This is a genomic window from Flavonifractor sp. An4 (assembly GCF_002161755.1).
GTDB lineage: Bacteria > Bacillota > Clostridia > Oscillospirales > Oscillospiraceae > Flavonifractor > Flavonifractor avicola.
Window position 1 is genome coordinate 1 of sequence record NZ_NFIL01000007.1, and the last position, 56740, is coordinate 56740.

At 59.6% G+C, this 56740-nt stretch carries 54 protein-coding genes, 1 other RNA gene and 1 other annotated feature (1 of these 56 cut by a window edge); of the genes, 34 read left to right on the forward strand and 21 right to left on the reverse strand.

The genetic code is table 11. The features are described from left to right. Positions 1-134: 134 nt before the first annotated feature. The 21 genes from recO (at position 135) to ftsZ (ending at position 22857) form a co-directional block, all read left to right on the forward strand. Positions 135-890 (forward strand): DNA repair protein RecO, encoded by a 756-nt coding sequence (gene recO / locus B5F94_RS04770; RefSeq protein WP_087328277.1) that lies wholly within the window; start codon positions 135-137, stop codon positions 888-890. 1 nt (position 891) lies between these two features. Further along, positions 892-1755 carry a PhzF family phenazine biosynthesis protein gene (locus B5F94_RS04775; RefSeq protein WP_087328279.1) on the forward strand — a complete coding sequence of 288 codons (864 nt, stop codon included), beginning with the start codon at positions 892-894 and terminating at the stop codon, positions 1753-1755. A 57-nt stretch (positions 1756-1812) separates the two neighbouring features. Beyond that, entirely contained in the window at positions 1813-4185 is a 2373-nt protein-coding gene (locus B5F94_RS04780; RefSeq protein WP_087328281.1) for an endonuclease MutS2, read from the forward strand. Between the two features lie 305 nt (positions 4186-4490). Then, entirely contained in the window at positions 4491-4754 is a 264-nt protein-coding gene (locus B5F94_RS04785) for an HPr family phosphocarrier protein (protein ID WP_007495691.1), read from the forward strand. 97 nt (positions 4755-4851) lie between these two features. After that, positions 4852-6690, forward strand: a complete 1839-nt coding sequence (gene uvrC, locus B5F94_RS04790) for an excinuclease ABC subunit UvrC (RefSeq protein WP_087328284.1) — start codon at positions 4852-4854, stop codon at positions 6688-6690. Continuing rightward, on the forward strand, positions 6687-7244 hold the full coding sequence (rsmD, locus tag B5F94_RS04795; protein ID WP_087188109.1) for a 16S rRNA (guanine(966)-N(2))-methyltransferase RsmD: 558 nt from the start codon (positions 6687-6689) through the stop codon (positions 7242-7244). Before uvrC ends, rsmD begins: the two co-directional genes overlap by 4 nt. Positions 7245-7251: 7 nt before the next feature. After that, positions 7252-7749 carry a pantetheine-phosphate adenylyltransferase gene (coaD, locus tag B5F94_RS04800; protein WP_087272105.1) on the forward strand — a complete coding sequence of 166 codons (498 nt, stop codon included), beginning with the start codon at positions 7252-7254 and terminating at the stop codon, positions 7747-7749. Further along, a complete protein-coding gene (locus tag B5F94_RS04805; protein ID WP_087188111.1) occupies positions 7749-8258 on the forward strand; it encodes a hypothetical protein in 510 nt (169 codons plus the stop codon). Before coaD ends, B5F94_RS04805 begins: the two co-directional genes overlap by 1 nt. 318 nt (positions 8259-8576) lie before the next feature. Continuing rightward, positions 8577-9002, forward strand: a complete 426-nt coding sequence (mraZ, locus tag B5F94_RS04810; RefSeq protein WP_242955360.1) for a division/cell wall cluster transcriptional repressor MraZ — start codon at positions 8577-8579, stop codon at positions 9000-9002. A 1-nt stretch (position 9003) separates the two neighbouring features. Then, positions 9004-9954 carry a 16S rRNA (cytosine(1402)-N(4))-methyltransferase RsmH gene (rsmH, locus tag B5F94_RS04815; RefSeq protein ID WP_087328288.1) on the forward strand — a complete coding sequence of 317 codons (951 nt, stop codon included), beginning with the start codon at positions 9004-9006 and terminating at the stop codon, positions 9952-9954. Between the two features lie 36 nt (positions 9955-9990). Beyond that, positions 9991-10542 carry a hypothetical protein gene (locus B5F94_RS04820; protein WP_087272097.1) on the forward strand — a complete coding sequence of 184 codons (552 nt, stop codon included), beginning with the start codon at positions 9991-9993 and terminating at the stop codon, positions 10540-10542. Between the two features lie 186 nt (positions 10543-10728). Then, positions 10729-13164 carry a penicillin-binding transpeptidase domain-containing protein gene (locus tag B5F94_RS04825; RefSeq protein ID WP_087328478.1) on the forward strand — a complete coding sequence of 812 codons (2436 nt, stop codon included), beginning with the start codon at positions 10729-10731 and terminating at the stop codon, positions 13162-13164. A 36-nt stretch (positions 13165-13200) separates the two neighbouring features. Next, the gene (locus B5F94_RS04830; protein ID WP_087328481.1) at positions 13201-14664 is read left to right on the forward strand and encodes a UDP-N-acetylmuramoyl-L-alanyl-D-glutamate--2,6-diaminopimelate ligase; all 1464 of its coding nucleotides are present in this window, start codon (positions 13201-13203) and stop codon (positions 14662-14664) included. Positions 14665-14761: 97 nt separating this feature from the next. Next, positions 14762-15742 (forward strand): phospho-N-acetylmuramoyl-pentapeptide-transferase, encoded by a 981-nt coding sequence (mraY, locus tag B5F94_RS04835; RefSeq protein WP_087188115.1) that lies wholly within the window; start codon positions 14762-14764, stop codon positions 15740-15742. Positions 15743-15776: 34 nt separating this feature from the next. Further along, a complete protein-coding gene (locus tag B5F94_RS04840; protein ID WP_242965587.1) occupies positions 15777-16988 on the forward strand; it encodes an FtsW/RodA/SpoVE family cell cycle protein in 1212 nt (403 codons plus the stop codon). Between the two features lie 25 nt (positions 16989-17013). After that, entirely contained in the window at positions 17014-18147 is a 1134-nt protein-coding gene (gene murG / locus B5F94_RS04845; RefSeq protein ID WP_087328290.1) for an undecaprenyldiphospho-muramoylpentapeptide beta-N-acetylglucosaminyltransferase, read from the forward strand. A gap of 63 nt (positions 18148-18210) precedes the next feature. Beyond that, positions 18211-19458: a UDP-N-acetylglucosamine 1-carboxyvinyltransferase gene (gene murA / locus B5F94_RS04850; RefSeq protein WP_087328293.1), complete on the forward strand. Its 1248-nt coding sequence runs from the start codon at positions 18211-18213 to the stop codon at positions 19456-19458. Between the two features lie 89 nt (positions 19459-19547). Continuing rightward, positions 19548-20522, forward strand: coding sequence for a cell division protein FtsQ/DivIB (locus B5F94_RS04855; RefSeq protein ID WP_087328296.1), 975 nt, complete (start codon positions 19548-19550; stop codon positions 20520-20522). A 16-nt stretch (positions 20523-20538) separates the two neighbouring features. Next, positions 20539-21291 (forward strand): DUF881 domain-containing protein, encoded by a 753-nt coding sequence (locus B5F94_RS04860; protein ID WP_087188119.1) that lies wholly within the window; start codon positions 20539-20541, stop codon positions 21289-21291. After that, positions 21292-21681: a small basic family protein gene (locus B5F94_RS04865; RefSeq protein ID WP_087272085.1), complete on the forward strand. Its 390-nt coding sequence runs from the start codon at positions 21292-21294 to the stop codon at positions 21679-21681. Between the two features lie 60 nt (positions 21682-21741). Further along, positions 21742-22857, forward strand: coding sequence for a cell division protein FtsZ (gene ftsZ, locus B5F94_RS04870; protein WP_087328301.1), 1116 nt, complete (start codon positions 21742-21744; stop codon positions 22855-22857). Positions 22858-22932: 75 nt separating this feature from the next. Here ftsZ and B5F94_RS04875 read toward each other — a convergent pair whose 3' ends face one another. Both B5F94_RS04875 and fumC read right to left on the reverse strand, forming a co-directional pair. Beyond that, the gene (locus B5F94_RS04875; RefSeq protein ID WP_087328304.1) at positions 22933-24102 is read right to left on the reverse strand and encodes an NAD(P)-dependent malic enzyme; all 1170 of its coding nucleotides are present in this window, start codon (positions 24100-24102) and stop codon (positions 22933-22935) included. A 16-nt stretch (positions 24103-24118) separates the two neighbouring features. Continuing rightward, positions 24119-25483 (reverse strand): class II fumarate hydratase, encoded by a 1365-nt coding sequence (gene fumC, locus B5F94_RS04880; RefSeq protein ID WP_087328307.1) that lies wholly within the window; start codon positions 25481-25483, stop codon positions 24119-24121. 329 nt (positions 25484-25812) lie between these two features. On the opposite strand from fumC, the gene glnA reads away from it, so the two are divergent. The 4 genes from glnA (at position 25813) to B5F94_RS04900 (ending at position 29819) form a co-directional block, all read left to right on the forward strand. Further along, positions 25813-27144: a type I glutamate--ammonia ligase gene (gene glnA, locus B5F94_RS04885; RefSeq protein ID WP_087328310.1), complete on the forward strand. Its 1332-nt coding sequence runs from the start codon at positions 25813-25815 to the stop codon at positions 27142-27144. Between the two features lie 32 nt (positions 27145-27176). Next, a complete protein-coding gene (locus tag B5F94_RS04890) occupies positions 27177-27695 on the forward strand; it encodes an ANTAR domain-containing response regulator (protein WP_087272071.1) in 519 nt (172 codons plus the stop codon). 93 nt (positions 27696-27788) lie between these two features. Continuing rightward, the gene (gene dapF / locus B5F94_RS04895; protein ID WP_087328313.1) at positions 27789-28583 is read left to right on the forward strand and encodes a diaminopimelate epimerase; all 795 of its coding nucleotides are present in this window, start codon (positions 27789-27791) and stop codon (positions 28581-28583) included. A gap of 18 nt (positions 28584-28601) precedes the next feature. Next, positions 28602-29819, forward strand: a complete 1218-nt coding sequence (locus B5F94_RS04900) for an LL-diaminopimelate aminotransferase (protein WP_087328316.1) — start codon at positions 28602-28604, stop codon at positions 29817-29819. Positions 29820-29870: 51 nt separating this feature from the next. Here the strand turns inward: B5F94_RS04900 and B5F94_RS04905 are convergent, their stop codons facing one another. Both B5F94_RS04905 and B5F94_RS04910 read right to left on the reverse strand, forming a co-directional pair. Next, positions 29871-30440 carry an ECF transporter S component gene (locus B5F94_RS04905; RefSeq protein ID WP_087188128.1) on the reverse strand — a complete coding sequence of 190 codons (570 nt, stop codon included), beginning with the start codon at positions 30438-30440 and terminating at the stop codon, positions 29871-29873. Between the two features lie 147 nt (positions 30441-30587). Further along, positions 30588-31988 (reverse strand): uracil-xanthine permease family protein, encoded by a 1401-nt coding sequence (locus B5F94_RS04910; protein WP_087328318.1) that lies wholly within the window; start codon positions 31986-31988, stop codon positions 30588-30590. A 316-nt stretch (positions 31989-32304) separates the two neighbouring features. Here B5F94_RS04910 and B5F94_RS04915 point away from each other — a divergent pair, with 316 nt between their 5' ends. Next, positions 32305-33564 carry a diaminopimelate decarboxylase gene (locus B5F94_RS04915; protein WP_087328322.1) on the forward strand — a complete coding sequence of 420 codons (1260 nt, stop codon included), beginning with the start codon at positions 32305-32307 and terminating at the stop codon, positions 33562-33564. Between the two features lie 89 nt (positions 33565-33653). On the opposite strand, the gene rplL is transcribed toward B5F94_RS04915, so the two are convergent. From rplL to rpmG, 7 genes are all read right to left on the reverse strand, one after another. Next, positions 33654-34028, reverse strand: coding sequence for a 50S ribosomal protein L7/L12 (gene rplL, locus B5F94_RS04920; RefSeq protein ID WP_087188131.1), 375 nt, complete (start codon positions 34026-34028; stop codon positions 33654-33656). Between the two features lie 51 nt (positions 34029-34079). Continuing rightward, positions 34080-34622, reverse strand: a complete 543-nt coding sequence (gene rplJ, locus B5F94_RS04925; RefSeq protein ID WP_087272719.1) for a 50S ribosomal protein L10 — start codon at positions 34620-34622, stop codon at positions 34080-34082. A gap of 45 nt (positions 34623-34667) precedes the next feature. Then, positions 34668-34803: a sequence feature (ribosomal protein L10 leader region), on the reverse strand. A 115-nt stretch (positions 34804-34918) separates the two neighbouring features. Further along, the gene (gene rplA, locus B5F94_RS04930) at positions 34919-35611 is read right to left on the reverse strand and encodes a 50S ribosomal protein L1 (RefSeq protein ID WP_087188133.1); all 693 of its coding nucleotides are present in this window, start codon (positions 35609-35611) and stop codon (positions 34919-34921) included. A gap of 21 nt (positions 35612-35632) precedes the next feature. Further along, complete coding sequence (rplK, locus tag B5F94_RS04935) at positions 35633-36058, reverse strand: 50S ribosomal protein L11 (protein WP_087188134.1); 426 nt, start codon at positions 36056-36058, stop codon at positions 35633-35635. Positions 36059-36151: 93 nt separating this feature from the next. After that, complete coding sequence (gene nusG / locus B5F94_RS04940; protein ID WP_087328325.1) at positions 36152-36673, reverse strand: transcription termination/antitermination protein NusG; 522 nt, start codon at positions 36671-36673, stop codon at positions 36152-36154. Positions 36674-36683: 10 nt separating this feature from the next. After that, a complete protein-coding gene (gene secE / locus B5F94_RS04945; protein WP_087188136.1) occupies positions 36684-36968 on the reverse strand; it encodes a preprotein translocase subunit SecE in 285 nt (94 codons plus the stop codon). A gap of 43 nt (positions 36969-37011) precedes the next feature. Continuing rightward, positions 37012-37176, reverse strand: a complete 165-nt coding sequence (gene rpmG, locus B5F94_RS04950) for a 50S ribosomal protein L33 (protein WP_087188137.1) — start codon at positions 37174-37176, stop codon at positions 37012-37014. A 321-nt stretch (positions 37177-37497) separates the two neighbouring features. On the opposite strand from rpmG, the gene ruvX reads away from it, so the two are divergent. Further along, positions 37498-37917 (forward strand): Holliday junction resolvase RuvX, encoded by a 420-nt coding sequence (gene ruvX, locus B5F94_RS04955; RefSeq protein ID WP_087188158.1) that lies wholly within the window; start codon positions 37498-37500, stop codon positions 37915-37917. 7 nt (positions 37918-37924) lie between these two features. Here ruvX and B5F94_RS16680 read toward each other — a convergent pair whose 3' ends face one another. The 6 genes from B5F94_RS16680 to B5F94_RS04980 form a co-directional block, all read right to left on the reverse strand. After that, entirely contained in the window at positions 37925-38281 is a 357-nt protein-coding gene (locus B5F94_RS16680; protein ID WP_204247468.1) for a sulfite exporter TauE/SafE family protein, read from the reverse strand. Beyond that, complete coding sequence (locus tag B5F94_RS16685; protein WP_204247469.1) at positions 38281-38649, reverse strand: TSUP family transporter; 369 nt, start codon at positions 38647-38649, stop codon at positions 38281-38283. Before B5F94_RS16685 ends, B5F94_RS16680 begins: the two co-directional genes overlap by 1 nt. A gap of 45 nt (positions 38650-38694) precedes the next feature. Further along, positions 38695-39414, reverse strand: a complete 720-nt coding sequence (locus B5F94_RS04965; RefSeq protein WP_087328329.1) for a tRNA threonylcarbamoyladenosine dehydratase — start codon at positions 39412-39414, stop codon at positions 38695-38697. 52 nt (positions 39415-39466) lie between these two features. Beyond that, entirely contained in the window at positions 39467-41065 is a 1599-nt protein-coding gene (locus tag B5F94_RS04970; protein ID WP_087328332.1) for a peptidylprolyl isomerase, read from the reverse strand. 176 nt (positions 41066-41241) lie between these two features. Beyond that, positions 41242-41444, reverse strand: a non-coding RNA gene (ssrS, locus tag B5F94_RS04975) — 6S RNA. Between the two features lie 10 nt (positions 41445-41454). After that, complete coding sequence (locus B5F94_RS04980; RefSeq protein ID WP_242965588.1) at positions 41455-41769, reverse strand: DUF1292 domain-containing protein; 315 nt, start codon at positions 41767-41769, stop codon at positions 41455-41457. Positions 41770-41998: 229 nt separating this feature from the next. Here B5F94_RS04980 and B5F94_RS04985 point away from each other — a divergent pair, with 229 nt between their 5' ends. The 3 genes from B5F94_RS04985 to B5F94_RS04995 all read left to right on the forward strand — a co-directional run bounded on the left by B5F94_RS04985 (position 41999) and on the right by B5F94_RS04995 (position 46735). Then, the gene (locus tag B5F94_RS04985) at positions 41999-44659 is read left to right on the forward strand and encodes a transglycosylase domain-containing protein (protein WP_242965590.1); all 2661 of its coding nucleotides are present in this window, start codon (positions 41999-42001) and stop codon (positions 44657-44659) included. A gap of 249 nt (positions 44660-44908) precedes the next feature. Further along, entirely contained in the window at positions 44909-46207 is a 1299-nt protein-coding gene (locus tag B5F94_RS04990; RefSeq protein WP_087328338.1) for an S-layer homology domain-containing protein, read from the forward strand. 45 nt (positions 46208-46252) lie between these two features. Next, positions 46253-46735, forward strand: coding sequence for a DUF4358 domain-containing protein (locus B5F94_RS04995; RefSeq protein WP_087328341.1), 483 nt, complete (start codon positions 46253-46255; stop codon positions 46733-46735). A gap of 60 nt (positions 46736-46795) precedes the next feature. On the opposite strand, the gene B5F94_RS05000 is transcribed toward B5F94_RS04995, so the two are convergent. Both B5F94_RS05000 and B5F94_RS05005 read right to left on the reverse strand, forming a co-directional pair. After that, on the reverse strand, positions 46796-48043 hold the full coding sequence (locus B5F94_RS05000; protein WP_242958814.1) for a cation:proton antiporter: 1248 nt from the start codon (positions 48041-48043) through the stop codon (positions 46796-46798). Between the two features lie 229 nt (positions 48044-48272). Then, positions 48273-48833 carry a TetR/AcrR family transcriptional regulator gene (locus B5F94_RS05005; RefSeq protein WP_242965591.1) on the reverse strand — a complete coding sequence of 187 codons (561 nt, stop codon included), beginning with the start codon at positions 48831-48833 and terminating at the stop codon, positions 48273-48275. A 144-nt stretch (positions 48834-48977) separates the two neighbouring features. On the opposite strand from B5F94_RS05005, the gene B5F94_RS05010 reads away from it, so the two are divergent. Beyond that, the gene (locus B5F94_RS05010; protein ID WP_087328348.1) at positions 48978-49226 is read left to right on the forward strand and encodes a TIGR03905 family TSCPD domain-containing protein; all 249 of its coding nucleotides are present in this window, start codon (positions 48978-48980) and stop codon (positions 49224-49226) included. Positions 49227-49290: 64 nt separating this feature from the next. On the opposite strand, the gene B5F94_RS05015 is transcribed toward B5F94_RS05010, so the two are convergent. Together B5F94_RS05015 and B5F94_RS05020 are read right to left on the reverse strand one after the other, a co-directional pair. Beyond that, positions 49291-51525 (reverse strand): bifunctional metallophosphatase/5'-nucleotidase, encoded by a 2235-nt coding sequence (locus tag B5F94_RS05015; RefSeq protein ID WP_204220753.1) that lies wholly within the window; start codon positions 51523-51525, stop codon positions 49291-49293. Between the two features lie 257 nt (positions 51526-51782). Further along, positions 51783-52298: a DUF6512 family protein gene (locus B5F94_RS05020; protein ID WP_087328352.1), complete on the reverse strand. Its 516-nt coding sequence runs from the start codon at positions 52296-52298 to the stop codon at positions 51783-51785. A 261-nt stretch (positions 52299-52559) separates the two neighbouring features. Here B5F94_RS05020 and spoIVB point away from each other — a divergent pair, with 261 nt between their 5' ends. The 3 genes from spoIVB to B5F94_RS16690 form a co-directional block, all read left to right on the forward strand. Further along, a complete protein-coding gene (gene spoIVB, locus B5F94_RS05025) occupies positions 52560-53606 on the forward strand; it encodes a SpoIVB peptidase (RefSeq protein WP_087328356.1) in 1047 nt (348 codons plus the stop codon). Positions 53607-53789: 183 nt separating this feature from the next. Next, the gene (locus tag B5F94_RS05030) at positions 53790-55331 is read left to right on the forward strand and encodes a WG repeat-containing protein (RefSeq protein WP_087328360.1); all 1542 of its coding nucleotides are present in this window, start codon (positions 53790-53792) and stop codon (positions 55329-55331) included. Continuing rightward, a protein-coding gene (locus B5F94_RS16690; RefSeq protein WP_143383244.1) for a tetratricopeptide repeat protein crosses the window boundary here: on the forward strand, positions 55328-56740 show its 5' portion. Its footprint extends 453 nt past the window's final position; the window shows 1413 of its 1866 coding nt (coding positions 1-1413); the start codon lies at positions 55328-55330; the stop codon falls past the right edge of the window. The genes B5F94_RS05030 and B5F94_RS16690 overlap by 4 nt, the downstream gene beginning before the upstream one ends.

Here is a 56740-nt window from a genome sequence, read left to right on the forward strand (position 1 = left end):
ATGGGTACAGGGATATGGTGCATGACTGGGAAAAGTGATGGGGTTGAGAGGGTGGTATGGTATGTTGGTGCGGTCAGGATATGTGAGATTGTGGGTACGGTTTGTAAGTTACAGGTACAACCGGGACGAGTAAAATGCACATTGCCACACAGGGCCTGGTGTTACGGGAGGTCAACTACAAGGAGTCCGATAAGATCCTCACCGTCCTCACCGCCGAGGGGGGCAAGCGCACCGTAAAGGCCCGGGGCTGCCGGAAGAAAAACAGTCCCCTGGCGGCCTCCGTCCAGCTGTTGGTCTATTCCGACATGACCCTCTTCGCGTACCAGGACCGGATTACCCTCAACGAGGCCGAGTCCATCCGGCAGTTTTGGCACGTCAAATCCGACGTGGAGCTGCTGGCTTTGGGCTCCTACTTTGCCGAGGTGATGGAGGCGGTGGCGGTGGAGGGACGGCCCGATCCCGCCGCCATGTCCCTCATTCTAAACAGCCTTCACGCCCTGGACAAGCTGAACAAGCCCCAGGCTCTGGTGAAGGGAGCCTATGAGATGAAGCTCATGGCCCTGGAGGGCTATGAACCCCTGGCCGATGCCTGCGCGGTATGCGGCAGGCCTGACCCGGAAAAGCCCATGCTGAACCTGGCGGAGGGCGTGCTCCACTGTGCCTCCTGCAAAAGCGAGGTGGGGGAGGGCACTTCCCTGCCCCTGACGGAAGGGGCGTTGTCCGCCCTGCGGCATATTCTCTACGGCGATCCCAAGCGGCTGTTCTCCTTTCAACTGGACCAAGGGGGGCTGGACTGCCTGGCCCGGGTGTGTGAGGGCTTCCTGCGCACCCAGCTGGACCGGGGATTCCGTACCCTGGATTTTTATCATGAACTGAAAGCGGGGATGTAACATGGAACTGTATGTGGCAGATGCCTTTACCACCGTGCGCTTTTCCGGCAACCAGGCCGGCGTAGCTCTTCTGGGGGAGGGAAACTTCCCTGAGGAATCCCTGATGTGCGCCCTGGCCGGGGAATTGAAGCATTCCGAAACCGCTTTTGTCCGCCGGACTGGGGACAGAGCCTTCCATATCCGCTACTTCACCCCCGCTGAGGAGGTGGACCTGTGCGGCCACGCCACCATCGCCGCTTTCACCGTCTTGCGGGATACCGGGGCCATTGTTCCCGGAGATTACGCCCTCCATACCCGCTCCGGGGACCTGGAGATCGGGGTGGGAGCGGACGCCGTGTGGATGGATATGGCGCCCCCCACCGATGGCCCTACCTTCTCAGAGGAGGAGCAGGGGGCGCTGTACGCCGCCTATGGTCTCTCTCTCGCTGACCGGCCGGAGGGGCTGGAGCCCCAGGCAGTGAGTACCGGGCTGATGGACATTTTGCTACCGGTGCGTGACCTGGATACCCTGGACCGGGCTGTCCAGAACGAGGCGGAGGTCACCCGTCTGTCGGAGCACTACAACGTGGTGGGGGTGCATATGTTCTGCCCCCATACCCCGGACGCCGCCGCCCACTGCCGCAATTTCGCCCCCCTGTACGCCATCCCGGAGGAGGCGGCCACCGGCACCTCCAATGGGGCCCTGACCTACTACCTGTTCCGCCGGGGACTGATCCAGGCCGGGGCGGATAACCGTTTTGTGCAGGGAGAGAAGATGGGCAAGCCCTCTGAGATCCTGAGTCGCATCACCGAGGATAACGGTAGTGTGAAGGTACGGGTGGGAGGCCGGGCCCTGATTACCCTGAAATGTGAACTGATGGGATAACCCACAGGGGCGGGACACTGGCCCGCCTCTGGATATCATGCAATTTGGAGAACCTACATGACCGATTTATTTGAAAAATCCATTCAAACTCTGGAACTGCCCCGGGTGCTGGAGAAGCTGGCCGAGCAGGCGGTGACCGAGGAGGGCAAGGACCGCTGTCTGGCCCTGCGCCCCCTGACCGATGTGGACGACGTGCAGCGGGCTTTGGACGAGACCACCGCCGCGGTGAATATGACCGCTCTGCGGGGCTCGCCCTCCTTCTCAGGTGTGCGGCCGGTGGGAGCCTCCCTCCAGCGTGCCAACATGGGGGGCGCCCTCAATACCCGTGAGCTGCTGGACATCGCCGCTGTACTGCGCTCCGCACGCTCCGCCAAGGAGTACGGCGAAGGAGAGGGGGACCGGGCCAAGACCTGCATCGACCACCTGTTCCGCTCTCTCACCTCTAACCGGTTCCTGGAGGAGCGCATCACCGGGGCCATCGTGGGGGAGGACGAGATTGCCGACGCCGCCAGCCCCGAGCTGGCCTCCATCCGGCGGCACATCCGGGCTACCGCCTCCAAGGTGCGGGACATCCTGAATAAGCTGATCTCCTCCAACCAGTCCAAGTACCTCCAGGAGTCCATCATCACCCAGCGCAACGACCGCTATGTGGTGCCGGTGAAGTCGGAGCACAAGAACGACGTGCCCGGCCTGGTCCACGACGTGTCCTCCTCCGGCTCCACCTTCTTCATTGAGCCCATGGGAGTGGTGAAGGCCAACAATGAGCTGCGGGAGCTCCAAGCCAAGGAGGAGAAGGAGATTGAGCGCATCCTGGCGGAGCTGTCCGCCCAGTGCGCCCAGTACAAAGAGGACATCAGCCAGGACTATGACCTGCTCATCATTCTGGACGTGATCTTTGCACGGGCCAAGCTGGCCTACCGGATGCGGGCGGGCGCGCCCCGGCTGTCCGACCAGGGCCTCTATCTGCGGAAGGCCCGCCACCCTCTGCTGGACCCCAACAAGGCTGTGGCCAATGACCTGATGCTGGGAGAGAACTTCGATACCCTGGTCATCACCGGTCCCAACACTGGCGGTAAGACGGTTACCCTCAAGACCATCGGCCTTTTGACCCTCATGGCCCAGTGCGGCCTCCACATCCCCGTGGGGGACGGCAGCTGTGTAAAAGTCTTTGACCGGGTGTTGTCCGACATCGGTGATGAGCAGTCCATTGCCCAGAATTTGTCCACATTTTCCTCCCACATGGTGAACATTGTGGGGATTTTGCAGGAGGCGGACGACCGCACCCTCATCCTCTTCGACGAGCTGGGTGCTGGTACCGACCCCATCGAGGGCGCGGCTCTGGCCGCCGCCATCATCGAGTCCGCCCGGGAGATGGGGGCCCTGGTGGCCGCCACCACCCACTATGCCGAGCTGAAGGTGTATGCCATGACCACCCCGGGAGTGGAGAACGCCTCCTGCGAGTTCGACGTGGACTCCCTGGCGCCTACCTACCGGCTGCTCATCGGCATCCCCGGCAAGTCCAACGCCTTTGCCATCTCCGAGCGGCTGGGCCTGCCCAAGTCCATCATCCAGAAGGCCGCCGCCCGCATTGACGCGGAGAACGTTCGCTTTGAGGATGTGCTCACCCAGCTGGACGAACAGCGCCAGGAGATGGAGAAGGAGAAGGAGGCCGCAGCACGCCTCCGCCGGGAGATGGAGGAGACCGCCAAGGCCTCCCGGGAGTACAAGGCCCAGATGGATGCCCAGCGCCGGAAGGCGGTGGAGAAGGCCCAGGCGGAGGCCCGTGCCATCCTGGACGAGGCCAGGGACACCGCCGACCAGGTGTTCAAGGAACTGAACGAGATGCGCCGCCGCCAGCGGAAGGAAGAGGACTGGCAGAAGATAAACGATGAGCGGGCGGCGCTGCGCCATCGCCTCAACGAGGCGGAAGGCAAGCTGGGCCAGCGGCCCGAGGCCCCCGTGCCCCCGTCCACCCGTCCGGCCCAGGCTGGCGATACAGTGGAGCTGGTGAAGATGGGCACCCAGGCTACCGTGCTCTCCGTCAACAAGGACGGCTCCCTCCAGCTTCAGGCCGGTATCCTGAAGATCACCGCCAAACAGGACGAGGTCCGGGTGGTGGAAGGGGAGAGCGTCAAGGCCGCCAAGAAGGTGGTGGCCCGGGCAGAGCACAAGCTGCGCTCCCTGGGAGCCTCTCCCGAGGTGGATCTGCGGGGCATGATGACCGACGAGGCCATCGGTGCCTTGGACCTGTTCCTGGACAACGCGGTGCTGGGCCGGCTTAACGAGGTGCGCATCATCCACGGCAAGGGCACCGGTGCGGTGCGCAAGGCGGTGCGGGAGCACCTCAAGCGCAGCCGCTATGTGAAGTCCTTCCGCCCCGGCCGCTACGGCGAAGGGGAGGATGGTGTAACCATTGCCGAACTGAGATAGAACAGCCCTACGTCCCCTCGGAGAGCGGAGGGGGGCACGCGGGGGGAACTGGTGCCCGCCCGCGAGGCGCGGCTTTGGAGCGAAGCGACAGGCTTTCCGCAGAAAGCCTCCGCGCCGTGAGGACGGTGTGACCATCGCCGAGCTGCGGTGATGGAGTTTCCGTTCTGATTCGGAAATAAAACCAGAGAGTTCGTCATTCAAAACAGATTCTTGCACGGATTTTGTGCATTTTGTCATTGACGGTTTGGGATAAATTTGCTATCCTATTATACGAAGTATGCGAATGCATCTTGGGGGGAAACGCTATGTATATGAAAGAGGCAGTTGTGAACAACCAGGTCGGCCTGCACGCCAGACCGGCTACGTTCTTCATCCAGAAGGCCAATGAGTTCAAGAGCTCTATTTGGGTGGAGAAGGACGAGCGGAGAGTCAATGCCAAGAGCCTGCTGGGTGTGCTTTCTCTGGGGATCGTCAAGGGGACTTCCATTAACCTCATTGCAGACGGCCCCGACGAGAAGGAAGCTGTGGAGGCTCTCATCGAGCTGATCTCCTCCAACTTCTCTGAGTAAGCGACCAAAGCGAGAGAAAAAAGCGCCGCATCTGCGGCGCTTTTTTTGATAGTAGGGTTGCCATGTACGGCAGAAAGGAGGGCTTGTAGTTTTTGCTATGACCTTTGACGAGTTAAAAGAAAAAGCCCATGCCCTGCCGCTGAAGCCGGGCGTATATATCATGCAGGATGCCAAAAATGTGGTCATCTATGTGGGCAAGGCCAAGGCCTTGAAGAACCGGGTGAGCCAGTACTTTGCCAACCTGGCCTCCCACACCGAAAAAACCCGGGCCATGGTGAGCCAGATCGACCACTTTGACGTCATTGTGGCTGACTCCGAGTTTGAGGCTCTGGTGCTGGAAAATTCCCTCATCAAGCGCCACCAGCCTCGGTACAACATCCTGCTCAAGGACGACAAGGGCTACCCCTACATCCGGCTGACGGTGAAGGAGGAGTACCCCAGATTCTCTCTGGCTAACAAGGCGGCGGAGGACGGAGCCCGGTACTTCGGCCCCTACGGCAGCCGGGGCAATACCCAGAACATCATTGACGCGCTGCGGGTGGCCTTACGCCTGCCTTCCTGCAATAAAAAGTTCCCCCGGGATATCGGCAAGGAGCGGCCCTGCCTCAACTACCATATGGGCCAGTGCGACGGCTACTGCCGGAAGGACATGGATCAGAGCCGCTACCGGGAGGCCATCGACCAGGCCGTCCGCCTGCTGGAGGGCAAGTTCCAGGAGGTAGGGGACGAGCTGAAAGCAGAGATGGAGCTGGCCGCCGAGGAGCTGCGCTTTGAAAAGGCCGCCGAGCTGCGGGACCGCTATAAGGCCATCGAGCTGCTGGGCAAGCGGCAGAAGGTGGTGGCCGGTTCCCTGGCCGACACCGACGTGGTGGGCTTCCACAAGGGGGAGGCCACCAAGAGCTGCTTTGTGGTGCTCCACTTTGTGGAGGGCGAGCTGGCCGCCAAGGACTGGGACCTGATCGATACCCCCATGGAGGAGGAAACAGCGGACATTTTGTCCGCCCTGGTGCGGCAATACTATGGAGGCCGGGGAAACCTGCCCCGGCAGATCCTGCTGCCCTGTGAGCTGGAGGACGAGGTGCCGCTCATGTGGATGCTGTCCGAGGACGCAGGCCGCAAGGTGGAGCTGGTCACCCCCCAGCGGGGCGCCAAGATGGACCTGATCCGTCTGGCCAACAAGAACGCGGTGGAGGAAGTGGAGCGCTGGACCACCCGGGAGGAACGGCAGAGCAAACTGATGGAGCTGCTGGGCAAGCTGCTGGACCTGGAGGAGCCGCCCCGCCGCATCGAGTCCTACGACATCTCCAACCAGGGCTCCGACGACATTGTGGCCTCCATGGTGGTGTATGTGAACGCCCGGCCCCTGAAGCGGGACTACCGCCACTTCAAGCTGAAGGACATGGACGGCCCCGACGACTACGCCTCCATGGAGCAGGTGCTGACGCGGCGGTTCAAGCGCTACCTGGAGGGGGACGAGAAATTCGCGGACAAGCCCGACCTGCTGCTCATTGACGGCGGCGTCAACCACGCCAATGTGGCGGTGCGGGTGCTGGAGGGGCTGGGCCTGTCCATCCCCGTCTTCGGCATGGTGAAGGACGACCGCCACCGTACCCGGGCCCTGGTGACGCCGGAGGGTAGGGAGATCGGCATCCAGGGTAATCAGGCCATTTTCTCCCTCATCGGCCAGATCCAGGAGGAGACCCACCGCTTTGCCATTGAGTTCCACCGCCAGCAGCAGAACCAGCGGGTGAAGGGCTCGGTGCTGGATCAGATCCCCGGCGTGGGGGAGAAACGGCGGAGCGACCTGCTCAAGCACTTCAAGAGTATCAAAAAGATCAAGGAAGCCACCCAGGCCCAGCTGGCGGAGGTGGTGCCCAAAAACACCGCTCAAGCGGTATTTGACTATTTTCATCCGAAAGGGGAAGGACCCACATGAGAGTGATCACCGGAATTGCCCGGGGTCGTAAGCTGAAAGAGCTGCCCGGCCTGGAGACCCGGCCCACCACCGACAAGGTGAAGGAATCGGTTTTCAATATCGTTCAGTTCGACATTGAGGGCCGGCAGGTGCTGGACCTGTTTGCCGGCACCGGCCAGATGGGCATCGAGGCCCTGTCCCGGGGGGCGGCCTTCTGTACCTTCGTGGATCTGCGGCGGGAAGCAGCGGCGGTGGTGCGGGAGAACCTGGCCCACACCAAGCTGGCGGACAGTGCCAAGGTGATCCAGGGGGATTATCTGGCCTTTCTCACCGGCTGCCGGGAGAAATTTGACCTGGTTTTCCTGGACCCGCCTTACGGCACCGGTATGCTGGAAAAGGCCCTGGAGACCATCGCCAAGATTGACATCATGACGGAAAATGGTATAATAGTTTGCGAAAGCGCCGCTGAGTCGGTGCTGCCGGAGCTGGAAGGCCCCTACGAGAAGGGCCGGGAGTACCGCTACGGCAAGATCAAACTCACCCTCTATCACCGTACCGTCGGCAACAGGATGTGAAGCCCTTATGAAGACAGCCATCTACCCCGGCAGCTTTGATCCCATCACGCTGGGGCATCTCAATATTATCAAGCGGGCAGCCGTCTGCTTTGACCGGCTCATCGTCTGCGTGCTGGTGAACTCGGAGAAGGTGAACCGGGGCCTCTTCACCCCGGAGGAGCGCACGGAGCTCATCCGCAAGGTGGTGACTAAGCTGCCCAATGTGGAGGTGGATTGCTCCTCCACTCTGCTGGCGGAGTACGCCCGGCAGAAGAAGGCCTGTACTCTGGTGAAGGGTCTGCGGGCGGTGTCCGATTATGAGAATGAGCTGCAGATGGCCCTCATCAATCGAAAACTCAATCCCAGGCTGGAGACCATGTTTTTGCCGTCCAGCGCCAAGTACACCTATGTCAGCTCCAGCGTGGTCAAGGAAATGGCCCGTTACGGAGCGGATCTGTCGGACTTTCTCCCCCGTGAGATCATTGAGGACGTCCGGCAAAAAATCGAAAGCGGGAGGGATCGCTGATGGCCACCGGTGTGGAAGAATTACTGGATATGCTCTATGAGATGATTGAAGACGCCAAAAATATGCCCCTGAGCAGCGATAAGTGCATTCTGGAGCGGGACAAGGCTCTGGATCTGCTGGATGAAGTGCGGGGTCAGTTCCCCATGGAGCTCAGCGAGGCCAAGAAGCTGATCGCCGCCCGTACCGACTATATCAATTCCGCCAAGCGGGAGGCCGAGCTCATCCGCAAGCAGGCCGAGGAGCAGGCCCGCCAGATGGTGTCTGAGAACGAACTGCTGGCCCAGACCAAGCAGAAGGCCAACGAGATGATGCGTACCGCCGAAGAGCGCAGCCGGGACCTGCGGAAGGCGGCCAACGACTACTGTGAGGACGCCCTCCGCCGCACCGAGGAGGCGGTGGCCGAGGCCTATGACGAGATCAAGAAGTCCCGCGCCCGGTTCCGGGCGGTGGCCGGCGGCAGCAGCCCCCAGAACAGCCGTCAGCCCTACGATGCTGAGGCCGACGAATAACAGCAAAACGGCTCCCTGACCGACTGCGGCGGGGAGCCGTTTTTTTCCATTATCCTATTTACATAATGCGATAAAATTGTGATTTTTTTTGCACCATACCACCAGGTATGGTGCTTTTTGCTGCCGATTGGAAACGAAAAGGAATCGAACGTATGTTTTTAATGCGGAAAAGCACGACTTTCGTATAAAAAACAGGGAGTTTTGGGGTTAAAAAAGAGTAAAAAACTATTGCAATTCCGTTACAGAACCTTTATACTGAAGGGGACGGTGGAGCGAAATGGGGGAAAACCCCGCTCAAAGACACCAAAGTGGAGGGAAGTGAAGGGCGTGACCGGTACCTACGAGCATAGCATCGACGGCAAGGGACGCCTGTTCATTCCCGCCAAACTCCGGGAGGAACTGGGGGTCACCTTCTATCTGGCTATGGGCGTGGACGCCTGTCTGGCCATCTATCCCCAGTCCACCTGGGATCGGTTTACAGAAAAATTTTCTTCCCTTCCCATGAGCCAGTCTAAGGCTATGCGTCCCCTCTTTGCCAATGCCGCTAAGTGCGAGCTGGACAGTCAGGGCCGCATCGTGATTCCCCAGAAGCTGCGGAAGTATGCCGGACTGGACAAGGACGTGGTCATCATCGGCGTCAATGATCGGGCCGAGATCTGGAGTGCCGATGCCTGGCAGGCCCAGGAAGAGGAAGAAATGACGCCGGAGAAGATGTCCGCCTGTATGGAGATGCTGGGGTTCTGAGATGAGTGAAACGGGATTTTCTCACAAGCCGGTACTGCTGGCGGAATGTATTGAAGCGCTGAATATCCGGCCGGATGGCATTTATCTGGACGGCACCCTGGGCCGGGCAGGTCACAGCCGGGAGATCGTCAAGCGGTTGACCAGCGGCAGGCTGATCTGCGTGGACCGGGACCAGGCGGCCCTGAACGCGGCAGAGGAGCGGCTGGCCCAGTGGCGGGACAAGGTTACCCTGGTCCACAGCAACTTCTGCGAGCTGGACGCCATTCTGGACAAGCTGGGTCTGGAGGGCGTGGACGGAATGCTCTTCGACCTGGGTGTGTCTTCTCCTCAGCTGGACGACGGATCCAGAGGCTTCTCCTATATGGCGGACGCGCCGCTGGATATGCGGATGGACCAGTCCGACGGACTGACCGCCCGCATCGTGGTGAATGAGTGGCCTCAGGAGGAACTGCGGCGCATTCTGTGGCAGTACGGCGAGGAGCGCTATTCCTCCGCCATTGCGGGAGCCATTGTGCGCGCCCGGGAGAAAAAGCCGGTGGAGACCACCCTGGAACTGGTGGACATTATTAAGGGGGCCATGCCCGCCTCCGCCCTGCGGGAGAAGCAGCACCCTGCCAAGCGGTCTTTTCAGGCCATCCGCATCGCGGTCAACGACGAGCTGGGCTCGGTGGACAAGATGGTGCGCTCCGCAGTGCCCCGCCTCAACCCCGGCGGCCGGCTGGCGGTGATCTCATTCCACTCTCTGGAGGACCGCATCGTGAAGAACGGCCTGGCGGAGTATGCAAAAGGATGCACCTGTCCCCCCGATTTCCCGGTATGTGTGTGCGGGAAAAAGCCTCAGATTAAATTGATTACCCGGAAGCCCATTGTATCCGGTCCGGAAGAACTGGAAGAGAATCCCCGTGCCCGCAGCGCCAAATTGCGGGTGGCGGAGAAGCTGAGAGAGAGATAACGGCAGATTTACAAATGAGAATGGAGTGGAGCAGCCATGGCAACTGCCGTGAAGCGCAGAAAGTATTCCAAATATGATACCATCCCTTTCCCCATGTATGACGGCTCCGCAGCCCGGCAGCTGGAGCAGGAAGAGGTCCTGCGTCCCCGTCCGCTGGTCCGGCCCCGGGAACGTGCGGTGGTCCGTCCCAAGGTTCGGGTACGGGAGGCGGGTATCGTCTCTCCCTTTGCCGTGGTGGGTTTCCTGGCGGTACTGGTTTTCGCGGTGCTGCTGCTGTTCAGCTATGTACAGCTGGCGGTGATCTCCGATCAGGTGGTAAGCCTGCGGTCCGATCTGACCGGCCTGAAAACGGAGGAAGCCAAGCTGCGTGCTCAGTATGAGCTGGCCTACGATCTGGAGAGCATCGAGCAGAACCTGACCGACAGCGGCGCCATGGTCAAGCCCCAGAATGGTCAGATCATCTACGTGGACCTGTCCGAGCCTGACTCGGTGACCTACTTCCAGCAGGAAGAGGAGGCCACCGGTGTGGAGGGGGCCGTGGAGAGTATGCATTCCATCTTTACGGAGATTGTGGAATATTTCAGTTGATCAGCGCCATATACTGCATCAGCGGGCAGAAAAGGAAGCGGGCGTCCTTGAACGCCTATAGCAGAAGGCAGCAAGTGAGTGAGAGAGAGGGCGTAAGAAAAGAAATTTTCTTACGCCCTCCTGCGGTATTTCAAGCCGTGGAGCAGCATACAAGTGCTGTATGATCCCAAGCGAGGTGAGCCGGAAATGGCAGAAAAAAGAAAGAAAGGCACTCGAATCATCCGGCAGAAGCCGGACCGGCGGGCCAACCGCACCATTCTGATCCGCAGTTTGTTCCTGATGGTGCTGTTTGGACTGGTGGCATTTATCCCCCTGTTTTTCAAGCTGTGGCAAATCCAGATCAGTCAGCATGACTACTATCAGGAACTGGCGGTGCAGCAGCAAACCAGAGACAGCACCGTTACCGCCAACCGGGGCACCATCTATGACAGCCAGGGGGCCGTGCTGGCCATGAGCGCCACGGTGTACAATGTGCAGCTCTCCCCCAAGGATCTGCTGGAGACCCAGGAGACCTATCGGGAGAAGGTGGAGGACGCTCAGGAGAATGGCGGCACGCTGCCCGACTATCCGGAGCCTACCGACCAGTTTGTGGCGGAGAACCTGGCGTCCATCCTGAACCTGGAAGTTGAGGATGTGATGAAGCATCTGGAGAACAAGAACTCCCAGTATGAGATCATCAAATACCGGGTGGAGCCAGAGGAGTCGGAGGCGGTACAGGAATTTATCACCGAGAATCACCTGTCCCACGGCATCTACCTGATGCCCACCAGCAAGCGGTACTACCCCAAGGGAAGCCTGGCAGCCCATGTGGTGGGCTGGGTCAACCCCAATACCGACAATGTGGGCGCCTACGGGCTGGAGGCCCAGTTCGAAGAGGAACTGTCCGGTCAGACCGGCCGGGTGGTCACCGCCAAGGACGGTGTGGGCACCGAGCTGCTCTACCGCTTTGAGGACTACTACGACGCCACCGACGGCAACAATCTGACCCTCACCATCGACGCCACCATTCAGTCCTACTGTGAGAGTATCCTCCAGGAGGGTGTGGAGCAGTTCGATATACAAGACGGTGCCTTCTGCCTGGTAATGGACCCCAACACCGGGGCCATCCTGGGTTGGGCCAACTCCCCCACCTTTGATCTGAACGATCCCTGGACTGTCAGCGACCCGGTGCTTCTCCAGTATCTGGAGGACATCAAGAGCGGCGGATACACCAAGGAGGAGGCCTATACGAAGGCGCTGGCTGAGGGCGCCACCGCTCAGGAGGCCTACGACGCGGCCGTCCAGGAGGCGGAGAAGGAGGTCCTTTACAGCCAGTGGGCCAACAAGGCGGTAACCAGCTCCTATGAGCCCGGTTCCACCTTCAAGTCCATCGTGCTGGCTGCCGCCTTGGAGGAGGGCGTGATCAGTGAGAGCGACCACTTCTACTGTAGCGGTGTGGCCCAGGTAGATGGGTGGAACGGTGACCCCATCCGCTGTTCCAAGCGCGATGGCCACGGTGACCAGGACCTGGCCCAAGCGGTGGCCAACTCCTGTAACCCTGCTTTCATCGAGATCGGCAAGCGGCTGGGAGCGGAGAAGTTCTACGACTATCTGGAGGACTTCGGCTTCCTGGAAAAGACCGGAATCGATATGCAGGGTGAGACCACCGGCGTGATTTGGAGCCGGGACGATTTTACCAATGTAGACCTGGCGGTGGCCTCTTTCGGCCAGCGTTTCCAGGTTACCCCCCTGCAGCTCATCACCGCCGCCTCTGCCGTGGTCAACGGCGGCCACCTGATGCAGCCCTATGTGGTGAGCCAGATTACCGACGCCGACGGCAACGTACTCCAGCACACCGAGCCCACCGAAGTGCGGCAGGTCATCAGCGAGCAGACCAGCGAGCGGTGCCGGGCCATCCTGGAAAAGGTGGTGGACGGCGGTACCGGTAAGAACGCCGCCGTGGAGGGCTACCGCATCGGCGGTAAGACCGGTTCCTCCCAGACCCTGAAGGGCGACGACCACACCATCGTCTCCTTCCTGGGCTTCGCCCCGGCGGACGATCCCCAGGTGGTCATCCTGCTGGCTTACGACAGCCCCAAGCCGGTGAGCCCCGGCTCCAACTATACGGCGGACAACTGGTACATCAGCGGCGGTAATATGGCTGCCCTCAAGGCTGGCGAGCTGATGGAAAAGATTCTGGACTATCTGGGTGTGGAGAAGAGCTACTCTGCCACCGCCGATGTGATGGTACCCAACCTGACCGGTCTGAATCTGGCTGACGCCACCACATCCCTGAAGAAGAATAACCTGTCCATCCGGGTGGTGGGCGACGGCGACACCGTCACCGGCCAGATCCCGGCCAAGGGAGCATCCATCCCCGGCGGCAGCGAAGTGGTGGTCTATATGGGCGCCGAAGTTCCCACCGACCAGGTCCAGGTGCCCAGCGTCATCGGCCTGAACGTAGAGCAGGCCAAGGCGAAGCTGTCCGCCCAGGGCCTCTACCTGAAGGCCAGCGGCGCCTCTGAGTTCGGTTCCACTGTGGTGGCTTATGAGCAATCCACCCCGGCGGGTACCAGCGTGGACCGGGGCACCACCATTGAGGTGCGCTTTACCGACTCCACGGCCAGCGGCGCGGGCCTGTAATTACCTTCCCCTGTGGGGAGAAAGCGGGGTGTGAGCATGAAGCTGAATGAAGTGCTGGCGGGTGTGAAGCTAACGGCCCGTCACATCCAGGATGTGGAAATTTCAGGCATCTGCTATGACACCCGAGATATGATCTCCGGCTGCCTCTTCGTGGCCCTGCCGGGCTACAAGACCGACGGCCACAAGTACATTCAGCAGGCGCTGGATCAGGGGGCGGCGGCCATCTTGTGCCGCCGCCCGCCGGCGGAAGAGGGCCCGTGGCTGGTCACAGAAAACCCACGGGCGGCCCTGGCTGCGGTATCCGCCAACTGGTTTGGACATCCAGCGGAGGAACTGACGGTGCTGGCTGTTACCGGTACCAACGGCAAGACCACCACCACCTATCTGCTGAAAGCCATGCTGGAGGGGGTGCTGGGGGCGAAAGTCGGTCTCATCGGCACCAACCAGAATATGATCGGCCAGGAGGTTCTGCCTGCCCACCGCACCACTCCGGAGTCCTGGGAGGTGCAGAAGCTGCTGCGGGAGATGGCGGATGCCGGATGCAGCCATGTGGTGATGGAGGCCTCCTCCCACGCCCTGGTGCTTCATCGTCTGGACGGCATCTCCTTTCGGGCTGGTATCTTCACCAATCTGACTCAGGATCATCTGGACTTTCACAAAACCATGGAGGCCTACCGGCAGGCCAAGGGCCTGCTGTTTCACCAGTGTGGTACAGCGGTACTTAACCTGGACGATGAGGCCGGACGGTATTACGCCCAGAGCGTACCCTGTCCTTCTTTTACTTACTCTGAGAGCCGGGATGAGGCCGATCTCACCGCCAAGAATCTGAGGCTTTTCCCCGACCGGGTGGAGTTTGAGGCAGTGACCATGGACGCCATTGCCCGGGTCCGCCTGCCTATTCCCGGCGGCTTTACCATCTACAACGCCCTGGGCGTCATTGCCTGTGGCCTGACCCTGGGTCTGCCTCTGGGACAGATCGCATCCTCTCTGGCCAATGCCAAGGGAGTGAAGGGCCGCATTGAGGTGGTGCCGGTACCGGCGGACTACACAGTGCTCATTGACTATGCCCATACCCCGGATGCTCTGGAGAACATTCTTACCACCGTCCGAGACTTTACCAAAGGCCGGGTGATCTGTCTGTTTGGCTGCGGCGGTGACCGGGACCGGTCCAAGCGTCCCCAGATGGGAGCCATCGCCGGGCAGCTGGCCGATGTGGCGGTGGTTACCTCCGATAACCCCCGCACCGAGGAGCCCCAGGCCATTATTCAGGACATCCTGAAGGGGATGGAGGGCACTGGAGCCCAGCGCCATGTGGAACCAGACCGGCGGCGGGCCATTGCCCTGGCCCTCTCCCTTGCCCAGGCTGGGGATACGGTGGTACTGGCGGGCAAAGGCCATGAGACCTATCAGGAGATCGGCGGTGTGCAGTATCATCTGGACGAGAGAGAGGAAGTAGCTTCCTTTTTTGCCGGAGAGAAGCAGAACTTTGTTGCATTTTAGAGTGGAAACCAGGGACAGTCTGTGATAGAATACCACGTTGGTCCATTTGGAACGGACAAAATTTGAGCTGTAAGAGGCTTTGGAGGTTGCAAAAGAGATGTTGAGGATCGTCATCAGCTGCCTGATCGGGTTTGTGGTGGCCGCTCTGGCGGGCCGGGTGCTCATTCCCGTGCTGCGGCGCATGAAGGCTGGCCAGTCCATCAAGGAGATTGGCCCCACCTGGCATATGTCCAAACAGGGTACCCCCACCATGGGCGGACTCATGTTTATCATCGCCGCCATCGTGGCGGTGGCCGCTCTGAGCTGGCAGGATTTTGCCGCTGGGAAGTTCGGCGGCGGATTTGTTCTGCTCTTTGCCCTGGTGTTTGGCATCATCGGCTATATCGACGACTATTTTAAGGTAAAGAAGCATGAGAACACCGGCCTGACCGCCCCCCAGAAGTTCATTCTGCAGCTGGCGGCAGCCATCCTGTTCACTGTGCTCATGCGCAACTTCGGCTATCTGACCCCCGACCTGTATATCCCCTTCTTCAACGTGACCCTGTCGGTGCCCTGGCCGGTATATATGGTGTTTGCCGCCTTTGTTATGGTGGGCTGCGTCAATGCCGTCAACATCACCGACGGCATCGACGGTCTGGCCAGCGGCGTTACCATGCCGGTGATGCTCTTCTTCACCGCCGTGGCCTGTTGGTGGGGCCACTATGAGCTGGGCATTTTCTCCGGTGCTCTGCTGGGCGGCCTGGCCGGTTTCCTGATCTACAATTTCCATCCTGCTAAGGTATTCATGGGCGACACCGGCTCCCTCTTCCTGGGCGGCGCGGTGTGCGGCCTGGCCTTTGCGCTGGATATCCCCCTGGTGCTCATCCTGGTGGGCATCATCTACATTGCGGAGACCCTGTCCGACATTATACAGGTTGGATACTTTAAGCTGACCCACGGTAAGCGGATCTTCCGCATGGCCCCCCTCCACCATCATCTGGAGATGGGCGGCTGGAGTGAGGTCAAACTGTTCTGCGTGTTTACCGGGATTACCCTGGTGATGTGCGCGCTGGCTTTCTGGGGGGTCATGTACCGCTGACCCATTGGCATCGTGATACGGGAGGTGACAGACCATGGTAAAACGCAGACGAGACCTGACGGTGATGCAGCAGCTGGCCCGGGGGCCTATCGATATCCCGTTTCTGATGCTGGTGGTGATCCTTACCGCCATTGGCGTGATTGCGGTGTTTTCTGCGTCTTATCCCACCGCCATGCAGGAGGGGCTGGATCCGGCCAACTATTTTATCAAGCAGGCCGGGTTTGGCGTGGTGGGCCTGATCGCCATGTTCCTGATCTCCAAGATTAACTATCAGACCTTCCGTGGCCTGTCCATTTTCGTGCTGGGCATCTCCATTATCCTGCTGGTGCTGGTCATTCCCTTCGGCTACGGCAAGAGCACTGTGGGCGCCCAGCGGTGGATCAGTCTGCCCATCATCGGCGGTTTCCAGCCCTCTGAGATTGCCAAGGTGGGCGTCATCATGTACTTCGCGGCCCGCCTGTCCAAGCGCAATACGGAGAAGCACAAGCGGCTGCCGCCCCGCCACCCCCTCAGCGGTCTCTATGCCTGGCTGGATGAGAAGGGCGTTTTGGAGCCCATCCCCTATTTCCTCATCCTGGGTCTGGTGGCCATTCTGATGCTGATGGAGCCCCATATGTCGGGTACCATCCTGGTGCTGGTAGGGGGGGCGTCAGTGCTCTTTGCCGCCGGTATCAAGCTGTACTGGTTCATCGGCGGCGGAGCGGCGGCAGCGGCCGGCCTCTTCTTCATCATGACCCAGACCAGCTACATGGCCACCCGTCTGGCCATCTGGAAAGACCCGTGGAACGACGGAATGAATGGCCGGGACAAGGGCTTCCAGATCATCCAGTCCCTTTATGCCATTGGCTCCGGCGGTCTGCTGGGCGTGGGCTTCGGCAAGAGCCGCCAGAAGTTCCTCTACCTGCCCGAGTCGGAAAACGACTATATCTTCTCCATCTGGTGCGAGGAGATGGGCTTTGTAGGGGCGGCCATTGTTATTCTGCTGTTTATCCTGCTGGTGATCCGGGGGTACTGGATCGCCGTCCATGCCCGGGACCGCTTCGGTGCCCTGCTGGTGGTAGGCATTACTACCCTGACGGCTGTACAGGTTTTTCTGAACATCTCTGTGGTCACCAACCTGATCCCCTCCACTGGTATCTCCTTGCCATTCTTCAGCTATGGAGGCACGGCATTGATGATCCAGTTGGCGGAGATGGGTATGGTATTGTCAGTATCACGACAAATACCGGCGCCCAAACAAGAATAGTGCGATGCAGGAGGGAAATGGGTAAATGAAAATCCTCTTTACCTGCGGCGGGACCGCGGGTCATGTGAATCCCGCGGTGGCCCTGGCCCAGATGTTCCAGGCCCGCAATCCGGGCTGTCAGGTGCTTTTTGTGGGAGCCGACGGCGGTATGGAGACCCGGCTGGTGCCCAAGGAGGGCTATGAGATCCAGACAGTGACCATTACCAACTTCCAGCGGTCCATCACCCCGGCGGCCATTGGACACAACATTAAGACCCTGCTGAATATGAATAAATCCAAGAAGCAGGCCAACGCCATTCTGGACCGGTTCCGGCCTGACCTGGTGGTGGGTACCGGCGGCTACGCCTCCTACCCCGTGGTCAATGCGGCGGCAGCCCGTGGGATTCCCACCGCCGTCCACGAATCCAACGCCGTTCCCGGCCTTACCACCAAGACCCTGTCCAAGGTGGTGGACGCGGTAATGGTGGGCTTTGAGGAGAGCCGCGGCCACTATGAGGATCCCTCCAAGGTGGTGGTGACTGGCACCCCGGTCCGGGAAGACTTCTTCCGCTACAACCGGAAGGAAGCCCGGGAAAAGCTGGGCTTTACCGACGACCGGCCCCTGGTGGTGTCGGTGTGGGGCAGCCTGGGTGCCAAGGTGATGAACGAGCAGATCACCGACTGCATTGTCCGGGAGTGCCGGGCGGGCGCGCCCTGGCGGCATATCCACGGCGCAGGCCGCAACTATGAGCAGGTCCTGGCCGGTTTGAAAGAGCAGGGCATTGACCTGGCTCAGTATCCCGGCGTGGAGGTGCGGCAGTACATCTATGATATGCCTCTGGTGATGGCGGCGGCCGACCTGGTGCTCTGCCGGGCCGGTGCCTCCACCATCGCGGAGCTTACCGCCATCGCCCGGCCGGCGGTGCTGGTACCATCCCCCAATGTGGTAGCCGACCATCAGACCAAGAACGCCCGGGTGCTGGCCAACGCCGGTGGGGCGGTGCTGCTGCCCGAGGGCGAGTCCAGCGGTGAGAAGCTCTACAATTTGGTCCATCAGCTGCTGGCTGACCCGGACCGCCGGGAAAAGATGAGCCGGGCTTTGCGGGAGATGGGTTCTCCCGACGCGGCGGAAAAAATCTATCAGACTCTGAAGGAATTGTTGGAAAAGCGGGCAAAATGAACCGGCCTTCCATCGGACGCATAGGATGGCGTACATAAATCCTGAATGCGGAGGATGGAAGCTATGAGTGCATACGTGATAGAAGGGGGCCGGCCGCTGGAGGGTTCCGTGATGGTCCACGGAGCAAAGAACAGTGTGCTGCCCATCCTGGCCGCCTGTCTGTTGGCTCCGGGGGCCTGTGTGATCCAGAATTGTCCCCGCCTTTCCGATGTGGAGGCCTCCCTGGCCATCCTGCGCCATCTGGGCTGCAGGGCGGAATGGCAGGGGGACGGCGTGGTGGTGGACGCCTCCGCCCCCAGTCGCTGGGATGTGCCCGACGCTCTGATGCGGGAGATGCGTTCCTCCGTCATCTTCCTGGGGGCCATCCTGGGGCGGATGGGACAGGCGCGGCTGTGCGCGCCCGGCGGCTGCGAGCTGGGACCCCGCCCCATTGACCTGCATCTGGCTGCCATCCGTGCCCTGGGGGGCAGGGTGGAGGACCGGGAGGGGGGACTTTCCTGTTCCGGCAGGCTGCGGGGCGCGGACATCGTCCTCTCTCTGCCCAGCGTGGGGGCCACCGAGAACGCCATGCTGGCGGCAGTGTGCGCCCAGGGCACTACCACCATCACCAACGCCGCCCGGGAACCGGAGATTGTGGACCTCCAGGGCTTTTTGCAGGCTTTGGGCGCCCAGGTCCGGGGGGCGGGCAGCTCGGTCATTACGGTGGAAGGGGGCATCCCCCTCCACGGCGGAGCCTATCGGGTGATGGGTGACCGGATCGTGGCTGCCACCTACCTGGCGGCGGCTGCCGCCGCGGGAGGCGACGTAGAGGTAACCGGCGTAGACTGGCGCACCCTGTCCACGGTGACGGCAGTGCTGAAGGAGGCCGGCTGCCAGGTACACAGTGAGGCGGACAGGATCTGCCTTGGAAGTGGCGGCGTGCTGAAGGGAGTGCGTCCGGTGCGGACGGCCCCCTATCCCGGCTTTCCCACCGATGCCCAGGCCCCTCTGATGGCGGCCCTGGCAGGAGGGACCGGCTGCACGGTCTTTGTGGAGAATATGTTTGAAAGCCGCTACCGCCATGTGGATGAGCTCATCCGTATGGGGGCGGACATCCGGGTGGAAGGCCGGGTGGCGGTGGTGTACGGGGTGTCCCGGCTCCACGGCGCCACGGTCATGGCCTCCGACCTGCGGGGCGGAGCCGCTCTGGTGGTGGCCGCTCTGGGGGCGGAGGGGACCACTACCGTCACCGGTTTGCACCATATTGACCGGGGCTATCAGTCTCTGGAATACGATTTGCAGCGGCTGGGGGCCCAGATCCGGCGGGTGTGAGATAAGTTTGAGGAAATCGTAAGAATTTCTTAGCAAAGAATCAACCATTCTGTGCGAGGATGGAGAAAAAAGAACAGGAGAACGGCACAATGGCGGCAAGACGGAACAGAAAAAGACGGCGGCGGAATCGGGGGCGCTTTGGTGTCCTCTATAAGCTGCTGTCCATTCTGCTCATCTTTGCCGCCATTTTGGTAGGCTGCATCATCTTTTTCCGGGTGAACACCATGGTGGTAACGGGCAATTCCCGCTATACCCAGGAGGAGGTGCTGGCGGCCGCCGGCGTGGAAAAAGGGGACAACCTGTTCACGCTGAACAAGTATCAGATCGCCGACCGGATCTTGACCCAGCTGCCCTATGTGGATGACGTGGCCATCAGCCGAAAATTGCCCGACACCCTGATTTTTGAGGTGACGGAGAGCACCGGTGTAGCCTGGGTGGAGAGCGGCGGCAGTTACTGGCTGCTGGACGACAAGTGCAAGCTGCTGGAGGTGGGGGATGCCGCTCTGGTCCAGGGCAAGCCCCAGGTGCTGGGCCTGGACCCGGTCAACCCAACGGTGGGCAATGTGCTCACCGTGGCCCCTGAGCAGCAGGACAAGCTGGAGCGGCTCCAGGCCTTTTTGAAGGCCATTCGCAGCCGGGTGATGACAGGAAGCCTGAAGAGCTTTATCGATCTGTCCTCCGGCAATGAGATCCGCTTCGGCTACGGCGAAAATCTGACGGTGATCTTCCCCATGAACGGCGACTTTGACGAGGAGACCTACGAGCTGAAGCTGGCCCTGGAGACCATGGATGAGCGGGGTCTGCCCCGGACGGGTACTCTGGACCAGAATTATGATGAGCGGGAGATCCATCTGCTGCCCGAACGTTGGCTGCCGGAGGGTTGGAGTGCTCTGGAGGTTCCCACGGAGCCCACGCAGCAGCCGGAGAGCTCTGGCGGAGAGACTCAGACGGAGACCACAACTCCGCCGGAGGAATCCGTGCAACCGGAGGAATCGGTCCAGCCGGAGGCGCCGGCCCAGCCGTCCCATACGCCCACGGTACCGGAACAGGCGCCGGAGCAATAAGAGCAAGGAGTATTTCATGGCAGAAAAGAAACGACGCAACAAAGGCGAGTTTGCTGTGGTGGTGGTGTGCATCATCGTGGGCTATCTGTTGGCAGCACAGCTGCGGACGGTCCAGCTCACCGGTGCGGCGGACGCCACCAATGCCAGCCGCCTGGAGACCCTACAGGAGCTGTATAACGAGCAGAGCAAGCAGAACGACGCCCTGGAGGATCAGGTGGCCCAGCTGCAGGGCGAGCTTGCCATTTACCGGGACCAGGCGGCCTCTGGCGACGAGGGCAGCGAGGCCCTGCGGAAGGAAGTGGAGCAGCTGGAGATCACCGCCGGCCGCACCGATGTGGAGGGGCCGGGAGTCACTGTAATCCTGGAGGACTCCACCCAGAGCAATGTGACCGGTGAAGAGGCGGACTATCTCATTCACGACAACGATCTGCTGTCGGTGGTCAACGAGCTACGCTCCGCCGGGGCGGAGGCCATCTCCCTCAACGGGGAGCGGTTGCTGGCCAACAGTGAGATCCGCTGTACCGGCGCGGTGGTGACGGTGAACGGCCGTCGGTATGCCGCCCCCTATGTGATCTTTGCCATCGGCGACCCGGACACCCTGTACAGCGCGCTTACCATGCGCAACGGCGTGGTGGATGTGCTGAGCCAGTGGGGAATTTCGGTGAAGGTGACAGCCAGCGATCTGCTGCTCATCCCCAAGTACAACGGCACGGTGGAGTATCAATATGCCCACACTGTGGTGCCGGAGAGCGAAGAGGGGGGCGAGTAAATGCTGGAATTGATCGGTTTGCTGGTGGGTGTGCTGGTGGGCATTCTGGTGCCCTGGACCATTCCCAGTCAATATTCCCTCTATGTGGCCGCCGGACTGCTGGCGGCGCTGGACTCCGCCCTGGGCGGCTACTGCGCCCGGCTGGAAAAACAGTTCCGGCTGTCGGTGTTCCTGTCAGGCACCATCGGAAACGCCGCCATCGCCGCTTTTCTTACCTGGTTGGGGCAGAAATTGGGTATCCCTCTGTACCTGGCGGCAGTGGTGGTCTTCGGCACCCGTATGTTCCAAAACTTTGCTAAAATCCGGCGGGAACTATTGACCTCGAAGCAAAAGAGAGATACAATAAATCAACTAGATATAGTATCTTCCCATGAGGAGGACCAAAGATAACAGGTCCTGCCTCTTCTACGTGTGTTTTTCACGAATACGTTCTACATAGGAGGAGCAGTTATGGCGTTTGGACTGGACACCGGGCCGGATAATGTGGTCACGATCAAGGTGATCGGTGTCGGCGGCGGCGGCAACAACGTAGTCAACCGGATGGTGAAATCCGGAACCAAGGGTGTTGATTTTATCGCTGTGAATACGGACAAGCAGGCGCTTGCCGTTTCCAGCGCTACCTTTAAAATCCAGATTGGTGAAAAGCTTACCGGCGGTCAGGGCGCGGGCAGCGACCCCGAGGTGGGCCGTAAGTCCGCCGAGGAGAGCCGCAACGCGGTTTCCAAGGCCCTGGAGGACGCCGACATGGTGTTCATCACCGCCGGTATGGGCGGCGGCACCGGCACCGGCGCGGCTCCCATCGTGGCTGATATCGCCAAGGAGATGGGCATCCTCACCGTGGGCGTGGTCACCAAGCCCTTCAACTTTGAGGGCCGCCGTCGTATGATGCAGGCGGAAAAGGGCATTGAGGAGTTGCGCACCCGGGTGGACAGCCTGGTGATCATCCCCAACGAGCGGCTGAAGTTTGCCACCGATCAGAAGATCACCTTCCAGAATGCCTTCGAGATCGCCGATGATGTGCTGCGCCAGGCGGTGCAGTCCATCTCTGACCTGATCAAGAATACCGGCTTCATCAATCTGGACTTTGCCGACGTGACCGCCGTCATGCAGAATGCCGGCATGGCTCACATGGGCGTTGGCCGGGCAGCCGGCAAGAACAAGGCCGAGGAGGCCGCCAAGATGGCCATTTCCAGCCCCCTGCTGGAGACCTCCATCAACGGCGCCAAGGGCGTGCTGGTCAATGTTACCGGCTCTGTGGACATCGGCCTGGAGGAAGTGGAGACCGCTGCCAACCTGGTGCAGCAGGCCGCCCATCCCGACGCCCTCATCATCTTCGGTGCCGCCTTCGACGACACCCTGGAGGACGAGATCCGGGTTACCGTGATTGCTACCGGCTTTGAGGAGCTGGAGGGCGCTATGCCCAACAAGCCCTTCACCGCCGCTGCGGAGAAGAAGGCCGTGGCCCAGCCTGCCCAGCAGCCCGCTGCCGGTCAGGAGGCGCCCGCCGCTCCTGCGGAGGACGATCCCTTCGACGACATCTTCAAGATCTTCAACCGCAACCGCTGAGTGCGCGACTGATTAACAGAAAAAACAACCCCCGTTCCGCTTTGGCGGAACGGGGGTTTTCTGTTTGGAAAGTGCTCAGATGCGGGCGATGCCCTGCTCTCTGGCCTCCTGGGCCACGGCGTCGGCCACAGCGTCGGCCACGGTCTTGTCCAGGGCGGAGGGCAGGATATACTCGGCGCTGAGCTGGTCGTCTTTCACCAGGGCGGCCAGAGCCTTGGCGGCCCGGATCTTCATGCCCTCAGTGATCTCCTTGGCCCGGACGGCCAGGGCGCCCTTGAAGATGCCAGGGAATACCAGAACGTTGTTGATCTGGTTGGGGAAGTCGGAGCGGCCGGTGCCGATGACGACGGCGCCGCCCTTCTTGGCCTCATCGGGCATGATCTCGGGGGTGGGATTGGCCATGGCAAAGACGATGCCCTGGTTCATGGTGGACACCATCTCGGCGGTGACCAGGTTGGGCCGGGACACGCCTACGAAGGCGTCGGCCCCCTTGAGGGCATCGGCCAGGGTGCCGTGCTCGCGGTTCAGATTGGAGATGTGGGAGATCTCCTCCTGACCGGCGTTGAGACCTTCGTCTCCCTCGCAGATGATGCCGCCCAAGTCGCACATGACAATGTTGCCGAAGCCCATGGAGATGAGCAGCCTGCCGATGGCAATGCCGGCGGCTCCGGCACCGTTGATGACGATCTTCATCTGGCCCAGGGCCTTGCCGGTGACCTTGGCGGCGTTGAGCATGGCGGCGGCCACCACGATAGCGGTGCCGTGCTGGTCGTCGTGGAACACGGGGATGTCGCAAACCTCTTTCAGGCGGCGCTCCACCTCAAAGCAGCGGGGGGCGGCGATATCCTCCAGATTGATGCCGCCGAAGCTCTTGGAGATGAGGGCGATGGTCTCCACCAGCTTATCCACATCTTTGGTGTCCACGCAGATGGGAAAGGCGTCCACCCCGCCGAATTCCTTGAACAGGGCGCACTTGCCCTCCATCACCGGCATACCGGCAGCGGGGCCGATGTCTCCCAGTCCCAGCACGGCGGAGCCGTCGGTGATAACGGCCACCAGATTGCTCCGGCGGGTGAGGCGGAAGGACTGCTCGTAGTCCTTGGCGATGACCCGGCAGGGCTCGGCCACGCCGGGGGTGTACATCAGGGACAGGTCCTCCCGGGTCTGGATGGGTTTGCGGGAGATCACTTCGATCTTGCCCTGGAGCTGATAGTGGAGGTCCAGAGCCTGCTGATTGATATCCATGAAAAAGCCTTCTTTCTTAAACCATTTCTTCCGGATGGAATACTTCGTCAAACTGCTCCGCCGTCAGGAAGCCCAGGCTGACGCAGGCCTCCTTCAGGGAGATCCCCTCGGCGTGGGCCTTCTTGGCGGTCTTGGCGGCGTTGTCATAGCCGATGTAGGGATTGAGGGCGGTGACCAGCATCAGGGAGTTGTGCAGGTTGTGGCGGCACTTGTCCCGGTTGGCGGTGATGCCCACGGCGCAGTTGCGGTTGAAGGAGTCCATGGAGTCGGCCAGCAGCCGCACCGACTGGAGGAAGTTGTAGATGCACACCGGCATAAATACGTTGAGCTCAAAGTTGCCCTGGGAGGCGGCCATACCCACCGCCACATCGTTGGCCATGACCTGAACGGCCACCATGGTCACCGCCTCGCACTGGGTGGGGTTGACCTTGCCGGGCATGATGGAGGAGCCGGGCTCATTCTCGGGAATATGGAGCTCGCCCAGGCCGCACCGGGGGCCGGAGGACAGCCAGCGCACGTCGTTGGCGATCTTCATCAGGTCGGCGGCCAGAGCCTTCAGGCCGCCATGGGCAAAGACCAGCTCGTCCTTGCTGGTGAGGGCGTGGAACTTGTTAGGAGCGGTGACAAAGGGCTTGCCGGTGAGCTGACTCACCGCCTGAGCCACGGCGGTGTCGAAACCCTTGGGGGCGTTGAGGCCAGTTCCTACAGCGGTGCCGCCCAGGGCCAGCTCATGGAGGGGAGGCAGGGCCAGCTCCAGCAGGGCTTTGTCCTTCTCCAGGCTGGAGCGCCAGCCGCTGATCTCCTGGGCCACGGTGATGGGCACCGCGTCCTGGAGATGGGTGCGGCCGCTCTTCACCACGTCCTGATTTTCCCCCTCCAAGCGCTTAAAGGTGGAGATAAGGGCGTCCAGAGCGGGGAAGAGCTTGTCCTCCAGCTCCACCGCAGCGGCAATGTGCATGGCGGTGGGGAAGGTGTCGTTGGAGGACTGGGACATATTGACGTGGTCGTTGGGGTGGAGCAGCTTTTTGCCCGCCAGCTCATTGCCCCGGTTGGCCACCACCTCGTTGACGTTCATGTTGGACTGGGTGCCGCTGCCGGTCTGCCATACCACCAGGGGGAAGTGGCCGTCCAGCTGGCCGGCGATCACCTCGTCACAGGCCTGGGAGATCACATTCAGCTTTTCCTCATCCAGCTTGCCCAGGCTGTGGTTGGCCATGGCGGCGGCCTTTTTCAGAATACCAAAGGCACGGATAATCTCCTGGGGCATCCGCTCCGTGCCAATCTTGAAGTTCTGGTAGCTGCGCTGGGTCTGAGCGCCCCAGTAGCGGTCGGCGGGCACCTGCATCTTGCCCATGCTGTCCCGTTCGATCCGATATTCCATGTGTAGACCATCCCTTTCTCCGTCTGCGGACGGCGCCATTCTAATGTCTGCATTTTAGCACAGTTTCTGTCGGGATAAAAGTCTGACACCTGGAAAGAGCGCCCTTTTGTGTCGGATTTGTGCTGTCCGCACAAGGAAGAGGGGGGCGAAAGCAGGCCCCCCTGCTTGTTGCCACAAAAATCTTTTTCTGGTAGGCTACTCCCTTGACAGGAGCGGAGCAAGCACTTATACTAATTTCAGTTGTGAACAAAGGCGTTCCGGCCCGGGGGGCGGAGCGCCTTCTTTGCTATCTGAATCTATGATTTTGATGAGAGAAAGGGGCCCCTGTCATGCCGCATACCAAAGAAGATATCATCCGCATGGTACGGGAAGACGACGTGAAATTCATCCGTCTGCAATTCACCGACATTTTCGGCCAGCTGAAGAACGTGGCTATTACCGCCTCCCAGATCGAGAAGGCTGTGAACAATCAGTGTATGTTTGACGGCTCCTCTATTGAGGGCTTTGTCCGCATCGACGAGTCCGACCAGTACCTCTATCCGGATCTGAAATCCTACCGGGTATTCCCCTGGCAGCCCCATCACGGTAAGGTGGCCCGGCTGATCTGTGACGTGCATAATACCGACGGCAGCCCCTTCGCCGGCGATCCCCGCTATGTGCTCAAGCGTGCTCTGCAGAAGGCCAAGGATATGGGATTTGATGCTTTCAACGTGGGACCCGAGGCCGAGTTCTTCCTGTTCCAGACCGACGACGAGGGTAAGCCCACCACTAAGACCAACGACGAGGCCGGCTACTTTGACCTGGGTCCTCTGGACCACGGCGAGTCCACCCGCCGGGAAATCTGCCTGGCCCTGGAGGCCATGAAGTTTGAGATCGAAGCCTCCCACCACGAGTGTGCAGAGGGCCAGCATGAGATCGACTTCAAGTACGAAGAGGCCCTCCACGCCGCCGACAATATCATGACCTTCAAGCTGGCGGTCAAGACTCTGGCCCAGAAGAACGGGCTCCACGCCACCTTTATGCCCAAGCCTATCTACGGCGTGGCCGGCTCCGGTATGCACACCAATATGTCCCTCTTCCGCAACGGCAAGAACGTGTTCTATGATCCCGACGGCGAGCGGGGCCTGTCCAAGGAGGCCTACTCCTTCATCGCCGGCCTGCTGGCCCATGTGAAGGGTATGGCCGCCATCACCAACCCCCTGGTCAACTCCTACAAGCGTCTGGTGCCCGGCTACGAGGCCCCCTGCTACCTGGCCTGGTCCGCCTCCAACCGCTCCGCCCTTATCCGCATCCCTGCCTCCCGGGGCCAGTCTACCCGTGTGGAGCTGCGCTCCCCCGATCCGGCCTGTAACCCCTATCTATCCTTTGCCGTGTGCCTGGCTGCCGGCCTGGACGGCATCGAGAAGGGTCTCACGCCTCCCGCCGAGATCACCGAGAACATCTATGCCATGGACAACGCCACCCGGAAGGCCCACGGCATCGACTCCCTGCCCGGTTCTCTGGAGGAGGCCATCCGTGCCCTGGAGGCCGATCAGCTCATCCTGGATACCCTGGGCGACCACGTGGCCCAGAACTACCTGGAGGGCAAAAAGAAGGAGTGGGAGGAGTACCGCACCCGTGTGTCCTCCTGGGAGCGGGAAAGATACATCATCAACTATTGATCGCCTGTCCACCCCAGCGAAATTGACCGGATATGGAAAAGGTGATCGTAGCTTTTGCTGGCCTGCAGAACGGCAAGCGCATCCGGGAGATCCTGGAGCGGTCGGGTACCGCAGCCTGTCTGCTGTGTACCTCCGCCGACCAGGTGCGCCGCACCGTCCACGAGCAGCAGGTGCCCGCCGTGGTATGCGGCTACAAATTTGCCGATGGCCCGGCGGAGCTTCTGTATGAGGATCTGCCCTCCTTCTGCCATATGTTGATGGTGGCATCCCAGAGTCAACTGGACCTGGTGCAGAATCCGGAGATTTTGCGGCTGAGTGCTCCGGCATCCCGCAGTGAGCTGCTGGGCGCCGTGGAGGAGCTGCTGGCGCAGGTCCATGCCCAGCCCCTTGGACGCAGTCAGGAGGAACGGGACTGCATTGTCCAGGCCAAGGCCAAGCTGATGACCGAGGGCCTCAGCGAAGAGGAGGCCCACCGCACGCTCCAGAAGAAGAGCATGGCAGCCGGTGTCAAGCTGGCTCAGGCGGCCCGGATGATTCTGGACCGTTGGTAAGGAGCATAAAATAGCAGGAGACGAAGCAGTCTCGCGGCGGCGGTCCGGGACAGGACCGCCGCCGCCGCATATTCCGACAACAGGAGGGACCATATGCGATTTACTAAGATGGAGGGCCTGGGCAACGACTATATCTACCTCAACGGTCTGGACGGCCTGCCGGAGGACCTGCCTGCTCTGGCCCGGCGGATGAGCAACCGCCACTTCGGCGTGGGCAGTGACGGCATCATCTGTATCTGTCCTTCGGACCAGGCGGACTTCCGAATGCGGATGTTCAACGCCGACGGCTCGGAGGGGGAGATGTGCGGCAACGGCATCCGGTGTTTGGGCAAGTACGTCTATGACAAGGGGCTGACCCACAAAAAGAAACTGACCATCGAGACTGGCGGCGGCCTGCGTACTTTGGAGCTGCTGACCGAGGACGGCCTGGTGAAGGCGGTCCGGGTGAATATGGGCCGCCCACAGGTAAGGACAGCCATGGAGCTGACAGCGGGAGGGCGTATGTGGCAGATTACCCCGGTGTCCATGGGCAACCCACACGCCGTCCTCTTTGTGGATCGGCTGGAGGATTTGGAATTAGAGAAGCTAGGACCTTGCTTTGAGCACCATGCCGCCTTTCCTCAGGGCGTCAACACGGAGTTTGTCCGCTGTGCTGCCCCGGACCGGCTGGTCATGCGGGTGTGGGAGCGGGGCAGCGGTGAGACGCTGGCCTGCGGCACCGGGGCCTGTGCCGCTTTGGCGGCGGCGGTAGTCCAGGGCAAGTGCGGCAGACGAGCCGCTGTGGAATTGCCCGGCGGCGTGCTGGAACTGGAGTGGCCGGACAATGAGATGGAAATGATTATGACAGGACCGGCCAATACGGTCTTTGAAGGAGAATACCCTGTTTAACGCAAAGGAGAGAGCACAATGTCAAACATCAATGCAAATTTCAACAAGCTGCCCGGCAGCTATCTGTTTTCTGAGATCGCCCGCCGGGTGGCGGCCTACAGTGAGGCCAATCCGGACCGGACCCTGATCCGGTTGGGCATCGGCGACGTGACCCGGCCCCTGCCTGCCGCCGTTACCGCCGCCATGCACAAGGCGGTGGACGAGATGGCCACCGCCCAGGGCTTCCACGGCTACGGCCCGGAGCAGGGCTACGATTTCCTGCGGCAGGCCATCGCGGAGCACGACTACAAGGCCCGGGGCGTGGATATCCAGCCCGATGAGATCTTTGTGTCCGACGGCGCCAAGAGCGACTGCGGCAACATCGGCGATATCTTCGGCATTGACAACGTGGTGGCGGTGTGCGACCCGGTGTACCCCGTGTATGTGGACACCAACGCCATGGCTGGCCGGGCCGGGGACTACGACGCCGCTACCGGCCGGTGGAGCAACCTGGTCTATATGCCCTGCGTGGCGGAGAACGGCTTCTCTCCCGCCATTCCGGAGGGGAAGGTGGATCTGATCTATCTGTGCTTCCCCAACAATCCCACCGGTGCTGTGGCCACCCGGGAGCAGCTGAAGGCCTGGGTGGATCACGCCAACGCCACCGGCGCCGTCATTCTCTTTGACAGCGCCTACGAGGCCTTCATCACCGATCCCGCCATTCCCCACTCCATCTTTGAGATCGAGGGGGCCCGTACCTGCGCCATCGAGTTCCGCTCCTTCTCCAAGACCGCCGGTTTCACCGGCACCCGCTGTGCCTATACCGTGATCCCCAAGGACCTGGAGCGCAACGGCACCGCCCTCAACGGCCTGTGGAACCGCCGCCAGTGCACCAAGTTCAACGGGGTGCCCTATGTGGTCCAGCGGGGCGCTGAGGCCGTGTACAGCCCTGAGGGCCGTGCGCAGGTGAAGGAGACCATCGACTACTACCTGAACAACGCCAGGGTCATCCGGGAGGGTCTGGCCGCTGCCGGGCTCACCGTGTCCGGCGGAGAGAATTCCCCCTACATCTGGGCCCGTACCCCCGACGGCATGGGCTCCTGGGACTTCTTCGACAAGCTGCTGCGGGAGGCCAACGTGGTCACCACCCCCGGCGCCGGCTTCGGTCCCAGCGGCGAGGGCTATATCCGTCTTACCGCCTTTGGTGAGGCCGAGGCCACCCGTCAGGCTGTGGAGCGTATCAAGGCCGTCCTGTAAAAGCATAAGAAATGCCCGCTGCAAAGGCAGCGGGCATTTTTTATGCAGGAATCAGGCCAGCTTCAGGTGGGAGCGCTTCAGAGCGCTGCGGATGAGCACGCACAGCAGGGGAGCGGCTACCAGAGCCAGTACCGCATTGAAGATGGAGGCGGGTACCTTCAGCGGCAGGGTGGCCAGCGCCACGGTGGGGGTCAGGCCGTCCACCAGCAGGCCGTTATAGAAGTAGCTCTTGGCAAAGTAGAGAATATAGTAGATCACGCAGCCCAGAGCCGCGCCGGACAGGCAGCGGGGATAGGTGGGCTCCTCCCGGTGAGAGGCCTTCCACATCACCAGACCGGCGCCCAGGCCCATGGCGCCCTTGGTCAGGAAGGTAAGCCAGCACTCAGACACAAACAGGGGATTGGTCAGGTCATACAGGGCGGAGCCCAGACCGGAGGCCAGACCGCCGATGGGGCCCAGCAGCAGGCCCGACAGACAGCACATGATGTTGGCCAGGGTAAAGGAGGTATTGCCTCCGATGGCGATGGGCATGGTGATGCGAAGGTAGTTGCTGGCAAACACCAGAGCGGCCATCATGGCCAAAACGGCGATTTTCAGCGTAGAATTGGAACGGGATCGCATGGAGAACACTTCCTTTGTTCTTTCTCTTTACCTTGATTATAGCGCTGGACTGACCTTTATTCAAACGCCAGATATGGAAAATATAATAAGGTCAGCTTGGATAAAAACAGCCGCAGCGAAGTGCTGCGGCTGCCGGAACAGATATCCTTAGTAGCGGCCAAAATCGCCGGAACGGCCCTCGGTGACGTCGGAGCCGAACTCATAGTCCTTGCCGGGCAGGATGGCGTTGAGAGCGATACCGGCAATGGCGGCGATGGCCAGGTTGGTGAGGGTAACATGGGCCTCACCGATGGAGAAGGTGATGCCGTTGGAGAAGCCCAGACCGCACACCAGAATGACGGCGGCGATAATCAGGTTCCGGGAGTTGGTAAAGTCCACCCGGTTTTCCACCACGTTGCGTACGCCGATGGCGGAGATCATGCCGTAGAGAATGAAGGACACGCCGCCGATGATAGCGGTGGGAATGGAGTTGACGATGGCGGCAAAGGCGGGGGAGAAGGACAGAATCACCGCGTAGATAGCGGCCAGACGGACCACCTTGGGGTCATACACACGGGAGAGCACCAGCACGCCGGTGTTCTCGCCGTAAGTGGTGTTGGCGGGGCCGCCGAACAGACCAGCCAGAGAGGTGGCGATGCCGTCGCCGATGAGGGTGCGGTGGAGGCCGGGATTCTCCAGGAAGTTCTGGCCCACAGTGGCGGAGATGGCGGACATATCGCCGATGTGCTCCATCATGGCGGCGATGGCGATGGGAGCCATAACCAGGATGGAGGTCAGGTCAAACTTGGCAATGGAGCCGGTGAAATCCGTGAAGAAGGGCTGCAGACCCACAGGGGCGGAGGCGGCCACGCCGGAGAAATCGATCAGAGGCACCACATTGCCGGCGGTGTCCAGAGCAGTGGCGCCCATGGCGTTGGCAATGACGGCGATGACGTAGGAGCCCACCACACCCAGCAGGATGGGGATGATCTTGATCATGCCCTTGCCCCAGATGTTGGCCACGATGATGATGGCCATGGCCACGATGGCCAGCCACCAGCAGGAGGAGGCGTTGGAGACGGCGGAGGGGGCCAGGTTCAGGCCGATCAGAATGATGATGGGGCCGGTGACCACGGGGGGCAGGAAGCGCATGACCTTCTTCACGCCCACCAGCTTGATGATGGCGGCCAGTACCACATAGAGCAGACCGGCCACCACGATGCCGCCGCAGGCATATTGGAGCTTGACGGCCGGATCCATGCCGGCGTATTTACCGGCGTCCAGAGCAGACACGGCAGAGAAGCCGCCCAGATAGGCAAAGGAAGAACCCAGGAAAGCAGGTACCTTCAAACGGGTGCAGATGTGGAAGAACAGGGTGCCGATACCGGCGAAGAACAGGGTGGTCTGGATGGACAGGGGCAGGCCGTAGCCCTGAACCAGGATGGGGACCAGCACAGTGGCGCCAAACATGGCGAACATATGCTGCAGGCCCAGGATGAGCATCTTGGGCAGACCCAGGGTGCGTGCATCCCGGATGGGCTCACTGCCGGGGGTGCGGTTGTCGTTCATTCAACATTCCTCTCTTTCCACGCGGGCAGAAAAAAAGCAACTGCTTTTTCAAAGAAAAAACAATTGCATCCTTGCCATGGCGTCTGTCTGCTGCAATACCTTCCCTTTCAAAACAAACGCCCCCTGTCCGCATTCTAAATTCATAATATTATATCAAAACAGCGTTATATATGCAAGGAGGACCGGTGATATTTTGCGCATTTGGGCATAATTCTAAAGATGGAATTTTGAAATTGGGAAACAAAGGATGATCTGTACATTGACAGACGACCAAAGCTTTACTATAGTAAATAGCAAAAGATAAGAAGGTGAACCCATGAAACGACCCTTTGTGACAGCGGAGCAGCTGCGCTCCATCACCCAGCAGTACCCCACGCCCTTCCACCTGTATGACGAGAAAGGCATCCGGGAAAACGCCCGGCGGTTGAAAGCTGCCTTTGCCTGGAATCCGGGCTTTAAAGAATATTTTGCCGTGAAAGCCACCCCCAATCCTGCCATTTTGAAGATCCTGAGGGAGGAGAGCTGCGGCGCCGACTGCTCCTCCCTCACCGAGCTGATGCTCTCCCAGCGCTGCGGTCTCACCGGGCCGGAGATCATGTTCTCCTCCAACGATACCCCGGCGGAGGATTTCAAACTGGCCGCCCAGCTGGGCGCTACCATCAATCTGGACGATTTTACTCACATTGATTTTCTCAAAGAGACCATCGGATATATCCCTGAGACCATCTCCTGCCGCTTCAATCCCGGCGGTGTGTTCACCATCGGGGAGTCTGCGGAGGGATTCCAGGTGATGGACAACCCCGGCGACTCCAAGTACGGCTTTACCCGGGAGCAGCTCTTTGAGGGCTTCAAAAAGTTAAAGGCCATGGGAGCCAAGCGGTTCGGCATCCACGCCTTCCTGGCCTCCAACACCCTGTCCAATGAGTACTATCCCACCCTGGCGGGCATCCTGTTCCAACTGGCGGTGGAGCTGGAGCAGGAGACGGGCTGTGATATCTGCTTCATCAACCTGTCAGGCGGCGTGGGCATCCCCTACAAGCCTGATCAGCCCGCCAACGACATTGCCGCCATTGGTGAGGGGGTGCGCAAGCAGTTTGAGCAGATCCTGGTGCCCGCGGGCATGGGGGATGTGGCCATCTACACCGAGCTGGGCCGCTTCATGCTGGGGCCCAACGGCTGCCTGGTTACCAAGGTGCTCCACTTCAAGCACACCTACAAGGAATATGTGGGCGTGGACGCCTGTGCCGCCAACCTGATGCGCCCTGCCATGTACGGCGCCTACCACCATATCAACGTCATGGGCAAGGAGGACGCCCCCTGCGACCACAAGTATGATGTCACCGGCGGCCTGTGCGAGAACAACGACAAGTTTGCCATCGACCGGATGCTGCCGGAGGTGGAGCGGGGAGACCTGCTGGTGATCCATGACACCGGCGCCCACGGCTTCTCTATGGGCTACAACTATAACGGCAAGCTGCGCTCCGCCGAGGTGCTCCTGCAAGAGGACGGCTCCACCAGGCTGATCCGCCGGGCGGAGACCCCGGAGGACTACTTCGCTACGCTGATCTTTGATTAAAACAAAACTGGGCCGGGAAATTCCCGGCCCGGTAAAAAAAGACCTGCTGCAAATGCAGCAGGTCTTTTTCATCCGATTGGAAAGCGGAATTACTTCAGCTCCACCTTGGCGCCGACCTCTTCCAGCTTCTTCTTCAGCTCCTCGGCCTCGTCCTTGGAGACACCCTCCTTGATAGCCTTGGGGGCAGCCTCGACAGCAGCCTTGGCCTCAGCCAGGCCCAGGCCGGTGATCTCACGGACAGCCTTGATGACCTTGATCTTCTCGGCGCCGACCTCAGCCAGCACCACGTCGAACTCGGTCTTCTCCTCAGCAGCGGGAGCAGCAGCGCCGCCAGCGGCGGGAGCAGCCATAGCAGCGGCGGAAACGCCGAACTCGTCCTCCAGAGCGTGCACGAGCTCGGAGAGCTCCAGAACAGTCAGACCCTTAACCTCTTCAATGAGGGCAGTGATTTTCTCAGAAGCCATGATAGGTAACCTCCTAAATAAATTATAATTGATACAGAATGGTGCGGGGAATTACTCGGCGGCAGCTTCGGCGGGCTCGGCAGCCTCGACAGAGCCGCCCTTCTGCTCGCAGATGGCCTTGATGACGATGGCCAGGCTGGTGATGGGAGCCAGCATGGTGCCCAGGACCTGAGCCTGCAGGACCTCCTTGGAGGGCAGCTCGGCCAGAGCCATGATCTCGTCCATGGACAGGACCTTGCCGTCCATAAAGCCGGCCTTGATGGTGAACTTAGCACCGTTGAACTGCTTGGCGAACTTGTTGATCACACGCATGGGAGCGATGGGATCGCCGTGGGACAGAGCCAGAGAAGTGGTGCCGTTGAGCACGTCATCCATCTCGTTCAGACCCACGTTGTTGATGGCGAAACGCACCAGGGTGTTCTTCACCACGGCGTAGTCCAGCTCGTTCTTGCGGCACTCGGCGCGCAGAGCGGTGTCCTCGGCCACGGTGATGCCCTTGTAGTCCACGAGCACGCCGCTGGCGGCGGTCTGCAGCTTCTCGGTCAGCTCAGCCACGATGGCCTGCTTCTCACTGAGAACCTTTGCGTTAGGCATTTGGATTCACCTCCGTTGAATTTGAGTTCAACTTTTCCGATGCAGTCACGCAACAAAAAAGCTGTTTTCGCATTCAAAGCAGCGAAAACAGCACAAAGAAATTCATTCCGTTGTGGCTGCATTCTCGGCAGGACTTACGGCTTGCGCCGCCTGCTGTCTTTGAACACGACTGATAGTATACAATAGAACCCCAAGGATGTCAAGTGCTTTTTTGAAAAATGATCACTTTTTTGTAAGTATCCTGGGGAAAAGAGTGAAAAAAACGGGGAGCAGGAAAACCTGCTCCCCATTTTACATTACATCAGCTTAGCGCCGTTGATCTTCACGCCGGGGCCCATGGTGGAAGCACACACGCAGGAGCGAATGTACTGACCCTTGGCAGCGGAGGGCTTAGCCTTGATGATGGCGCCCATCAGAGCGTTGAAGTTCTCGGTCAGCTTCTCAGCGCCGAAGGAGACCTTGCCGATGGGGCAGTGGATGATGTTGGTCTTGTCCAGACGGTACTCAACCTTACCGGCCTTGATCTCGGTAACAGCCTTGGCCACGTCGGGGGTGACGGTGCCGGCCTTGGGGGAGGGCATCAGGCCCTTGGGGCCCAGGACCTTACCCAGACGGCCCACAACACCCATCATGTCGGGAGAAGCCACGACCACATCGTAGTCGAACCAGTTCTCCTTCTGGATCTTCTCAACCATGTCCATCTCGCCCACGAAGTCGGCGCCGGCAGCCTTAGCAGCCTCAGCCTTGTCGCCCTTGGCGAAGACCAGCACGCGCTGGGTCTTGCCGGTGCCGTGGGGGAGAACGATGGCGCCGCGGACCTGCTGGTCGGCGTGACGGGAGTCAACGCCCAGCTTCACGTGCAGCTCAACGGTCTCGTCGAACTTGGCGGGAGCGGTCTTGACCACCAGCTCCATGGCCTCAGCGGTATCGTACAGAGCGCCCTTGTCGATGAGCTTGGCGCTCTCCTGATATTTCTTGCCTCTAAACATTGCTCTATTCCCTCCTTCGGCTTAGTCGCCCACCACGATGCCCATAGAGCGGGCAGTGCCGGCGATCATGCTCATAGCCGCGTCGATGCTGGCCGCGTTCAGGTCAGGCATCTTGGTCTCGGCGATCTTGCGCACATCTTCCTTGCTGATGGTGGCCACCTTGGTCTTGTTGGGCACACCGGAGCCGGACTCGATGTTGCAGGCCTTCTTGATGAGGACGGCGGCGGGAGGAGTCTTGGTGATAAAGGTGAAAGAACGGTCGGCGTAAACGGTGATCACCACGGGGATGATCAGGCCCACATCGTTCTTAGTGCGCTCGTTGAACTCCTTGGTGAAGGCGGCAATGTTGATGCCGTGCTGACCAAGGGCAGGACCGACGGGGGGCGCGGGAGTCGCCTTGCCGGCGGGAATCTGAAGTTTCACATAACCAGTAATTTTCTGTGCCATTTGAAACAGCACCTCCTACGATAAATGTGGTTGGAAGCGGAACTGCTGTGCAGTCCCTCCCACGTGCGGGGGAAAGGGGCCGTGCCCGGAGGCTTACTCGACTGGCTCGATCTCGTCCAGTTCCAGCTCCACGGGAGTTTCACGACCGAACATGGAGACTACCACCCGGACCTTGCTGCGGTCCAGATCGATCTCCTCCACAGTACCCAGGAAGGATTCCAGGGCGCCATTGATGATCTTGACGTTGTCGCCTACCTGGTAGTTCACCACTACCTCGCGCTTTTCCACGCCCAGAGCGGCGATCTCTTCGTCAGAGAGGGGGATGGCCTTGTTGCCGGAGCCCACAAATCCGGTGACGCCGCGCACGTTGCGCACCAGATGCCAGGTCTCGTCGGTCAGGACCATTTTGACCAGCACATAGCCGGGGAATACCTTGCGCTCTACAGTCTTGGGGCCGTTGTCCGTAATTTCAGTAACGGTCTCCAGAGGGATACTGACCTCAAAAATGAGGTCCCGCAGGCCACGGTTCTCCACTGCCTTTTCAATGCTGGCGGCCACGGTGTTTTCATAGCCGGAATAGGTATGCACCACATACCATTTCGCGTTCTCAGCCATCTTCTACACCTTAACCCTTGCCAAACAGATCCAACAGGGCACGAATCACGGAGCCGGCGAGGGCGTCGAACACCCAGATGCAGATCCCAACGACGATACAGCAGAGAATGACGATCACGGTGTTGTTAATGGTCTGTTTCTTGGTGGGCCACTGGACCTTCTTCAGCTCGCTCTTGAGTTCCTTGAACCACTTGCCGATGCGGGCGAAGAAGCCGGGCTTTTTGTCCGCCTTGGCGTCCTTCTTCTTCTCGGACTTGGCGGGCTTGGTCTGCTCGAGCTTCTCGTTTTCAGACATTCCGTTTAACCCTTCTTTCTTCTGAGCCGTCTTGCAGAGCTCATTACTTGGTCTCGTTGTGGACCGTGTGCTTTCTGCAGAAGGGGCAGTACTTCTTCAATTCCAGACGGTCGGGAGTGTTCTTCTTGTTCTTGTTGGTGTTATAGTTCCGCTGCTTGCACTCGGAGCAGCGCAGGGTGATCTTCACCCGGTTGCCGGCCTTCGCCATGTTCGGCACCTCCTTCATTGTTTGACCGCATAACAGCAAAAATGCCGGATGCGGCCGCAGGCCGAATCCAGCACGTACCGGCGGCGAAACGCTGCCGGATGGAACGTCACGGTGCGGATTCGGCACATTTGCCTCCCTATGTCTCACGCGGAGGGAAGGGTTTCGCACGTCATCACACCGTAAAAATGCGCACAAAAAAAGAGCCCTTTTTCATAGGTATCTGAACTATACCACAGCATGAGACCAAAGTCAAGCAGTTTCCACTTGTTTTTTCTTCATTCCTTTTGTATAGTGTAGAAAGCAGAAAAAGGAGTGATGATCTTGCGTATCATGGCCATTGATTACGGCGACGCCCGGACGGGCGTTGCCATCTCCGATCCCACCGGCCTGCTGGCTGGTTACACCACCGTGATCCACAGCCGCAAGGCGGATGTGGTGGCGGAGGAGCTGGCCCGGCTGGTGAAGGAACACCAGGTAGACGAGCTGGTGATGGGGTTTCCCCGGAATATGGACGGCACCGAGGGCCCCCGGGCGGAGCTGTACAAGGCCTTTGCGGCCCAAGTGGAAGAGACCTGCGGCCTGAAGCCGGTGCTGTGGGATGAGCGGCGCACCACCGTGGAGGCTCACAACATCCTCCACGCCTCGGGCAAGAAGATGAAAAACCACAAGAAGACAGTGGATGCTGTTGCGGCCACCCTGATCCTGGAGGGCTACCTCACCTTCAAGCGGGCCAGAGGATAAGGAATACCTACCCTTTCCGGAACAGCTCCCGCAAGCCCACTATCAGAAGAAATCCTCCAAAGCAGCGGTGCAGCAGGGCAGTGTCCAGCCCGGTGGCCGCCCAGGCGGCCAAAGCCGCGCACACAAGGCCGGTGAGGATGGCGGGGAGCAGAACCGGCTTTTCCACATAACCGTTCCTAATGTGGGCGGGCAGAGCCGCGGCGGCCGAGGGCAGAAAGTAGAGCAGGTTGATGCCCTGAGCCTGGTTTTGGGCGATACCGGCAAAGGTGGTCAGATAGATGAGCAGCAGGGTGCCGCCTCCCACCCCAAAGCCGGACAGGATGCCGGTAAGAACCCCTGCCAGAATAGCGGTCAGCCAGCCCATCAGAAGAACAGGGCCTTTACCCCGCCGTAGAGCAGCAGCAGGGCAAAGAGCCGTCGGAGCCACACCATATTCATGCGCCGAAACAGCCTCCCGCCCAGGAGACCGCCCAGCAAGCCCCCCACCAGATAGGGCAGGGCCATCCACAAATCCACGCCGCCCCGGAGCAGATAGATGGCGGCGGACAGGGCACACATGGGCAGAATGATGGCGACTGAGGTGGCGAAAGCCTTCCGCTGTCCCAGGCCGCACCAGCCTGCCAGCAGGGGGACCAGCACCATACCGCCCCCGCCCCCGAAAAAACCGTTGACTAAGCCCGCCGCCCCTCCTGCCAGAGCGGGGCGGAGCCATGTTCCATGATTCTGACGCAAAAAACATCCCTCCGTTGGCCTTAGTTTGCCGGCGGAGGGATGTTTTTATACGGTTTGCAGACCGGACAGTGTGAGTACCACATCGCCGGCTATCATGAGCCCGGCTACGGGCGGTACCCAGGCTACGCTGCCGGGGACGGAGCGGCGGCCGGGGGGAGGAGCCTCATGCTGGGTGGCTGCCTTGGGTTCCTCCGGGGACCACAGCACCCGGTGGTGGTGGATGCCTCTGGCCCGCAGCTCCTTGCGGACCACCCGAGCCAAGGGACAGCCCTCGGTTTTGGAGATGTCCCCGATGCGGAACAGGGAGGGGTCCAGCTTGTTGCCGGTCCCAAGGGCGGAGAGAATGGGGATCTTTCGGGTGATGGCGGTCTCGATCAGGTCCAGTTTGCAGGACACCAGGTCGATACAATCCACAATGTAGTCGTACTTTGTGGAAAAGAAGGACTCCCGGTTCTGGGCCTCGTACTTTTCCACACGGACCGTGGTGTGGCACTGGGGATTGATGTCGGCGATGCGATCCGCCATGGCCTGGGCCTTGGGCACGCCCAGGGTGGACAGGGTGGCCTCCACCTGACGGTTCAGGTTGGTGAGTCCCACCTCGTCATGGTCGATGAGAGTGAGGGCCCCCACGCCGGAGCGGGCCAGGGCCTCGGCGCACCAGCTGCCCACGCCGCCCAGGCCGAATACCGCCACATGGGCGGCGGTCAGGCGCTCCATAGCCTGGTCGCCCAGCAGCATTTGGGTGCGTAAGAATTTTTCGTCCATAAAGCCTCCGAAAAAAGGCGGACGGGGCTGGGCTCCGTCCGCCTTTTGGTCGTTAGTCGTTTACATACTTGATGCCGTCGCCCTGGACCGCTTCCAGACCTTCGGTCAGGCCGGTGAGCCAGGTGTTCATACCGTCCTGACGCAGGGCGCTGTCGGCGTCCAGCTTCCAGACGGGATCGTTGGCACCCTGGTAGTACACCACGTGCCAGCCCTGCTGACCGGAGTTGGTGTTCTCAATGAGGGTGGTGTCGCCGGGCTGACGGGCCTCATCAAAGATCCAGTCGTTAAAGGCATCGAACATCTGACCCTTGTAGACCTCCTCATACAGACCGCCGTTGGTGTTGGAGCCGGGATCGTCGGAGTTGGCCTCGGCCAGAGCGCCGAAGGACTCGGCGGTCTTGTCGCCGGCGTTCCACTCATCCAGCAGGGACTGGGCCTCGGCCTTGGCGGCGTCCAGAGCCTCCTGAGTGGGAACGGTGGACTCGTCCACATCCTCGGTGGCGGGATCATCCTCCTGGGTCAGCTCAGCCTTGATGAGGATGTGGCGGATGTCGGCAGTGGGAGTCTCGTCCAGGTAACGCTCCTGGAAGAGCACCACATAGTAGCCGGTATCATATTCCACCACGCCCACGTCGCCGGTGGTGCGGGAGGCATCCAGCATCCACTCGCCGTAGGTGCGGCTGGAGACGCTGGTGCCGGAGAGAGCGGTGGTCAGGGAGTAGTCAGGATCGCTCTCATACTTCTCCTTGCTGCTCTCAGACACATAGTTGGGAGCCAGCTCGGCAAAGGTGGCCTCCTTGTCCTCGGCAGCCTCCACGGCAGCGGCGAACTCGTCGGCCTTGGCCTTGGCGGCCTGCATGGCGGCGGCGGACTCCTCCTCGGTGGGCTCCACGGTGTTGCCCTCCTCGTCGGTGCCGCTGGGAGCGGTGCCGTCGATCTGGATGGAGCGGAAGGTGAAGCTGTCCAGATCATTCTTGTGCTCGTCATAGTAGGTCTGGATGGCGTCGTCGGTGATATCCAGACCGTCCATATAGGCGTTCTTATAGCTGGAAACCAGCACATCCCGACGGACACAGTCCTCATAGGCGCCCACGGTCATATACTTGCCATAGGTGCTTCTCAGGTAGCCTTCAAAGCTGCTGGCGCCCAGCTGGGCGGCATAGCTCTTCATATAGGCGATGGAATTGTCCACGGTGGCCTGATCCTCGTCGGTAAAGGTATACCCGGCCTCCTCAGCGGCATTCTCCACAGCGGCCACTTCGGTCAGGTCGGTAATGGCCTTCTCCAGGAAGTAGTCATAGTAGGTCTGGGTCTGTTCCTCGTCCACATACTGCTCACGCAGGTCGGTCTGAGGATCAAAGGAGGCGCCGTTGGAATAGGATTCAACCATGGCCGCGTAGAAATAGTATTCCACATCGTTGACATTATAATTCCGGCCGTCCACGGTGAGGGCGGTGGCGCCGCGCTGGAAAATACCGGAGTGCCACACCAGCAGAATGACTACCAGGATGGCGATGATCACGCCGATGGCGGTATACAATACCGTTTTCTGCTTGGCGGCCTTCTGCTCCCGGAGCTCAGCCCGCTGCTTTTGGGTCAAGCCCTGCTCGGGATCGCTCCGGCGCTGCTTTTTTTCTCTGGATGCGCTCATTTGTTGCTTCAGTCCTCTCGTCAATGTTCCTGCCAGTGGCAGGGCGGATTCTCAACAAAATGGGATAGACAAGCTTGTATTATACAGGAAAATGGCCTGTCTTTCAAGTATAAAAACGGGCTTTTTCCTCTGGAACGGGAAAGCTAAAAGAAAACCCCACGAAACCACAGTTTCGTGGGGGCCCCGCTCTGGCCGTGCGGATCCATTTAAAACCTGCACGAAATGGCAGGTGGGTCGCCTCCATGATGTTTCGTTGCTTCCAACTTCCAGCCGTCCCTCGAAGGGGCGCCGGGAGGCCTGCAGTCCGCACCATGAGGGGGGCGTCCCGTTTAAGAGATGTGGGTTTAAATAAAACCCGTCACGCACCGAGCAGGAATCAGTTTCAGATTTTACTCATCATCTTCGTCAGCGAAGAGAGCTTCCATAAACTGCTGATAGACCAGTTCCAGCTCCTCGTCGCTGTCCAGGGTGGAGAGCTGGTCCTCGCCGTCCACATGGACCACCTTCAGGATGATGAGGCCGTTTTCCTCGTCGTCCAGGTCCACCTCTTCCACGCCGTCCTCCTGTTCCTCGCCCTGAATGGCGGGGAAAAAGGCCATATAGGTCTGACCGTTGTAGTCCAGGGTATCAACGTGCTCCAGCTCAAACTCGTTGCCCTCTTCATCGGTAACGGTGATGAAATCAGGGCCAAATTCTTCACTCATAGATGGCACCATACCTTCCTTAGTGTCGTCTCTATTGTAGCTTGTAGTTGAGTAAAATGCAAGAGCAGGACGTGCTAAAATTTTTTTGAATCACGGAATGGATACAAAAAAGCCGGGAAAGAGGGTGGACAACAGGTGAGAACGTGATATAATAGCATCGATTCTCTGTAAGCTTTAGTTGCAGATAGCAGTACCAAAAGCCTGCTTACCCCATACGGAGGTGTCATTTTTGCCGTCAAGATCCAATCAAAGTCCCCGGCCGCCCAGGCGCCGGAGCGAAAAGACCTACAGTCCCGCGATGCATATCCTGGGAATCGTGGGCAAGGTCGTGGGGACCTTCCTGCTGGTCATGCTGATCACCGGGATCATCCTCGTCTGCTTCGCCATGGTCTATATCAAAACAGTCATCCTGCCTCAGGCCCATCTGGACGCCAATTTTGATATGAACCTGACCAGCACCATCTATTATATGAACCAGGAGACGGGAGAATACGAGGAACATTTTTCCCTTCACGGTACAGAGAACCGTAAGAAAGTGACCTACGATCAGATCCCGGAAAATCTGGTCAACGCCACCATTGCCATTGAGGATGAGCGATTTTTGACCCACAATGGCGTGGACTGGAAGCGTACCCTCAACGGCGTGCTGCTCATGTTCACCGGAAAGGATATCCAGGGCGGCTCCACCATTACCCAGCAGCTCATTAAGAACGCCACTCAGTATGACGACGTTACCGTCAAGCGTAAGATCCTGGAGATCTTTACCGCCCTGGACTTTGACGCCACCTACTCCAAGGAGCAGATCATGGAGTGGTATCTGAATCTAATCTATCTGGGCGACAACTGTTACGGTGTGGCAACCGCCGCCGAAAACTACTTTGGCAAGGACGTGTCCGAGCTGAGTCTGGCCGAGTGCGCCAGCCTCATCAGCATCACCAATAACCCCACCCTGTATGGCCCCAACTCCAACATTCGTATCACCAATGAGGAGACCGGCGAGGTCACCACCGGCCGGGAGCGCAACAAGCAGCGCCAGGAACTGGTGCTGTGGAAGATGCTGGACCTGGGCATGATCTCCCAGGAGGAGTACGATGAAGCTGTGGCGGAGGAACTGGTGTTCACCCGCAGCGAAGATGAAAAGAAGCCCAGTACCATTTACAACTGGTACGACGAGCAGGTCATCACCGATGTGATCAACGACCTGATGGAGGAATATGGCTACTCCGAGCAGCTGGCGGAGAACATGGTGTACTCCGGCGGCCTGAAGATCTACGCCTGTGTGGATACCCGCATCCAGTCCATTGTGGAATCGGTCTATTACGATCAGAACAGTCTGGTGCTTACCTCCTCCAAGGGACAGGATATCCAGTCCTCCATTGTCATCATTGACCCCGAGGGCAATGTGGTGGGCCTGGCGGGCGCCCTAGGCGAAAAGACGGCCAACCGGGTGCTCAATATGGCCAGCGGCACCGTCCGTCAGCCCGGTTCCTCCATCAAGCCCCTGTCGGTCTATGCGCCGGCCATTGAGCTGGGTATGATTACCCCGGCTTCGGTCTATGCCGATGAACCGGTGCGTGTGCTCAACGGAAAGAACTGGCCCCTGAACAATCCCCAGACCTACCGCGGTGATATTACGGTCAATACCGCTGTGGAGGTGTCCTCCAACCCTGTGGCGGTGCGTATTCTGGAGGAGATGGGGGCGGAAACTTCCTTTGACTTTGTGGAGCAGAATTTCCACATTGATCTGGAGGAGTCCTATCTGAGCAACGGCGAGGTCAAGAACGACTACGGTTCCAGCCAGTTGGCTCTGGGCGGTCTGACCCACGGTGTCAGCGTGATGGATATGGCGGCTGCCTACTCGGTGTTCCCCCGGGACGGTGTGTATATCGAGCCCCGGACCTACACCAAGGTCACCCGTGAGGTGGACGGTGTGGAAGAGGTGCTGCTGGATAACACGGAAACGGAAGAAGAAGTCATTCTCTCCACCAAGACCACCTATTATATGAATGAGATGCTCAAGAACGTGGTAAGCAACGGTACCGGTACCGCCGCCCGTATCTCGGGCATGACGGTGGCCGGTAAGACCGGTTCCACCACCGCCAACAACGACCGCTGGTTTGTGGGCTATACGCCCTATTATACTGCGGCTGTGTGGGTGGGTTATAAGACCCCTGAGCGGATCTATGCCAGCAATAACCCGGCGGCGGTGCTGTGGCAGAAGGTCATGAGTCAGGTCCATGAAGGCCTGGATAACAAGAACTTCACTCAGGCCAGCGGACTGACGCCGGTACAGCTGTGTAAGGACAGCGGGCTGCGGGCCACCGAGGCCTGTCTCAGCGATCCCAGAGGGGACCGGGTCTACCAGATGTACCTCTTCGCGGAGGATGTGCCGGTAGAGAACTGCGACCAGCACACGATGGTGGATGTCTGTACCGACTCCCCCATTCTGGATGCCGACGGCAATCCCATCGAGGGCCTGTACCATCTGGCCGGCGACTATTGTCCCAGAGAGGCAAACGAGGCGCTGGGGATCACCGAGGGTACAGTGAAGTCTATCGGCGTACTGGCCAGCGGAGACAGCAGCAACCAGTATACCAAGGCGTATCTGGAGTCCCAGGGCAGCTGTACGGTCCACACCTCGGAGCCGGAGCCGCCGGAGCCGGATGAGTATGATCCCTCTACCTTCCGGTTGGAGGACCAATCTACCTGGCCTACCCAGGAGCAGTGGCCTGGCTTTGATCCCACCAACCCGGCCACCTATCCCACGGTTCCGCCGGAGCCTACAGATTCGGGCGGGTCCGGGGGAGAGACGGCGGAGCCCAGTGTAACGCCGTCTCCCGCGCCTACGCCGGAGATGCCGCCGGAGGAACCATACGTTCCCGCCGGATGAGCCAATCAGTATGAAAGCGGAGGAGCTGCCTTTGGGCGGCTCCTCCGCTTTTGGTATTGCGGGCCATCATAAAATCGTAAGAAGTAGGTCGGAAAAGGGCAAAGTCGTTGGGGCCCAACGATATTGAAGCATACTTCCGTATCATTGTGGGAAAAAAGGAAAATGGAGCAAAAAGAATCTTCCTGTTTCTCTGGACGGAACCTGAAAAATCTGATACACTGAATCCAAATCACAGCAGGAGGGAATATTATGCTGATCCAACAGGTGGTCGCATTTTTATTGGCTGGGGCACTGATGACCGGCGGCTCTTCCGGGGTCGCCATTCAGGATGTTTCACAGGATCATTGGTCCTACCCCTATGTATCCTATATGGTGGAACATGATGTGATGTACACCACCAAGACTGGAAACTTCCTGGGGGAGGTCCAGATCAATCGGGGTGACTTTGTGCTCAGCCTGTGGCGGGCGGCGGGAAGCCCGTCCGGAGCCACGCCCAATTTTACCGATGTGCGCCCGGAGGACGCCTGCTATCAGGCGGTGGGCTGGGCGGTAGAGCAGGGGATCTCTCAGGGTACCTCTGAGACCAAATTCTCCCCGGCGGCCTCCCTGGACCGGGAGCAGGCCTTTACCTTCCTGTGGCGGGCCCTGCCGGTATTCGGCGTGGAACAGAAAGAGGGACTATCAGGCGGATTGGCCGATTTCCAGGACGTAGACACCGTGAGCGACTGGGCCCTGGCGGCCATTGGTGATCTGTACGCCCGGGGGATCGTCAGCGGCACCGGGGACGGACTTCTGGCGCCCCACCAGCCGGTGACTCGCAGCGAGACCGCCACGCTCCTCTATAAAACACTGGATCTGGCCGGCAAGATCGAAGGGGGCGACACCCCCACGGTTTCCACGGCAGTACCTGAAGATGAGTGGGCCTGGTTTGACGACGTGGTCTTTGTAGGCGACTCGGTATCCCTGAAGCTGACCGGATATGTGACCAAGATGCGCCAGAGCGATCCGGACTATCTGGGCAGGGCCCAGTTCCTTACCGCCGGCAGCCTGGGCAGCGGAAATGCGCTGTGGGAGGTCAGCGACGAGTCGGTGCATCCCCTCTACCAGGGCACCAAGATGCGTCTGGAGGACTCGGTCCACGCCTGCGGCGCCAAGAAGCTCTATATCCTGCTGGGTATGAATGATGTGGGCCTGTATGGCGTGGACGGCTCGGTGGCCAATATGGAGACGCTGCTCAAGCTTATCAAGGAAAAGACCCCCGATCTTCAGATCTTTGTCCAGTCGGCCACCCCCATCCACAAGGGCAATGAGAAAAAGGTGCTGAACAACGCAAACCTGCGGCTGTACAATGAGAAGCTGAAAGAGATGTGTGACCGCAACGGCTACCACTATGTGGACATTGCCTCGGTGCTCACTGACGCGGAAGGCTATCTGCCCGATTCCTATTGCAGCGATGCCTCCGGTATGGGGATGCACTTCACCGATGAGGCCTGCCGGATCTGGGTGGATTATTTGAAGCAGGATGCAGCCGCCCGTCAGAACGGCTGACCGGATGGAAAAACAGTGCGGTAGAAACCGCGGAAAGGTGATCGTATGAAAAAGAAAGTACGCAGCGTACTGCTGCTGGCATTGGCTGTCATGATGGCGGTTAGCGCCGCTGGCTGCAGCGGCGGGACAAAGACCGCCGATATGGATGTGGCGAAAGTGATGGACGCCATGCTGGAGAAAGCCCCGATTGAGGGTGGCATTGAGCTGAGTCAGGACGATATGCTCAACTTCTACGGCATCCAGAGTGAGGATATGGAGGCTTTTGCCGCCAACCTTGCAGCAGATGGCATTACCGCCAAGGAGATCGTGCTGGTGAAGGCCAAGGACGAGGACAGCGCCAAGACGGTGGAGAGCAAGCTGCAGAGTCGGCTGGACGCCCGCCGCAACGAGTTCAACAACTATCTGCCCGATCAGTACGCCATCGTGGAAAAGAGCGAAGTCAAGCGGGACGGCGTGTATGTGCGGCTTATCATCTCGCCCCAGCAGGACGAGCTGGTGGAGCTGTACAACAGCTACCTGAACGGCTGATTTAGTTAGTAGTTAGAAAAACAAAAGCTCCGCTGCCATAGCAGCGGAGCTTTTGCGTTCTTATTTTTGATTGTGAGAACTATCGCGGAGTCGTTCGTGATCTTCCAGCAGGGCCTGAGCGGCCAAATCGAAGGCGGCAGCGTCTTCATAGCGGTTGACCAGCTCGCTCTCCTGCAGGTCGCTGTAGTCCTTTTCCTTGCCGCGGTAGACAAGCTTAAGCAAAATGGGGGTGAGGATGGTAGTCGCTATTACCATCAGCACCACGGGACCAAAGAAGTCGTCGTTCATCAGCCCCGCCGCAATGCCGTTGTTGGCCACGATCAAGGCAACCTCGCCCCGGGAGATCATGCCCACGCCGATGCGGAGGGAATCCTGATTGGAGTAGCGGCACAGTTTGGCGCCCAGCCCGCAGCCCACCACCTTGGAGACTACAGCCAAGAGGATCAGCAGGACGGAGAAAAGAACGATGGAGCCGCTCATCTCCGGCAGTACCACCTTCAGACCCAGGCTGGCGAAGAAGATGGGGGAGAGCAGCGTGTACGACAGGGTATCGAAGCGATCCTGCAAGTAGGCCACCCGGGGAGTCTTGGCGAAGATCAGACCGGCGATATAGGCGCCGGTGATGTCGGCCACGCCGAATACTTCCTCGGCAAAGTAGGCGTACAGCAGGCAGAACGCAAAGGAAATCACAACAAACCGGCGTTTATCCCGGTCATATCGCTTGAACCACCACTCCACGATCCGGTGAAGCACGATCCATACCACCACACTGATAGCGAAAAAGGCTGCGATCTTCAGCAGGACCATCAGCACATTGGCGCCGGTGCCCGACATACTGGTGATGATGGTGAGCGCCACGATGCCCAGCACATCGTCAATGATGGCGGCGCCCAGAATGGCGTTGCCCGAACGGGTGGACAGCTTCCCAATCTCCTTCAGAGTCTCTACCGTGATGCTGACGGAGGTGGCGGTCAGAATCACGCCGACAAAGACGTTTTGCAGGAAGGTGTCAGTTCCGGTATTGAAGAAGCAGGCCAGCGCAAAGCCGCCTGCCAGCGGGACCAGAACACCGATGAGGGCGATGATGAAAGCGGATGCGCCTGCCTTCTTCAGTTCGCCCAGGTCAGTCTCCAGACCGGCGTTAAACATGAGGACAATAACACCCAATTCCGCCAGCTGGTCCATCAGTGTGGTTTCCTGAAGCACGCCCAGCATAGCGGGGCCCAACAGCAGTCCGGCCAACAGCGCGCCGACAACCTGGGGCAATGCAAAACGTTTGGTTACAATTCCCAGGACCTTGGTGCTCAACAGGATGACCGCGATTTCAAATAAAAAATGATAACTCGTAGCCCACACCCCTCTCTCTTATAGTAAAAATACACTAGAGATGGTAGTTTATTTTGGGCGAAAAGTCAATTGGCAACCTGGATAGAATTTTAGGCCGCCGCCATAATGCAACTCAAAAAAGTGACAAGAAAATTCCCCGGTAAGAACTGCCTGAAACAATTCTTACCGGGGAAATACATAGATGGATAAATCAGGATGGTTGAGAGGGGGCGGAGAAACGCTGCGCAACCCGCCGGAATTCGTCCTCTAATAAAAAACTGATGCGGGCGGCCAGCTCCGATGGTTCCTCTTTCATGTCGTCGGCCAGCCAGCCCAGCATGGTGCCGGCCAGGGCGTACATATAGAAATCAATGAGAAATTCCCGGTCTCTCTCCGCCAGGACAAGACCTTCGGCGGCAGTATCCAGCAGCTTGGCAGTCAAGGCGTGGGACATGGTGAAGAACTGACAGTCCAGGTGCTCACGGCCGCTGGAGCGGTAGATGTGATAGATGATGACGTGGTTCTCCTGTATGTAGTGGAAGGAGGTCATCAAAGCCTCCTGCCAGGAGGTGCAGGGCTGCAGGACCTCGGCGGTCTCATGCTCCAGAAACCAGTGGAGCAGATCATAGATATCCTGGAAATGATAATAGAAGGTCTGCCGGTTGACTTCGCAGTCCTCTACGATCTCCTTGACGGTAATATCGTCCAGAAACTTCTTCTGCAGCAATCGCCGTAGAGAATTGGCAAGAGCCAGTTTGGTGCTGGGAGCCAATGGGCACACCTCCTCTCGTTCAGACCGGCGGGAGCAACCGCCGCTTTGCGGCTATTATATCACAATGGTATAAAGAATTGCAATCCTGTCCAAAGTATGGTATGATTTGCCCCGTTAAACGGGAACATCAAAGGAGAGAGAAATATGACCATTGATTATCATCCCAGGGGCGTTTGCTCCAACCGCATGGTGGTGGATGTGGAGAACGGCGTGATCCGCTCCCTGCAGGTCCAGGGCGGGTGCAACGGCAACCTTCAGGGAATCTCCCGTCTGGTGGAGGGTATGAAGGTGGATGAGGCCATCCGGCGGCTGGAAGGCATCCGCTGCGGCTTCAAAGCCACCTCCTGCCCGGACCAGCTGGCCCAGGCGCTGAAACAGGCGGTACAGGCCTAAACAGAAAAAAGCTGGGGCGTGCATATGCACGCCCCAGCTTTTTTTGTATACGCAGGAGTGAGCCTCAGGCAGCAGGCTTTTCGGCGGTCAGGGCGCCGAAGTTGGACAGAACCTGAGCAAACTCCACCCGGGTCAGCTGACCGGCGGGCATCAGCTGGCCGGCCTCGTTGCCGGTCATGATGCCGGCGTAGTAGCAGAAGGTCATGCCGTCCAGAGACTCAGCGGGGATGGAGGCATAGTCGGGAGCCTTCTCCATGGAGCCGTCGGCGGCAGGGGCCTGGATGCCCTTGTACTCGGCATAGGCGGCGATCAGATCGGCGATCTCAGCGCGGGTGATAGTCTGATCCTCGCCGAAGGTGGTGCCTTCAAACAGACCCACGGAAGCGGCCCAGTTGATGCAGTCGGAGTACCACTTGCCCTCGGTGTCGGTGACAGTGGTCTTCTCCACGGCGGGAGCACCCTCCATGTTGTACAGCACCTGATACACGGTGGCGCGGCTCACCTGGCCGAAGGGAGTGAAGCTGAAGCCGTTGGTGGTGCTCATCATATCATTGTTCACCACATAGCGGACAGCCTCGCCGTACCAGGCGGAGAAGTCGGCGTCGGCGTACAGAACGGTGATGCGGCCGTCGCCTCTGGGATTGGCGTACTGCTCGCCTACCACGCCGCCCAGCTCGTCCTTGATGTAGTTGATGAGGACCTCGTTGTCCACCATGACCTCATCCTTCAGGATCTTCACGTTGTCAGCGCCGAACATGGCATAGCCGTCGCCGCCGTCCTTGAGCATATAGTTGTGGGAGGCCAGGGTGTAGGTGGCCTCGGGGTCAATGGCGGTGTACTCGCCGGTCTCGCTGTCCAGAACCTGAACATCCTTGACCCGGCGGTCGCCGGCCACCTTCACGAAGTTACCAGCGTCGTCCAGCTCCACGGAGGTGGGGATGGAGGTGTCCACGGTGTACTTGATGCCGGAGACCTGCAGGAAGCCGCCGCTCTCAGACACGCCGGCCTGCATGGAGCCCAGCTCCAGAGCATCCAGGATCTGCTGGCCGGAGACCTCAACCAGGCAGGCCAGGTTGCCGAAGGGATGGACGGCGATGATGTTGCCGTAGGTGATGTCGCCGGCAGCGATGTTGTCGCGGACGCCGCCGCCGTTGACAAAGCCGATGTCAGCGCCCAGCAGCACGCGGTAGGCGTCGGCGCACAGGTCGCCCAGGTTGGTCTCGGCGGAGCGGACAGCACGCTCACCGGTGTAGGGATCGTTGATGGTCAGGTCCACGGAGGAAGTAGCCACCACTTCTTCGGACATGGCCTTGTACTCAGCCTGGATACCCTCGATGAAGGTCTTGGCGGTGGTGTAGGCCTGAGAGGTGGTATCCACGTCAGCCAGGGCAACCAGCTCGGTGGTCATAGTGCCGTCGGGAGCGATGACCAGCTTGCCCACGGACTCGGCCTTGGTGCCGGTCTGGCTCAGGAGCACGTCCTCACCGTCGGCGTTCTTCACGGTCTTGGAGGGCTCGGTGGTGTGGGAGTGGCCGTCCAGCACCACGTCGATGCCGGTGGTATTGGCAATGACTTCGGTGGACATCCAGGGAGAGCTCTGGGCGTCCTCACCCAGGTGAGCCAGGGCCACCACATAGTCGGCGCCGGCCTTGCGGGCGGCATCCACAGTATCCTGGACCTGGTCGTACAGGGCCTTGCCGTCCTTATCCTGGCAGAAGCCGTAGATGTACTCGCCCTTGTCGTTCTGGAAGTAGGCGGGGGCGGACTTGGTCAGGGTCTCGGGAGTGGAGATACCCACATAGGCCACGTCCACGTCGCCGTAGGTGACCATGGTGTAGGGCTCCAGCACGGCCTTGCCGTCGGCGTCCACGAAGTTGCAGCTGACATAGGTGTACTCAGCCTGGTTCTTGGCGATGTCCAGGAAGGTATCCATGCCGAAATCGAACTCATGGTTGCCGGGGATGGCAATGTCGTAGCCCACATTGTTCATGATGTCCACGATCCAGCTGCCCTTGGACAGGGAGCCCAGGATGCCGCCCTGGATGGCGTCGCCGTTGTCCACCAGGGTAACGTTGTCGGCGCCGTAGCTGGCTTCCATCTCGGCCTTATAGGCGGCGATGGCGGCATAGGACATACCGTCGTCGCTGGTGCAGTGGACGTCGTTGGTGTACAGCACCACAATACCGTCATCCGTAGCAGCGGTGGTGTCCCCCTCGGCAGCCATGGCGGGGATGCAGAAGCTGCTGGCCATGGACAGGGAGAGGAACAGGGACAGGAACTTGCGTGTGTGTTTTCTCATGAAACATTCCACCTTTCCTTCCGGGCCCTACCGGAGGGGACCTTTTCGGCTGGCTGGATGGAGCCTGAACGCATCCGCAGCACATAAAGATTTCCTCTGGATGTGGGCAAATCGGATATCATAATGGTAACAAAACGGAAACAAAAATACAAGGGGGCCCGGTGTAGAAAGTAGGTAAATTTTATGTGGTTTTGGTAAAACAGGCAGAAAGGCAGAAAAGACAACAAGTCCCCGGAGAAACGCTCCGGGGACTTGCTTCAGCAGGGCAGAGTGACCCAGGTGGGAGTGCCGGACAGATCGGTAAAGAGAAGGCCGTTGGGAGGCAGAAAGGTGAACAGAAGTGTGGCGATTCCCAGTACCAATACCAGCAGGACCAGCACTTCCCGGAAGTTCTGCCAGAAGGGCTGGTGGAGCAGATGGGGCAGCAGGAAAAATACCGCCATCATCAATAGATAGAGGACGATATCAAAGATAAGGGAGTCCCCCTGAAAAGGAATGTGGTAGAGGTAGCCGATTCCCAGCATTCCGGCCGTGGCTGCCAGCAGGGCAAAGGCCCGCTGTCCCAGCAGCTCAGGCTGCCGGCGGCGCAGAGCCAGCCCGGCAATGAGGCAGGGCCAGTAGAGCAGTTTGACGTGCTCCCATAGGCTCTCCCGCACCGGAGCTACCAGAGCGGTGGCAGGACAGGGAAGCAGGGTATAGAGGAAATGCAGACAGGCGCCGGCCACTGTGGCGGCAACAAAAGCGATCCACTCGGTCTTGCTCAGGCGCGGCATGGCGGACACATCCTTTCGTCTTATATGCCGTAACATATGCAAACAAAAGAAAAAAATACCACAGAGCCTCCAGATAAAAAGCAGGAAACAGGGGGAGAAAAGAACAGGGGCAAAGCGCCAACAATCTGCCGGGCGGCAGTTGGAAAGAAGTACCAAGCCAAAGGAACATTTCATTGCCAGCGTGGTTCGTCCATTTGAAAACCATATTAGTAACAGGCGTACAAAACGCCAATGATTTTGGGAAGGAGCGTGGACAGCGAAATGGGAAAAGAAGAACCAAAGATCAGGCCCTGGGTGGGCGCGGTGCTGACAGCAGTGCTGCTGCTTGCCTGGGCGGCCTGGTTCCAGCCCGTCAGGGCGGCGGAAACCAGAGAAGTGATCCCCATGGGCCGTACCGTAGGGATTAAACTGTTTTCCGACGGCGTGATGGTGGTTGGTTTTGGTGAGGTGACGGCGGCTGACGGCAGTTACACCCCGGCCCGGGACTGTGGGCTGAAGGAAGGGGATATCATCACCCACATCAACCGGGAAGAAGTGGATAGCATCGAGGAGGTCCAGGCCGTGCTGCAGCAGGTGGGGGACCAGACCATGAGCATTCGTGCGGTGCGGGACGACAAAGAGGTCCAGTTTACCGCCCAGGCGGTCCAGTGCAGTGCCGACGGGCAGTATAAACTGGGTGCCTGGATCAGAGACTCCATGGCCGGTATCGGCACCATGACCTTCTGCGATCCCGAGACTGGTACTTTCGGCGCTCTGGGCCACGGTATCAACGATGTGGATACGGCAAAGCTGATGCCTATGCAGTCCGGGTCCATCCTCTATTCCGAAGTCACCGACGTGCAGAAGGGCGCGAAGGGAACGCCGGGGGAACTCCACGGAGCCTTTCAGACCGACCGTGATCTGGGGGTGCTGTGGTCCAACACCTGCAGCGGCGTCTTTGGCCAGATCAGTGATGAGACCATGACTGACGGCATGGAGCCGGTACCAGTGGCGGAACGCAGCCAGGTCCAGGTGGGCCCGGCGGTCATTTTGTCCAATGTGGCCGGCGATCAGGTGGAGGAGTATGAGGTGGAGATCACCCGTATTTTTCCCGAAAAAGAGGGAGATACCCGCAATTTGATGCTGAAAGTGACTGACGCCCGACTGCTGGATACCACAGGCGGCATTGTGCAGGGTATGAGCGGCTCACCCATTCTCCAGGATGGTAAATTGGTAGGAGCCGTGACCCACGTTTTGGTCAATGATCCCACCCAGGGTTACGGGATTTTGATTGAAAATATGCTGGATGTGGCTGGAGAAAAGGTCTAAGGCATAACAATACGCCCGGACGGTCTGGAGTGACCGTCCGGGTGTTTTTATGGAAGATGGAAGGGCGCATATCCAAAAGCCGGAAAGGTGTTTAATCGCTCTGTTCATGGAAAAGAAAATATGCTAAACTGTTAAAGAATTGGAAAGAAGCCGGCTTGAAGCCGCAAAGAGAGGATGGAACATATGCAGTATTGTCTCAGCGAATGCCTGCGGGATAAAAACCTGCGCATAAAACTGGCGGATACTCCTTTTGTTTTTGAGGATGGGAACGGGGTCTTTGATCTGGATTTCCAGGAGCAATCCGTGCGAAAAAACCACAGAAAGACCTTTGACCGGCTGATGGAGCTGGGCGGTGAGGCTCTGCTGCAGAAGCTGCTAGAGGAGGACAAGACCTGCCTGATGGGAGAGAAGGGAAAGGGCACCAGCACCATTGCGGGCACCGAGCGCTTCCACCTCAAGACCAACGCCGGCACGCCCACGGCCCTGTCCTCCATCTTCCACGGCATCGCTGGCTGGGCGGAGGTCTCGGAGGACTTCGACCTGGATCTGGTGACCTGCGCGCTGGAGGAGGAAGAGAGCGCGGAGGACGATGAGCTTCAGGATGGGGAGCCGGATGATGAAAGCCCTGAGGTGCGCCGATGGGCGGAGCCTCTGCCGCAGCAGAGCTGTTCCCTCATCACCCGCAACGGCGCTCCCTGCTTCTTTGACGAGGAGAACAAGGAGTTTATCTCCCTGCCCGGCACGGACGGCCCGGTGGTGGAACTGGCGGCCTGCGAGCCCCTCATGGGCAAGACAGATCCGTGGTCAGATGGGGAGGAAATCATGGGCTACCGCTACCGGACCAAGCCTGACGGCAAGTGGGGTTATGTCAGCCGTCATTTCACCCAGATCGTCCCGCCCCAGTTTGATGAGATTCTGGTGGCAAGCTATGAAGATGAGGTGAGCTGTATCTTTGCCTGGTGCAAGGATGAGATCTGCGAGTGGATCACGCAGTTTAAGATCGTCTGCTCCGTGGAGGACCCTTATGACCAGCAGGATATCTGGCTGGATCTGACGGCGGCTTTTAACGTCGAGGACCAGAACCAGCTTCCTCAGACCAACGGCTGGCGTCGGTACAGCTGCGACCAGAAATCCCTGCTCTATCGCCCGTCTTCGGAAGCGGAGAAAGGAAAGCTGATTGATATACCCGTGCTTTTCCAGCAATGGGATGTGACCTTCCTGCCTGGCTTTCTGTCCTTGCAGCACTGCCTCAGAACCGATTGTATCCACTGGGTGGCAACCGATTCAGAAGCCCCCTCCACGTGGCTGGTAGATGACTGCAGGAAAGCAGTATCCGCCCCTTTGCCGGATTTCACCGTAAAAAAATGTATCAGCAGGAGGAACGCCCTGATCGAAAAGGAGGGCTATTGGGCGGTGGCCCGGCTGAGCAACCACAATGAGACGGGCAAGCTCCAGGTGGAGCGGTGGCTCACCCCGCTGGCCTTCACCCATATTCAGGAAATGGGCGAAAACCTCTATGTCCTGCTGGTCGATCGGTTTGGCCAGCTGGGAGTATTTAACTGGAACACGGAGAAGTATGTGGTGCCCTGCCGCTATGACCGGATCGAATGTCAGCTTGAGCCTTTCTGGTCGGATGGGTTCCGGGTACATCAGGGCGGCTTTGTGGGGACCATTGACCCGAACGGCTTCTGGAAGGAGCACCTTCACCGGGAGGAGCAGGCATGATCTACGCCACCGACAACGACCTCCAAGCCATCGGGCAGCTGGATTTTGAGGAACGCGTAGACGCCATGTACTACTACCTGGTCAAGGGCTGGAACATGAACGAGGTAGGCGAGGACCGGCTGGGTATCCGCTCCGACCAGCCCGGTCGGTTGGTGTCCAGCCTTATGCGGGCCTATGGCTTCACCGGCAAAAACGGCGGCGCCTATCCCCGATGCCCCAAGCAGGTCCTGGCGGATTTTGTAGACCGCTACTGGGCGGACCAGCACAACGGTGCGGTGGAGAGCGGGACGTTTCAGCGGTTTTACCGGCAGTATCAGCAGCAGGAACAGCAGGTACAGCAGGAACGGGAGCGCCGGGAGCGCCAGAGATGGCAGGAGCAGCAGCGCCAGGAACAGCTCCGGCAGGAGCGGGAGCGCCAGCGTCAGGAGCAGCTTCGCCGGGAGCGGGAGTGGCAGGAGCAGCAGCGTCAGGAACAGCTTCGCCGGGAGCGGGAGCGGCAGGAGCGGCAGCGTCAGGAACAGCTCCGGCAGGAGAGGGAGCGCCAGCGCCAGGAAGAACAGCGGAAAAGTCAGAGCCAAAGCCTGGTCAGCCAGGGAAAGAATGCCCTGAATCAGGGCCAGCTGCGGCGTGCTCTGGACCTCTTTTACCAGGCACGAAACCTCCACGACACCTGGGAACTGAACCGACTGATTGCCCAGACACTGGCCCAGAGCTCCAACGCGGCGGAGCACTGTGACGCCATCATCCGGGAACTCACGGAGTACGAGGAGCATCTGGCGAAAAATAACTCCGCCCTCAATGCACAGCAATCCCTGTGGCTGGCCCGGGCCTATGTGGCCAAGGGAGACAAGTCCCGGGCGTGTACCTACTACTTTCAGGCTGGAGACCACTACTACGACAAAAGCGACTACGTACAGGCCAACCAGCTCTACCAGGAGTCGCTGGACAAGACAAATTTTTATCAGCATGGCCGTCAGTTCCGGGTGGCCTATGCATTCAGCAAGGCAAAGAAGTCGCTTACGGAGGACGATCACCGCTACTGTATCGACTACTATCAGCGCTATCTGCGTGAGGTGGGTGAGGATGATTACGCCCGGGGCAATCTGTCCTATCACTTCAATCAGCTGGGCGAGTATGAAGAGTCGCTGCGGTGGGGGCTGCCCGCCGCGGAGCGTGGAACGGTCTCCTTTATCTTTAAAAATATGGGGAACGCCTGCTATCAGCTGAAACGATGGGAGGAGGCCATCCGCTGGTATGAAAAGGCGGTGGCTGCGGGGGAACCCGGCCAGTCCTATTATATTGCCCTGGCCCTTGGAAACCTGGGGAAGTATCAGGAGACCGTCCGGGAGCTGAAGGCTCTGGTAAAGTCCCAGTGTACCTCCGCTGAACGGCTCCGCTACCTGGATAAG

What these genes read in the sequence shown, in the direction of transcription:
- B5F94_RS04780 (WP_087328281.1), top strand. Translation starts at nt 1,813, where the DNA reads ATGACCGATTTATTTGAAAAATCCATTCAAACTCTGGAACTGCCCCGG.
- B5F94_RS04965 (WP_087328329.1), bottom strand. Translation starts at nt 39,414, where the DNA reads ATGGACGAAAAATTCTTACGCACCCAAATGCTGCTGGGCGACCAGGCT.
- B5F94_RS04830 (WP_087328481.1), top strand. Translation starts at nt 13,201, where the DNA reads ATGAAGCTGAATGAAGTGCTGGCGGGTGTGAAGCTAACGGCCCGTCAC.
- B5F94_RS04890 (WP_087272071.1), top strand. Translation starts at nt 27,177, where the DNA reads ATGGAAAAGGTGATCGTAGCTTTTGCTGGCCTGCAGAACGGCAAGCGC.
- murA (WP_087328293.1), top strand. Translation starts at nt 18,211, where the DNA reads ATGAGTGCATACGTGATAGAAGGGGGCCGGCCGCTGGAGGGTTCCGTG.
- ftsZ (WP_087328301.1), top strand. Translation starts at nt 21,742, where the DNA reads ATGGCGTTTGGACTGGACACCGGGCCGGATAATGTGGTCACGATCAAG.
- B5F94_RS05010 (WP_087328348.1), top strand. Translation starts at nt 48,978, where the DNA reads ATGACCATTGATTATCATCCCAGGGGCGTTTGCTCCAACCGCATGGTG.
- B5F94_RS04915 (WP_087328322.1), top strand. Translation starts at nt 32,305, where the DNA reads ATGAAACGACCCTTTGTGACAGCGGAGCAGCTGCGCTCCATCACCCAG.
- uvrC (WP_087328284.1), top strand. Translation starts at nt 4,852, where the DNA reads ATGACCTTTGACGAGTTAAAAGAAAAAGCCCATGCCCTGCCGCTGAAG.
- B5F94_RS04775 (WP_087328279.1), top strand. Translation starts at nt 892, where the DNA reads ATGGAACTGTATGTGGCAGATGCCTTTACCACCGTGCGCTTTTCCGGC.
- rplK (WP_087188134.1), bottom strand. Translation starts at nt 36,058, where the DNA reads ATGGCACAGAAAATTACTGGTTATGTGAAACTTCAGATTCCCGCCGGC.
- B5F94_RS04785 (WP_007495691.1), top strand. Translation starts at nt 4,491, where the DNA reads ATGTATATGAAAGAGGCAGTTGTGAACAACCAGGTCGGCCTGCACGCC.
- B5F94_RS04980 (WP_242965588.1), bottom strand. Translation starts at nt 41,769, where the DNA reads ATGAGTGAAGAATTTGGCCCTGATTTCATCACCGTTACCGATGAAGAG.
- dapF (WP_087328313.1), top strand. Translation starts at nt 27,789, where the DNA reads ATGCGATTTACTAAGATGGAGGGCCTGGGCAACGACTATATCTACCTC.
- nusG (WP_087328325.1), bottom strand. Translation starts at nt 36,673, where the DNA reads ATGGCTGAGAACGCGAAATGGTATGTGGTGCATACCTATTCCGGCTAT.
- B5F94_RS05020 (WP_087328352.1), bottom strand. Translation starts at nt 52,298, where the DNA reads ATGCCGCGCCTGAGCAAGACCGAGTGGATCGCTTTTGTTGCCGCCACA.
- rsmD (WP_087188109.1), top strand. Translation starts at nt 6,687, where the DNA reads ATGAGAGTGATCACCGGAATTGCCCGGGGTCGTAAGCTGAAAGAGCTG.
- B5F94_RS04805 (WP_087188111.1), top strand. Translation starts at nt 7,749, where the DNA reads ATGGCCACCGGTGTGGAAGAATTACTGGATATGCTCTATGAGATGATT.
- rpmG (WP_087188137.1), bottom strand. Translation starts at nt 37,176, where the DNA reads ATGGCGAAGGCCGGCAACCGGGTGAAGATCACCCTGCGCTGCTCCGAG.
- B5F94_RS04990 (WP_087328338.1), top strand. Translation starts at nt 44,909, where the DNA reads ATGCTGATCCAACAGGTGGTCGCATTTTTATTGGCTGGGGCACTGATG.
- B5F94_RS04970 (WP_087328332.1), bottom strand. Translation starts at nt 41,065, where the DNA reads ATGAGCGCATCCAGAGAAAAAAAGCAGCGCCGGAGCGATCCCGAGCAG.
- rplA (WP_087188133.1), bottom strand. Translation starts at nt 35,611, where the DNA reads ATGTTTAGAGGCAAGAAATATCAGGAGAGCGCCAAGCTCATCGACAAG.
- spoIVB (WP_087328356.1), top strand. Translation starts at nt 52,560, where the DNA reads ATGGGAAAAGAAGAACCAAAGATCAGGCCCTGGGTGGGCGCGGTGCTG.
- B5F94_RS04865 (WP_087272085.1), top strand. Translation starts at nt 21,292, where the DNA reads ATGCTGGAATTGATCGGTTTGCTGGTGGGTGTGCTGGTGGGCATTCTG.
- B5F94_RS04860 (WP_087188119.1), top strand. Translation starts at nt 20,539, where the DNA reads ATGGCAGAAAAGAAACGACGCAACAAAGGCGAGTTTGCTGTGGTGGTG.
- mraY (WP_087188115.1), top strand. Translation starts at nt 14,762, where the DNA reads ATGTTGAGGATCGTCATCAGCTGCCTGATCGGGTTTGTGGTGGCCGCT.
- B5F94_RS04995 (WP_087328341.1), top strand. Translation starts at nt 46,253, where the DNA reads ATGAAAAAGAAAGTACGCAGCGTACTGCTGCTGGCATTGGCTGTCATG.
- rplJ (WP_087272719.1), bottom strand. Translation starts at nt 34,622, where the DNA reads ATGCCTAACGCAAAGGTTCTCAGTGAGAAGCAGGCCATCGTGGCTGAG.
- glnA (WP_087328310.1), top strand. Translation starts at nt 25,813, where the DNA reads ATGCCGCATACCAAAGAAGATATCATCCGCATGGTACGGGAAGACGAC.
- coaD (WP_087272105.1), top strand. Translation starts at nt 7,252, where the DNA reads ATGAAGACAGCCATCTACCCCGGCAGCTTTGATCCCATCACGCTGGGG.
- B5F94_RS04855 (WP_087328296.1), top strand. Translation starts at nt 19,548, where the DNA reads ATGGCGGCAAGACGGAACAGAAAAAGACGGCGGCGGAATCGGGGGCGC.
- B5F94_RS04905 (WP_087188128.1), bottom strand. Translation starts at nt 30,440, where the DNA reads ATGCGATCCCGTTCCAATTCTACGCTGAAAATCGCCGTTTTGGCCATG.
- recO (WP_087328277.1), top strand. Translation starts at nt 135, where the DNA reads ATGCACATTGCCACACAGGGCCTGGTGTTACGGGAGGTCAACTACAAG.
- rsmH (WP_087328288.1), top strand. Translation starts at nt 9,004, where the DNA reads ATGAGTGAAACGGGATTTTCTCACAAGCCGGTACTGCTGGCGGAATGT.
- rplL (WP_087188131.1), bottom strand. Translation starts at nt 34,028, where the DNA reads ATGGCTTCTGAGAAAATCACTGCCCTCATTGAAGAGGTTAAGGGTCTG.
- B5F94_RS05030 (WP_087328360.1), top strand. Translation starts at nt 53,790, where the DNA reads ATGCAGTATTGTCTCAGCGAATGCCTGCGGGATAAAAACCTGCGCATA.
- B5F94_RS04875 (WP_087328304.1), bottom strand. Translation starts at nt 24,102, where the DNA reads ATGGATATCAATCAGCAGGCTCTGGACCTCCACTATCAGCTCCAGGGC.
- B5F94_RS16680 (WP_204247468.1), bottom strand. Translation starts at nt 38,281, where the DNA reads ATGGGCTGGCTGACCGCTATTCTGGCAGGGGTTCTTACCGGCATCCTG.
- B5F94_RS04840 (WP_242965587.1), top strand. Translation starts at nt 15,777, where the DNA reads ATGGTAAAACGCAGACGAGACCTGACGGTGATGCAGCAGCTGGCCCGG.
- B5F94_RS05015 (WP_204220753.1), bottom strand. Translation starts at nt 51,525, where the DNA reads ATGAGAAAACACACACGCAAGTTCCTGTCCCTGTTCCTCTCCCTGTCC.
- fumC (WP_087328307.1), bottom strand. Translation starts at nt 25,483, where the DNA reads ATGGAATATCGGATCGAACGGGACAGCATGGGCAAGATGCAGGTGCCC.
- B5F94_RS04910 (WP_087328318.1), bottom strand. Translation starts at nt 31,988, where the DNA reads ATGAACGACAACCGCACCCCCGGCAGTGAGCCCATCCGGGATGCACGC.
- secE (WP_087188136.1), bottom strand. Translation starts at nt 36,968, where the DNA reads ATGTCTGAAAACGAGAAGCTCGAGCAGACCAAGCCCGCCAAGTCCGAG.
- B5F94_RS04900 (WP_087328316.1), top strand. Translation starts at nt 28,602, where the DNA reads ATGTCAAACATCAATGCAAATTTCAACAAGCTGCCCGGCAGCTATCTG.
- B5F94_RS04820 (WP_087272097.1), top strand. Translation starts at nt 9,991, where the DNA reads ATGGCAACTGCCGTGAAGCGCAGAAAGTATTCCAAATATGATACCATC.
- B5F94_RS04825 (WP_087328478.1), top strand. Translation starts at nt 10,729, where the DNA reads ATGGCAGAAAAAAGAAAGAAAGGCACTCGAATCATCCGGCAGAAGCCG.
- murG (WP_087328290.1), top strand. Translation starts at nt 17,014, where the DNA reads ATGAAAATCCTCTTTACCTGCGGCGGGACCGCGGGTCATGTGAATCCC.